Consider the following 57671-nt stretch of genomic DNA (forward strand, 5'->3'; position numbering starts at 1 on the left):
CGATCGGTTATTCGGTGTTTCAGCTCACGTTGTGGCAGAGCCGCGGCCCGCTGTACGCGTCCTCGGGGATCGTCATCGCGCTCGGGCTGATCGTCGTGGGTTGGATCTTCGATCAACTCACGCGTTACGGTTGGACCGTCGGCAAGTTCCTGCTTCTCGGACCCCTCGTCGCGGGTATCTTCTTCGCGGTGGCGCCGATGATGAGTTACCACTCTCTCACGTCGGACAACGCCATTCGAACGCTGCTGATCTATCTCTACATGGGATTGGTGACAGGACACGGCGTCGGGATCGGTATCGAGGCGGCCGAACTAATTGGCCGCGCGGTTTCCCGTGTGGGGCACGAGGTTCCGTCGAAGTGAGCGGAGACCCGACACAGTCATTTCGAGACCTGATCCGACGTCGTCTCTCCAGTGAGGCTTTCGATCCGCGGCGACCCGTCGGCGACGATCAGATTCGTGCGCTAGTCGCAGATGCCTGTGAAGCGCCGTCGTCATTCAACATCCAGCACTGGCGATTCATCGCCGTTCGGGATGCGGAGGCCCGTCGACGCCTTTGCGCAGCGGCGTTCGATCAGCGTCAGATCATGGATGCGCCGGTTACCTTCATCGTTCTCGGCGATTGTGAGGGCATCGATCGTCTACCCGAGGTCATGCAGCGGGCCGTTGATGAAGCGGTGTTACCGGCGGGGAAGGCGGAGGCCTGGCAGCGCCTGGCGAAGCAGATCTACGAAACGCCGCAACTGGCACGAGACGAGGCCCTGCGTTCTGCGTCGCTTGCAGCGATGGTGATGATGCTCTCCGCCGAGGCCCACGGCCTGGCGTCCGGCCCGCTGATCGGTTTCGATGCCCCGAGGGTCAAGAGCGAGTTTCACATCGCGGATCGATTCGAACCGGTGATGCTACTGGTCGTCGGATACCCGATCGGCGGACCGGCCTCACGCAAGCCACGACTGACGGTCGACGAGGTGCTCGTCCACGACGACGGTGCCGATCTCTAGATGGCGTCGCGGCTGCCGACACGTATCGTCAATCGGGTGATGCGAGACCTCGGTCGGATTCACGATATCCATCGATTCAAGACCGAGAACGGCAGCGATCCGTTTCGGATCCTGATCGGCTGCATCATCTCGCTACGGACCAAGGACGAGGTGACCTATCCGGCCACCGAGCGCCTGTTCCGTCGCGCGGACACTCCACACGCGATGGCACGCTTGCACGATAAGACGATCGCCAGGCTGATCTATCCCGCCGGGTTCTTCAATCGCAAGGCCGTCCAGATCAAGGCGATCTGTCACATGCTCGTGAGGGAGTTCGGCGGCGACGTGCCTTCGACGATGGAGAGTCTCCTGCGGCTCCCCGGTGTCGGCCGCAAGACCGCAAACCTGGTCATCACCCTGGGGTTCGACCTCCCCGGGATCTGTGTCGACGTCCACGTGCATCGGATCTGCAATCGTCTTGGTTGGATCGAGAGCGATCACCCGGACACCACGGAGGCGTTGCTCCGCGAGTCTCTGGATCCCCGGCACTGGATTCCGATCAACGAGACGATGGTCCGTCACGGTCAGGCGACCTGCAAGCCGGTTTCGCCGTTATGTACCGAATGCGTCGTGGCGAACGACTGCCCGCGGATCGGCGTCGGCCGTTCCCGCTAGACCAGCCAGGCTGCCCCGCGCACACCGCTGCTGGCGCCGAATCGTGGCGGAACGAGACGGGTGGCGACATGATCCGAAAAAACATGACGATCCCAGGCCCGTGGCACGTTGGTGTAGAGACGGTCGATGCTCGAGAGTCCGCCACCGAGGACGATGACCTCCGGGTCGAGGATGTTGATGACTGACGAGAGGCCCCGACCGAGCCGGTCCTCGTACCGCTTGAGGGTTCGATTCGCCTCGACGTCGCCGGCCGCTGCCGCGGCGACGATGGTCTCGGGGTCGCCCTCACCTGGATGATCGGCTGCGAGTGCCGGCCCCGATACAAAAGTTTCGATACAACCGATACGACCGCAATAGCAGGGGGGAACGCACAGTTCCTCCGCGGAGGGTCTCGGCAGCGAGTTGTGACCCCACTCGCCGGCGATGGAGTTGGGGCCGGAGACCAGCTTACCGTCGATCACGATGCCACCCCCCACGCCGGTCCCCAGGATCACGCCGAAAACCGTTCGCGCATCACGACCGGCCCCGTCGGTGGCCTCCGAAAGCGCGAAGCAGTCGGCGTCGTTGGCGATGGCGGGTCGCTGTCCGAGCCGATCCGTCAGGTCATCGTGAAACGGACGATCGTTGAGGCAGATCGAATTGGAATTCATCATCAGGCCCGTCTTCGACGAGATGGTACCGGGGGTGCAGATTCCAATCGGCAGGACGGCGCCCTGGCCCAGCTGTTTCGTGAGGTCATGGATCGCCGCCAGAACACCTTCGTAGTCGTTGCGGGGCGTTGCGATCCGACGTCGATCGACGAGGGTCCCATCGGCGTCCATCGTGATGCCCTCGATCTTGGTGCCACCCAGGTCGATGCCGATTCTTCGCTGTTCAGTCACCGTATCCGCCACCTCCGGGGGTCTCCATGATCAACCGGTCCCCCGCGTCCACATCGACGGCGTCTCTTGCCGCCAGTCTCAATTCCGTCCCGTCGGCACGAACAAGCCATTGACGTCCGCACTGGCCCGCGTCTCCACCGGACATGCCGTACGGCATCTCGATCCGATGTTGGCACAGGACCGATAACTTCGCCGGTTGCAGGAAACTCCACTCACGCCGCAGCCCATCCCCGCCCCGCCGCCGTCCATCGCCGCCGGACCCGCGGCGGATCCCAAATCGCTCGAGGCGGACCGGGTACCGTCGCTCCAGAACCTCGGGGTCCGTGATCCGTGTATTGGTCATGTGGCTGTGGACTCCGTCCGCTCCATCACACGTGGCGGTTGCGCCGCAGCCACCGCCGATGGTCTCGTAGTAGCCGTAGTCGTCGTTGCCGAACAACACGTTGTTCATCGTACCCTGGCTACAAGCCGCTCTCCCCAACGCCTTCAACAGCGTATCGACGATCCGCTGACTGGTCTCGACGTTCCCACCGACCACGGCCGGGCACCTGGTGGCGTCGGCGACAAACACCGGATTCAGCATGCCGTCGGGCAATTTGATACGGACCGACCGAAGGAGTCCCTCGTTCAGTGGCAAGGGTCGATCGACGAGGAGACGAATCACGTACAATACCGCGGATCGAACGATGGCCGGCGTTGCGTTGAGGTTGCCGGCGTGTACCGGAGCGCTACCGGTGAAATCGATCGTTGTCGCGTCGTCGCCTATCTCGATCGCGACGCGGATGGGGGCGCCGTCATCGAGTTGTTCCTTCGCCCGAAGCACCGTGCCCACCGCCCCGAGCGATCGCAGGGCGACCCGCACCTCTCGCTCCACGAGGCCGGCAAGATCTCTCATGTAGCGGAGGACCGTCGCGGTGCCGTGACCGGTCAGGAGTCGTTGTAAGCCCAGAACCCCTGCCTGATTGGAAGCGAGTGCGGCTCGCAGGTCGGCGAGGTTGTCGGACAGCTTGCGCGTCGGGTGGGACGAGTCGGTCAGGAGCCGGGTGATGGTCTTCCAGTCCGCGACCCCGCGTCGCACAAGAAGCAAGGGTGAGAGCACGACGCCCTCCTCGCTGAGCGATGTGGCGTCCGGCGGCATCGACCCGGGCCGGGTACCGCCGATCTCGGCGTGATGGGCGCGGTTGGCTACGAATCCCACCCGCTGCCCCTCATGAAACACGGGCGTCACAAGCGTCACGTCGGGAAGATGAGAGCCACCGAACGCCGGATGGTTGGTGACGACGGTGTCGCCCTCCTGCATCTCCAACGTATCCATCAGACGACGCACGCAGAGTCCCAGCGCGCCGAGATGGACCGGGATGTGGGGAGCGTTGACGACGAGCTGGCCTTCCGGATCGAGAAGAGCGCAGGAGAAGTCCAGCCGTTCCTTCACGTTGGTCGAGATGGCGGTGCGCTCAAGTCGTTCGCCCATCTCCCGCACGATGGCGGTGAATCGATGTTGGAACAACTCCAGCTGGGCAGCCTGAGGTCGTGTGCCGCTTTCCGCGTGGGTCGCGCCTCGTGTGATCCGCACCGACCCATCTTGAAGGCGTCGCCCCTGCCAGCCGGTGTCGATCCAGGTCCGTGTGTGGAGTCCGTCGATGCCGTCGGGTCCGTCAATCTCAGGCGTCGCCGGCTCTTGCGTTTCTGTCGTGACAATCTCGTCGGGATCGGCGGAGGCCACCACGCGCAGCATCTCCACCTCGATCGAACGATCCTCGGGACGATGCCCGTAACGCTTCGCGAAGCAGGCCTCGAATCGCTGCGCGAGTTCTGTTCCCCCCAGGTAGGGGATTTCCAGAGAGTCGTCCTGCCCCATGAACCGGGCATGGACCGTTCGGCGACGGATGTTCGGATGATCGGTTCCGCAGGCCTCGTGCTCCAATTCGTCAAACAGGCGGGGGAGTCGCGGGAGACAATCCTCGAGGCGCTCGAGGAGCTGTCGTTCCGCAAACCGTTGGTGGGCGGCGGTAAGCACCCCCTCGGCGCTCAGGACCGACGCGCGATCCGGGACGAGAACCGTCTTGATTCCCAACCGATCGGCGACACCCGTGGCGTGTTGTCCGCCGGCACCACCGAACGCAACCAGGACGAAGTCGGCGGGGTCGTAACCCTCTCGAACCGAGATCCGTCGAATGGCCGCCGCCATGTGTTCGTCGGCGATCTCGCGAAGTCCCAGCAAGATCTCGTGACGATCACACGTGACTTCACCGGCTTCACGGAGAGCCGCGCAGAGCTCGTCCAGGCGTGCCCCCGCAGCGTCGACGTGGATGGGAATATCGAACCGCGTTGGATCGAGATACCCCAACAACAGGTTGACATCGGTGATCGTCAACGGACCGCCGGAACCGTAACAGGCGGGGCCGGGGTCGGCGCCTGCGCTTCTCGGGCCCACCTGGAGACGTCGACCCTCCAGATGACAGATGGAGCCACCACCTGCGGCCACCGTCTCGATCTTCAAGGCCGGTGCGAGGATCTCTCGCCCCGCAATACGTTGGGCATAGCGATACTGGAAATCGCCGTCCCAGCGGGCGACATCCGTGCTGGTGCCCCCCATGTCGAAGCTGATCACGCGGTCAAAGCCCAGCTTTCGCCCGACCGCCGCCGCACCCACCACGCCCCCTGCAGGACCGCTGAGGAGACTGTCCTTCGCTCGAAACTGGTCGGGCACCAGCAGGCCACCCGCGCTTGTCATCACGGTCAGTCGGCCGCCGGTCACGCTTCGTGCGACACGTTCCAGGTAGGCGTTAAGAAGCGGCGCGAGGTAGGCATCTACGACGGTGGTCTGGGATCGTGGCAGAAGACGGGTACCTGCAGATAGGTCGCCGGAACGGGAGACATGACGGAAGCCACGCCGCCGAAGGTAGTCGGCGAGTCGGCGCTCATGATCCGGGGCGATGTCGCCGTGGAGCAGCGCGACCGCCGCGACGTCGATGCCTTCGGCCAGGAGCGTCGTGATCGAGTCGTCGAGGGATGCCGTCGACAGGGGGCGCAGGATCGAGCCGTCGGCGGCGACCCTCTCATCCACCGCGATGGCCCTGGCGTAGAGTGGAGGATCTCGCCGAACGTCGAGGGTGAAGAGTTCGGGCCGCTGCTGATCGCCGATCAGGAGGAGATCTTCGAACCCGTCCGTGACGAAGAACGCCACTCGCACGCCGCGTCGTTCGAGCAACGCGTTGGTGCCGAGGGTGGTCGCAAGCCTCAACTCCAGAGCCGGAAGAGGATCGCCCGGTGTGACACCCGTCAGCAGGTGCGCGGCCAACAGCGGAACGTCGAGGTTCGTGCGTAGCTCGAAAGTTCGGCGGCCGACGCCTTCGGTCCCCAGCCAGTGTACGGAGAATTCGCGGAAGAAGTCGCGCGGTAGCGCGCGCGGGAAACTCCGGCGAAGTTGTGTCGCGGGGTCCGCGTCAGGCGATGCGTCCACCGGCAACTCGCCACGCAACGCTCCGTGACTGAGAATCTTGACGATGTGGGTGTGGCCGTCGGGATCGATGCCCAGCGCATCGGTAAACGTTCCACCGGTGTCGACTGCGATACGCCACATCGATCAGGGAAAGATCCCCATCTTCATATAGCTCTGAGCCACCTTCTGAATGGCACAGATGTAGGCCGCGGTGCGCATGTCGATCCCCCGCCGTCGGCTGCTGATCTCCGAGATCTCCCGATACGCCGTGACCATCGATTCCTCGAGTCCCGAGTGAACCAGGTCTGATTCCTCGTTCGCACGGACGAGAGACGCCTTCACCGACCGCGGAAACTTGCTGCCGGTCTGTACCTCGACGGCGTCGAGCAGGTTGGCGCGCTTACTACGATCGATTCGTTTCTCGAGACGCCCGTAACGGATGTGCGAGAGGTTCTTCGTCCACTCGAAGTACGAGACGGTGACACCTCCGGCGTTCATGAAGATGTCGGGCATGACCAGCACGTCGTTCTTGGTCAGGTACGCCTCGGCACCGGGGGTCGTCGGTCCGTTGGCGGCCTCGGCGACGACCTTCGTCCGGATCTTCTTACAGTTGGAAAGGGTTATCTGATTCTCCAGAGCGGCCGGGATGAGGATGTCGCACTCGATTTCCAGGCAGTCGCCGGGATTCTTCAGGCCCTTGGTCCCGGGGAAGTTCTGGATCGATCCCGTTCGCTTCCGATGGCGGGCCAGCTTGTCGATGTCGATCCCCTTGGGATTGTAGATCGTGCCGTCCCACTCGCCGATGGCGATGATCTTCGCACCGTCCTCGTTGTGCAGGATTCGCGCAGCGTGGTAACCCACGTTGCCGAACCCCTGGATGGAGACGCGCTTGCCTTCCAGGGTGCCGTCGAGGCCGACCTTCTTCAGATCGCGCGGGTGCTCGAACAGCTCGCGTAGTGCATAGACGACGCCACGCCCGGTGGCCTCGGTGCGGCCGGAGATCCCGCCCTGGGACAACGGCTTGCCGGTCACGCAACCCATGTTGTCGACATTGCTGGGATGGAAGGCGGCGTAGGTGTCGGCAATCCATGCCATCTCACGTTCGCCGGTGCCGTAATCGGGAGCGGGGACGTTGATGCCAGGGCCGATGTAGTTTCGACGAATCAACTCCGCCGTGAGCCGACGGGTGACACGCTCGAGTTGATCCGCCGTGTGGGCACGGGTCTGAATCTGGACGCCACCCTTGGAACCGCCGAAGGGCACGTTGACGATGGCGCATTTGTACGTCATCAACGCGGCCAGGGCCATGACCTCGTCCTGGTCCACCAGTCGGCTGTAGCGGATGCCGCCCTTCAGCGGGCTGCGGTGATGGCTGTGCTCGGCCCGCCAGGCCTTGATCATCTTGTACTTGTCGCCGAACTTCACCGGAAACTGCATGAAGTAGACGTTGTTGCAGGCCTTGATCTGCTGCAGCAACCCCTTCGGATACTTCAATCTGCGCGTCGCGTTGTCGAACTGCGTGTTGACGATGCGATGAAGATTGAGATCTTCCTGAGGCTTCTTGCGAACGACTTTTCTGGTGGCCATCACTTGAACTCCCGCGTATTGACCCCGTACGAACGGGATTCTACGCAACCCGGTCTCCAGCCGAAAGGGGAGATCCTCGTATTTCTGGACGGAACCCGTGCCGCAGAAACTCCGCTGAAACGGTCGCGGGAGATTGTCGTACACCCTCACAATGAGTAGGAATAGGATGATTTCGGCACTCAACGGAAAGGGGAAAGGCCCGTTGCAGAAGCGTCGCCAGACAGGAATCCTCTGCCTCGGGCTCTCGCTCCTCCTGGGCCTCGTGCTGGCAGGGCCCGCCCGGGCGGCCGACGAGGACCCTGCGTCGCTCTACGCCGCCATCCTCGACAGCCGGCTCAATCCCGACGAGGCGGTGATCCTGCGGAACCAGCGGCTGGTGTTCGGCGAGGCGATCCTACAGATCGAGGACGGCGTGTTGATCCCCGCGCACCCGATCGGCGGTCGGGTGCTGGAGTTTCTATTCCTGGGTCAGGCCCACATGTTGTTGGAAACGCCCGATCCCATCGAGGCCGGGCAACTCGAACTCTTCACCGGTCGTCGCACGTTCGATGCGGACATCGAGGCCGCTGTAATCGCCACCGCGGATCGACAACGTTCCGAGGAACTACTGGCCCGTCCCCGCGCCGGGAGCTTGCAACCCAGCATTGTCACTCGCGCCCAACGGATCTATCGCGAATTGCTTCGTCGATCGGACTTCGGGATGTCAGGCGCCGAGGAGTCGTTGCTCAAGACGCTTCTTGACGACAGCGCGTACTCCGATTACTTCGGCATGTGGTGTCGCAGTCACGAGATGGGGGATTTCGTCTACCAACTCGATCCTGAAGATGTCGAGCCCCTCACGCTGATGCGATTCAACACGATCGAATCCCGGGGGTGGGATCGGATGCGTCTGGCCCGTCATCTGAAGATCAGTCAGCGTCGGGGTCGATGGCTCGGCCTCACCGTGGACGATCTCGGTGCGTGGGATATCTGGGCCGCCAGTCGCTACGAGCGACCCGAGGATCCACTTCCACGGACCACGGGTTTCGAGGCCGAGCATTACAAGATCCAACTCTCGGTGGAGGGGACGGCCCTGAAGCTCTCGGGTCGGGCCACGATCGATCTTCGTGTCGAGTCGTCAGGGCGTCGGGCCATCCCGTTGACGCTGTTTCGTGATCTCGTGGTCGATCGGGTGGCCGACGGGTCGGGTCGCGAGTTGTTCCACTTCCGCTCGGGCAGCACGGTCGCCGTAGTCCTCCCGAAACCGTCCGTGGAAGGCACCGACCTCCGGTTGAATATCGAGTACAGCGGCCGAGCCCTCAGCTGGGTCGGACGTGGCACGTTCGCCCTCGAGGACACCAGCGCCTGGCATCCGCATATCGGCTCGGTCGACCGGGCCACCTACGACGTCCGCATCCGTCATCCGCGTCGTCTGCAGCTGGTCGCCAGCGGTCGCCTTGTCGAATCCGGGCGGGGACATGGCTACCACTGGGAGCGACGGACCCTCGACACCCCGGCCATCGCATTCAGTTTCCTGTTGGGTCGGTTCGAGATGATCGATGAGAACGTCGATGGAGTCGATCTCCGGGTTGCCGTCAATGCCAACCTACCGCGTCGGCTGACCCAGGCACGACGGGACGGGCTGGTGAAGGCGGTTCGCGAGAGTCTCGACTTCTTCAAGAAAACGTTTGGCCCCTACCCGCTCGACTACCTGACCGTCGCAACCCTTCCCCGAGACTACTCGCAAAGCTATCTCGGCTTCATCACCCTCTCGCAGGACGTGCTCGTCGGAGGCGTCGATGAGCAGGGCCGGTTGTCACGGGAGAGCACGGTCGCCCACGAGCTGGCGCATCAGTGGTGGGGCAATCACATCGGCTGGTGGAGCTACCGCGACCAATGGCTCAGCGAGGCGATGGCCAACTACGCGGCGATGTTGTTCGAAACTGCGAAGACGGGCAGGAGTGCGGACTCGCTTGCGGCGATCTCCGCCGGTTGGCGCGAGTCGCTCTCGCAGACGACGCTGGATGGATATCGCCTCGACGCCCTGGGTCCGGTGGTTCTCGGTACGCGTCTCAATTCCAGTAAGGCCGGTGACGGCTATCGGGCGATCGTCTACCGCAAGGGTGCGGTGGTTCTGGCGATGCTGGCACGCGCCGTCGGCCACGAATCCTTCCAGGAGATGCTGCGTTCGTTTACGGAAGCGGCCGGGAACCGAGTGATCACGACGGAGGTCTTCGTCGAGGCCATCGAGCGGATGTCCGGACTAAATCTCTCGGGCTTCGCGGACCAGTTCATTTACGGGACCGGCATCGCCGACATCTATTATGACTACGAGGTCGGGGAGGACGACGAAGGCGGTGCACGTGTGACGGGTATCGCCCACGATGCCCGTCGACCGACGTTCCTCTCACGCCTCGTCCGATCGACCGGCGACGGCTGGGATATCGAGCGTGAGCCGTTACCCCAACTCATTCCCGGTGCGCCGTCCCTGATGGTGCCCTATCGCATCGTCGTCGAGACCGCCGACCGCGATGCCACGGATCGCAGTGGCGACGGGCGGTATGTGCGGAACTACTTTGGCCGACAGCTGATTCTGCAGCGCGGGCGAACGGACTTCGCGGTGCCGGCACCGGCTCGTCCCGTTACCTTCCAGCTCGATCCACTGGGCGAGATCTTCGCCCGCTTCTACCCGGCCGACGAGTTTCCCAAGACGGTGGCACGGTTCCGCGCTCAGAACCTGTTGGCTGATGGAGAGACCGAGAAGGCCCGGGCGGCGTTCAGAGAAGCGCTGGATCAGCCCGCTGCGGCGAAGGCCCGGACGGGCCAGGGATGGTTGCGGCCCCCCGACCTGCGCGAGCGGGAGACCAACGCACGGATCCATCTCGAGTTGGCCCGCTTGGCTCTGGACCAGGGCGACGACGCCCAGGGGGTCCGACACATGCAGGCCGCCGACGAGCTCCTGGACCCCACCTCCAATCGGTTGACCGTGGCCCGAGCCACGCTCTCCGCTCGACGCGATCTGCTCCGTGGCGACTACGCCGCCGTTCGCGAGCGACTGAAGAAGACACTCCGCTACCTGGACCCGGGACGACGCACCCATGAATCGCGGGCCATGCTGTGGAGGATCGGTGCCAGTACGGAGCGCCTGGAACTGACCGAGGCCTACGCCATGCTGGCCGTCGCGGCCTACGAGACCGGTCATCAGGAGGACCTCGACTGGGCTCTAACCGAGGCTCGTGAGCGTGGCGCGGATGTCGAACTCCTCGAAGGGCTCCTGATCGAGCGCTGAGCCCTTGGCCTCTCTCCCGGTTCGTGTCATCCTGCGCGGGCACCCCATCGATCTGTCAGTGAGGGACCCCGCATGTCGGTTGCCGTCGATTCGCAACTCGCCCGTCAGGCCGTTCAGACCATCAAGTTTCTCTCCACCGACGCCGTCCAGCGGGCCAACTCAGGACATCCCGGTCTCCCCATGGGTGCCGCCGATATCGCATGGGTGCTGTGGAGCCGATACCTGCGTTACGACCCACGAACTCCGGACTGGCCGGACCGAGATCGTTTTGTCCTCTCCGCCGGTCACGGATGCATGTTGCTCTACGCGATGCTGCATCTGTCCGGCTATGACCTGTCGATGGACGACCTCAAGGCGTTCCGGCAGTGGGAGAGCAAGACGCCGGGGCATCCCGAGTTTGGTCATACGGTGGGCGTCGAGGCCACCACCGGTCCGCTGGGGCAGGGCATCAGCAACGCGGTCGGGATGGCGATCGCGGCCAGGATGCTTCGCGACCGGGTCTCTCCCAACAGCGGCGACGACCTGGTCGGTCATCGGGTCTTCACGCTCTGCAGCGATGGCGACGTCATGGAAGGCGTCAGCGGCGAGACCTGCTCGTTGGCCGGCCATCTCGGTCTCGGGAATCTGATCGCGCTCTACGACGACAATCACATCTCCATCGAAGGCCCGACGGAGTTGGCCTTCTCGGAAGATGTCTGTGCGCGTTACGCCGCGTACGGCTGGGACGTCCAACGGATTGACGGCCACGACCACGACGCCATCGCGGGCGCCATCGATCACGCGCTTGGGCAGAAGGACCGTCCGTCGCTGATCGCCTGTCGGACCCACATCGCCCACGGTTCGCCGAACAAACAGGACTCTGCCGACGCTCACGGTTCGCCCCTCGGCGAGGACGAGATCAAGGCGACCAAGGCGGCCGCCGGTTGGCCTCTCGAGCCGGCCTTCCACGTCCCCGAGGAGGTTCGTTCGTTCTTCAGATCGCGCGCCGAGGAAGGTGCCGCGCTACGAACGGCCTGGGTTCGAAAGTTCGAGGCCTGGGTCGGTCGCGAAAAGGGCCACAGAAAACGATGGGATCAGTGCTGGCAACCGGAGGCGCCGAAGGGTCTGACCGATCGTCTGATCGCCGCCGCTCCGACCGACGCTGGAGCCACTCGCGCGCATAGCGGGAAGGTCCTGCAGGTTGCGGCAGCGGAAATGCCGGGGCTGGTCGGTGGCTCGGCGGATCTTGCACCCTCGAACAAGTCCACGATCAACGACTCGCCCGCGATTTCGCCTGCGGACTTCTCCGGACGCAACTTCCACTTCGGTGTTCGTGAACACGCGATGGGCGCCATCGTGAACGGCATGCTGTACCACGGGGCGTTCCGGCCCTACGGGGCGACGTTCCTGGTCTTCTCCGACTACATGCGTCCGACACTACGGCTCGCGGCGTTGGCGAAACTACCGGCCATCCACATCTTCACCCACGACTCGATCTTCGTGGGCGAGGACGGACCGACCCATCAGCCGGTCGAGCACGCGTGGGTCCTACGGATGATTCCCGGACTCGATGTGTTTCGTCCCGCCGACGGCGTGGAGACGGCTCTCTGCTGGGGGCTCGCCCTCGAGGCCACCGATCAACCCTCCGTGCTGCTACTGACCCGTCAGAAGCTGCCGCCCCTCGATCGTCAGAGGACCGGCGCGCTGGCCGACATGCGTCGGGGCGCGTACCTGGTCGCGGGAGACGATCAACCCGATGCGGTGATCGCGGCGACAGGGTCGGAGGTCCACCTGGCCGTGGCCGCCCGCGAGGCGATGGCGAGCGAGGGCAAGAAGATCAACGTCGTCTCCATTCCGTGCTACGAACGATTCCGGGCCCAGGGTCCGGTCTATGCCCAGAGGTTGTTCCCGGGCGGTGTCCCGGTGGCGACGATCGAGGCCGGAGTGACCGAACCGTGGCAGGCGCTGACGGGACGCGCGGGTCTGAACATCGGCATCGACCAGTTCGGCGCGTCGGCACCCGGCAACGTGCTGGGCGAGAAGTTCGGCTTTACGCCCGACGCGGTGACGACGAAGATCCGGGACTGGCTGGGTTGATCTCTGCGGCCGAGTCGCGGTCCAGAAGAAGATCGATCGGACAGGTTGGCGGGAGCAGCGCTTCGACCGGGTAAGGCGTCTCGTGGGGTTCACCGGCGAAGGCCTGAGCCACCACGCTCGCCTTGTCTCTTCCCGTGACCAGGAACACGACGTGTCGTGCCGCACGAAGCACGGGCATGGTCAGCGTCAAACGACGATCCTCGGTGTCACCGTCGGGACCCGTGCCGTCAACGACCCAGCGACATTCCTCTTCCAGCGCGACACTGCCGGGAAACAGGGACGCCGTGTGCCCATCGTTTCCCACGCCGAGCAACAGTAGGTCGATGGGTGGCCAATTCGCCCTGGGAAACAGTTGACGCAGTCGATCTTCGTAACGGCGTGCCGCGTCGTCCGGTGCCCGCTCGCCTTCCATGCGCAACACATCGCACGGAGCCGGGTCGAGATGTGAGAGCAGCGTCTCGTGCGCCATCCTGTAATTGCTTCGCGGGTGGTCCGGTGCGACGCAACGTTCGTCGCCGAAGATTAGATGGGTCGAGGACCACGGAAGGGCCTCGGGGCGCCTTGCCATCCGCTCGTACAGGCCGCGTGGTGTCGAGCCTCCCGCGAGGCCCATGACAAACCGAGAACCGAAACTGATCGCGTCGGTCGCCACCCGCTGCACGATCTGGAACGCCATCTCGGTCACCTCGGCGGGTGTGTCCAGTCGGGTGACGGTCAGGGTCGGGGTCATTGCGGACGACGCCACGTGCGGCCACCCTGCGCCAGCAGGATGTCGGCCTCGGGTGGTCCCCACGTGCCGGCCGTGTACTCCGGCAGTGGTCGACCGGGATCGGCGAGAGCCCAACCTTCGTACAGTCGGTCGATATAGGCCCACGAACACTCCACCTCGTCGCGTCGAATGAACAGCGTTGAATCACCAAGGAGGGCATCCAGGATCAATCGCTCGTAGGCGTCGGGTGCGTCCTGCTTGAACGAGTCCTCGTAACGGAAGTCCATATCTACCGGCCGTATCCTCGGGTTGGCGCCCGGTACCTTCACGCCGAAGCGCAGAGAGATGCCTTCGTCGGGCTGGACCTGGAGCGCCAGGATGTTGGGTGCCGGCGAATCGGAGCGGAACAGGTGATGCGGTACGTCACGAAACTGTGCCGTGATCTCCGTCACCCGCCGGGGCATCCGTTTCCCGGCCCGCAGGAAGAACGGCACCCCCGCCCAGCGCCAGTTGTCGATCTGGACCTGAAGGGCCAGGTAGCTTTCGGTGCACGAGTCGCTTGCGACGCCCTCTTCCTCGCGATAGCCGGGGACCTCCTTGCCATCGGCCACACCTCGAGCGTACTGACCGCGAACGGTCGACTCTCGTACATGGTCCGGCGACACCGGACGCAGCGACTGCAGCACCTTGACCTTCTCGTCGCGGATGGCGTCGGGATCCAGAGAGACCGGTGGCTCCATGGCCGTCAGGCAGAGCAACTGCATGAGATGGTTCTGCACCATGTCGCGGGTCGTGCCGGCTTCCTCGAAGTACTTGCCGCGACCCTCCACACCGATCGACTCGGCCACGGTGATCTGCACGTGGTCGAGGTACTTCTGGTTCCAGAGCGGTTCGAAGATGGCGTTGGCGAACCGGAAGACCAGGAGATTCTGGACCGTCTCTTTTCCGAGATAGTGGTCGATGCGATAGACATCTTGCTCGCTGAAGACTTCGTTGACGGCGCGGTTCAACGTCTCGGCACTCTCCAGGTCTCGTCCTATCGGTTTCTCGACGACGATCCGCGACCAACCTTCCGGCCGAGCCGGATGTTGAAGTCCGGCAGATCCGAGTCCCGCGACGATCTTCGGAAACGCAGACGGCGGCACCGCCAGATAGAACAGGCGTCGCCCGCCGGTTCCGTGTCGCTCGTCCATCGCGTCGAGATGCTTGACGATCCGCGCGTAGTCGTCCGGGCTGCCGGTGGGGTTCGAGATATAGGAGAGGCTGCTCTCGAGCGATTGCCACGCCGCGGTTTCCAGAGGACGTCGCGAGTGAGACTCGATGCCTTCATGCATCATCTTGCGGAAGTCTTCGGTCGTGAGGTCCTGACGGGAGATCCCGACGACGGCGAGAGACTCCGGCAGAAGACCATCCAATTTCAGGTTATAGAGCGCGGGGCCAAGCTTGCGCCGGGTGAGGTCACCGGTGGCACCAAAGATCACCAGCGTGCAGGACTCGGCATCCCGATCGGGTCGTAGGCTAAGTCGGGGATTTGCGGCGGACCTCTGTAGCGGCAACGGTGTCTCCGTCTGTCGGGGAGTGATGTGACGCGTGGAACATAATAAACGTTATGATGGCGCCCATGGCTGACTGGTTTACATCGATCCCGGGGATGGTCCTTGCACTCGCGGCGGCGGTCACCGTCTGCGGGACTGCCGCCTGGGCCATCGGGCGACGCGGCGGGCGTTATCGCGGGCTGCCCGGTTGGGGTGGATTCTGGGTCCTGTTCAGTCTCTTGTTGGTAGGTCTCTCCCGCGGGCCCGCACTGTTGTCGTTTGCCGTTCTCGCGATCGTGATGTTCGTCTCGTTGCGGGCCTACTTCTTTGTCGCCCCCGTTCGCCCGAGGGACCGCTACGCAATCCTCGCCAGTTACCTCGCGATCCCCACGGTGATCTGGCCCGCGTTTCGTGGGTACGACGAAACCGTCCTGGCCACGTTGCCGATCCTGCTCTTCCTGTGTGTTCCGGTGTTCCTCTCGATCGGGACAACCCGCGATGGTCTACTCGACTCGATGGGACGGACCATCTTCGGCCTGTTGATTTTCCTGTTCTGCATGGCCCACCTGGGGCTACTGGCTCACTGGCCACGACCGGGGATCCTTGAGTTGTACGGCATCCTCGTAATCCTCTCGGAGTTTGTGCAGCGTCTCGCCGGTCGTCGGCGAAGCGAGGTGGGTTGGACGAGGATCTGGGCTGGCATCATCATTAGCGCCGTGCTGGCCGTGATCGTCGGTCACATTCTCGGGCCGCAGTGTGGTCTCGTTGAGGAAGACGGTGGGCGCGCCGGTTTTCTGGTGGCGATCGCCGTGGCACTTGGCGGTGCCGTCAGCCAGGCGGTCTGGCGTGATCTGGCTCTCAAGAACGACGCATCGCCCGTTGGGCGTGGGGCGTTTCTCAATCGGATCGTCCCGGCGGCCTACGCGGCGCCGGTCTATTTCCATTATCTGAATACGTTCGCCTAGCTCGAATCGTGAAGCACCTGCTCCGCAACCTCCCCCTGTGGCTTTTCCACTTCGGCTTTGGACGTCCCGTCCTCCGCTGGGTGGCCGGCGTACATTACCGTCGACGCAACCTGGTACCTCGCGGACCGTGCGTCGTCGTTGCGAATCACAACTCGCACCTGGACGCGGCGTTGTTGATGGGACTGTTCCCGCTCCGCCGTTTGCCGTTCGTTCATCCCATCGCCGCCGCGGACTATTTCGGCAAGACCTGGTTCAAGAGGACGATGGCGATGTTGATGATGAACGCCATCCCCATCGAGCGGAAGGCAGCCAAGGGGCAGGACCCCATGCTACCGATGGCCGATGCGTTGCGTGCCGGTAAGAGCCTGATCCTGTTTCCCGAGGGAAGCCGCGGCGAGGCGGGTGTGATGGCACGTTTCCGTCCCGGGATCGGCCGACTGGCCCAGCTTGCACCGGGAACGTTGATCGTCCCGGTCTTCCTCTCCGGCCCGGAGCGGATCTGGGGTCGTGGGACGCTGCTTCCCGTGCCACAGGCCGTCGATGTCGTCGTCGGCAAGCCACGCACCTACGATCCGGAGCTAGACGCACGGGATATCGCGGCCCAGGTGCAACGCGATGTTGTCGCGCTCGCACCGCCCGAACCTCCTCCGCCTTCACCGCAACCACGACCGGCCCGCAGTGTAGCGGTCTGTGGCGTCGACGATGCTTTACGGCATCGAGTAGTAAGGGCGATCACACGGAGTCTCGGAGAACAGGGAACCACCCTGGGCTTGACCCAACCCACGCTGACTGCGGATCAAGATGGCGTCCGGGAGATCACCGCACCGGTCCCGCCGTTCCGCGGTCAGGTCTGGCTCCGACCCGTGGCCGGTCTGCTGCGAGGCGGACCGCGCTTTATCGAGATGATCGAACGGGCCCAGATCGACGAGGCCGCCCATCGCGCCCAGGATGTTCGCTATGTCGTCTCGGACGGAAACGCCCTGGTCGATCTCGTCGCGTGGGCCGAGAGTGACATCTATCAGGGTGAGTTCGACGAAGCCGGACTGCATCGGCTAACCCAGTATCTTCGCGGCGAACTCCGGATCCCGCTTTCCCGCAAGTGGCGATCGATCCGTCGTACGCCGGCGGTGTGGTTGGTCAATCAGTTTGATCTGGCCCGTCCACCGGTGCCCGAGGTCCTCGTATTTCTGACGACGAGACCCGCCGAGCTGACGGCTCGGCGCCGCTCTTCGGGCGAGGAGACCGACCCGTCCCACGACGAGGCGTTCTTCGAGAGACTGCACGAGGGCTACCGGCGGGTGGGTCATGTGATGGGTCGACGACGGAAGGTCGTCTGGTTGGAATTTGACGAGACGGCTCTTCTGGGCGACGACCTCACGACGGTGGTCGACGCCGTCGGTGCGGCGATCAACGAGCCGGCACCCGAGCTTGAATCGAACTCGACGCACTAACGACGGCGGAGGGCCCGTGAACTATCCATTCGAACCCCTGGAATTTGTCAAATACACACCCGAGCAGATGCTGGAACGATCCACGGCGTATTACGACGAGATGGCCCGCCGCCGATCGGTGCGGCACTACTCCGACAGAGCGGTCGACCGTGCGATCGTCGAGAACGCCATCCGTACTGCGGGGACCGCGCCGTCGGGAGCCCACAAGCAGCCGTGGCACTTCGCCCTCGTCGGCGGGCTCGAGGTCAAGCGGAAGATCCGCGAGGCCGCGGAAGCCGAGGAACGGGAGAGTTACGAGAACCGCATGCCCCAGACCTGGCTGGACGATCTTGCGCCGCTGGGCACCGACTGGCACAAGCCGTTCTTGACCACCTGCCCGTGGCTGGTCGTGATTTTAGCCAAGACCTATGGACTCGAAGAGTCCGGTGAGAAGCGAAAGAACTATTACGTCCAGGAGTCGGTCGGTATCGCCGTCGGCATGTTATTGGCTGCACTTCACCACGCGGGGCTGGCGACCCTGACCCATACACCCTCGCCAATGGGCTTCCTCCCGGAGGCGCTGGGTCGGCCGGGAAACGAACGGGCATACATGTTGGTCGCGCTGGGTTATCCTGAAGAGGGTTGTGAGGTTCCCCAGTTGGAGCGTCTGCCTCTGGAGTCGATCATGACGTCCTATTAGGGCGTTAGAGAGGATCCTGAGGAATCTCTTGACCCGGGACGGATCGGTCGGATCTTTGCTATCAGGAGCAGTCGGTGTGGGTCCGGCTCTCCGCGAGATCGCTCGACGACCCATCCAAGAGGCGACGATGAGCCAACAACAGATCTTTCAGCAAATCACCCAGGAGACGTTGGAAGAACATCGCGAGATCCATTTCTACCTGGATCAGATCGCGCGGACCCTGGACTCCCTGAGGAGCGGCCTCTCGGACGTCGAACCGATGCGCCGGCTTGCCGCGCAGTTGGAGGGGCTCCGCGAGCGACTGGCGGAACATCACCAGTCCGAGGAAGAGGACGGTCTGTTCCAGGCGATCCAGGCCATCCTCCCGGACTGCGGGGTTGAAATCCGACGCCTTGTGAACCAGCACCAGAAGTTGATGGAGATCCTGGAGATGGCGCGAATCCACGCGCAGCATGGCGACACCATGGAGGCCGATGGGTTGCGTGTTGACCTGCAGGCGTTCATCGAGGACTTCCGTCAGCACGAGATGGAAGAGGATCGTCTCCTGAGGCAGGCCATCGAACGGGAAGCCAACGCACCCGGCTAGCGGAATTCTCGCTCCGGGTTACGACAAAAGATGAGAGACTTGCGGCGCGCGGTGGGTTCCGCGTGAGGTGAGTTCCGTTGCTCAACGGTATCTACGTCCTGATCGTCGTGATCGCCGTGCTCGTCGCGGCCACAAGCGGTCGCATGGACGCATTGACAAACGGGATCGTGACGTCGGCCCGCTCCGCCGTGGATCTGGCCATCCGACTTGTCGGAGTGATGGCGTTCTTCCTGGGATTGATGAAGGTCGCCGAGGACGCCGGCATCCTGCGGACCATCGCGCGGAAGATCACACCGGTCATGCGCCTGCTGTTTCCCGGCGTCCCCGCCGGTCACCCGGCCATGTCCTCGATGATCCTCAATATCACCAGCAACATGCTAGGGCTTGCCAACGCCGCGACGCCGTTCGGCATCAAGGCGATCGAGCAACTCAACACGTTGAACAGCCGTACCGGGACCGCCACCAACGACATGGTGCTGTTCCTGGCGATCAACACCGCCGGTCTGGCGATCCTGCCGTCGGGGATCGCCTCCCTACGTGCGTCTCTCGGTTCCGAGAACGCATTCGGGATCTTCTTCACGACCTGGGTCGCCAGTGGCACGGCGACGATCATCGGCATCAGTGCGGCGTTCCTCTATTCACGTCTGCCCAGTTTCCGTGGGACGCAGCCGCCACCCATCGTGCCGGCGTGGAAGCCCGAGGACGAGACCGACGCCGACGACCTGATGGGTGAGGACGGCAAGGGGGCGAAGAAAATCGGTGGCCTACCGATCGCACTTCGCAGGGTCATGGTCTGGTTGTTCTGGGCGGTGTTCGTCATCGCGGCGGTGGTCGAGATCCGAATGCAGTTCATGGTCAACGACACGCCTGCCCGGGAGGTTCTCAAGAGCATCGCAAGCTGGTGGGTGCTCCCGGCGTTGGTCGCCGCCATCGTGTTGTTCGGTTGGAGCCGAGGGGCCCGTGTCTACGACTCACTGGTCGAGGGCGCCAAGGAAGGGTTCCAGGTCGCAATTCGAATCATCCCGTACCTCGTCGCGATCCTTGTCGGCGTGGGGATGCTTCGCGACTCGGGTGTCATCGCGGTCTTCACGCGTGTCTACGAGATGACCCTGGCGGCGGTCGGTCTCTCGGGTGCCTGGCTCCCGGCCGAGGCGTTGCCGATGGCGCTGCTGCGGCCGCTGTCGGGATCCGGGGCCTACGGGCTGGCGTCGGAGATCATGACCGCCCACGGCCCCGACTCGTATGTCGGCTACCTGGTCAGCACCATGCAGGGCAGCACGGAGACGACGTTCTACGTATTGGCGGTCTATTTCGGCGCGGTAGGCGTGAAAAACAGCCGTCACGCGTTGCCGGCTTGCCTGACGGCCGACGTCGCCGGACTGACGGCGGCGGTGCTGATCGTCTACGCCCTGTTCGGTTGACGCTCCTCGGAACCCGGTGCTAAGCTGCGCCATCACAGTGATAAAACGACCCAACAGAAGTCATGTCGCCGGCGGTAGTCGGCGAGGGTACCAACCGGCACGGGTTGGAGCCTACCGAACCAGAAGCAACTAGGGCGCTCGGTCTCCGAGCGCCCTTTCTCTTTCTGGGGCAGATGACGGGGCGATGTCGAGACGGAGGTTAGATAGTGGAGCCCAAGGAACAGATCTTGCGACTGGCGAAAATTCAGGAGCTGGCCAACGAGGTCCGCGCCGCCACGAAGGTGACGGTCGAGGCACCCGGCGAGATCGAGAGAATCGAACAGAACTTCCGTGAGCGAAACGCGGAGTACGTCGCGATCAAGGACCGTCACGAAGAACTACAGACTGACCAACGACTCCGCAACGGTGACCTCACCGAGCTGGAAGAGCGTCGCAAGAAGTACATGGAAGACCTGATGGACGTCAAGAACCAGCGGGAGTACGCGGCGATGTTGAAGGAGATCGATTCGGTCAAGGCGCAGGTCGCAGAGAACGAAGAAGTGATCCTGAAGGACATGGAAGAGATAGAGAAGTTGTCCGGCGAACTCTCGACCCAGGAAGAGCACATCAACACGGAACGAAAACAGGTCGCGGAGCAGCGAGCCGCCGTCGAGAAGGCGGCCAGCGAAGCCCAGGCGACGATCGAGCAGCTAGGCGCCGAGCGAACGACCATCGAGGGCGAGTTGCCCATCGGTGTCGTCGGTCAGGTTCAGCGGTTGGAAGGTATCCGTGCCGGAATCTTCGTCGCCAGCGTCGACGGCGGATCTTGCTCCGCCTGTTTCGTGCGAGTCCGACCTCAGATGTATCAGGAGATTCGCCAGAGTCGAGCGGTCCATCGCTGTAGCAGCTGTGGTCGCTACCTCTACGCCCCCAAGGCCGTCGCGGAAGCGACTGCGACGCCTGAAGCCTCGGCGGAGGCGGTGAACGGTGGAACGGTTTAGAGCCGCGTAGGCCGGTCGGGCGGTGACTTCCCTCGAGCAGGTTCGGGCGCGGATCGCCGACGCTTGCACGAAGAGCGGACGTGCGGCAGACGCGGTGCGCCTGATCGCGGTCTCGAAGACCTTCCCCGTCGAGCGGATCGACGAACTCCTGGCCCAGGGCCAGCAACTCTTCGGCGAGAACCGCGTCCAGGAGGCCATCGAGAAGGTCGAGCACTTCGCGGGCCGAGCCGACTTCCACTTCATCGGACATCTCCAGCGCAACAAGGCGAAACAGGTCATCGGTCGTTTTGCGTTGATCCACGGCGTCGATGACCCACGGTTGATCCACGAGCTGGGTCGTCGATCGGTCGCGGCCAAACTCGAGCAACCGATCCTGCTGCAGGTTAATTCCGGCGACGAGACGACGAAGTCGGGCGTGACCGAGGCGCAGCTTCCGGAACTCCTGGATCGTGCGATCGAAACCGAGGGCGTGACACCGGTCGGTCTGATGACGATCCCCCCACGGGCCGAACAGCCGGAAGACAATCGCCGCTGGTTCGCCCGGCTACGAGAGCTTCGCGATCGCGAGGCAAGTCGATGCGGAATCCCGTTGCCGGAACTGTCGATGGGCATGACCGATGACTACAAGGTCGCCGTCGAGGAAGGCGCGACCCTCGTGCGCGTCGGACGGGCGATCTTCGGCGAGCGTTAGATCTCCCAGTCGATCCGATCCCGGGACTGCCAGACCGTTCGCCCACAGATGTGGAACAGGGTCAGCACCAGATAGATCTGGATGAGCGGCGTGAACCAACCCGCTTCCGTCATCAGCTCGCCGACGTTGCCGATGAAGTTCCAGGTGAAGTAGAAGATCACCACTGCCAGCACCAACACCAGGTAGTCGATCCCGAGTCCGCGCATCGTCACGAAGACGCTTCTTGGTGAGAGTGCGCGGACGATGGATTGGGTACAGGCCGCAAGAAGCAGGATCGCCGGAAAGACCACGAGTCCTACGATGAGTAGGAGGGGTTCGAGAATCGTCATGCCTCCGTAAATCTTGATCAGAATCCACGGGAACCACGCGATCAGTCCTGCGCCAATCACGCGTAGCGCCGGCCAGACAAGACCATTGAATCCGTCGCCCATGTCAGGGAACTCCGGTGCCGGCCCCGGGCCGCGCGCAGACTCTCGCAGGACATGCACGGCGTACGCAAGCACAAGGACCGGCGTCAGGATCGCGATGATCGGAACGAGCGACAGCAGCCAGAAGAACAGCAGCAGCCATCGACCCTCTCCGCGAAGGACGTACGTGAACGTCCCCTGGAGATTGCTCCAGAACGGATCCACGTGCTCGAACGGGGCGATCGGATCGAGACCCGCGCGACAGCAGGGAGATAACGTGGTCCCATGCCCCTGAACGTTGACGGTCTTCGTGCAGGGTTGGCACCACGACTTGTCGCAGGTCGAGCACAGTGCCACCGACGGCTCACGCCGGTGGTCGGTGCAGTACGCCCGTTTCCTGTCTGTGGAGTCGTGGCTCGGGGTGTCAGGCCACCAGTGTCGGCAGCGGGTGCATTGCACGACTCCGCGACCGGTGTTGGAACCGAGGACGGCGTGGATTCTTCGGCAGTCGGGACAGGGGACGCGATCGACCATGAGGAATCATACGCCGACTGGGACGATCGTCGAAGCGGCGGGAGTCCACTGAATCGCCCCGAACGAAAGACAAAAGGGGCGTCTTCCCGATCGAGTTCCGGAAGACGCCCCGCCATTTGACTGAATTTCGGGATCGGGTTAGATGTCCGCTCCGCCTCCGGAACAGCCCGTCGCGCAGGCAGCAAACGCGTAACACCCGTTCGGATAGGTCACGCCATTGCTGCACGTAACCGGGTCGTAGACATCAGGGCACTGGATATCGGCCCATGGGCAGCCGCCCGGGACGGGCTTCGGTTTCTTCGCCATCACGACGCCGCTGGCGACGACCACTGCAGCGATCAGAAGAAGAGCGACAATCGTTATTCTTGACCTCTTGCTCATGCAATACCCTCTTTGCGAACTCCGCGCCGACTGGAGACGTTCCTGGTCTGGCGGAACTCATTGGGGCGACCCTACCACGGAATCGGTGGGTCGGATCCGTTCACCTGCCGACGACCTTGACGGAACAACGTAGGGCGCCTCCGTACATCGCGCTGATCGTCAAGCCTTCGATCGGTCGAGGGCTGAAACCCAGCTCCTCCCAGATCTCGGATGCCGCGTCGTCCATCGCCGGCCAACCGTAGCGTGGTAGGTAGACGATCTTGCCTTCGATGTCGTCCTCGATCAGGACATTGTTGTAGGTCAACATGGGATAGTCGGCCTTCAGGGGCGCTTGCTCGTCCTCGTTGTCCTTGCTCCGCGGTCCGCCGAAAAGAAACGGAACACGGTCGACCTGATAGCCGTAACGCTCGAGAGCGGTGGCAATCCCGTCCAGAGTGGGGGCGACGAGCCGGCTCAACTCGATGGCTTTCCGAGTCTTGCCCTGCACCTGCGGTGCCGAGGTCGTCCCGCCGTCCTTGGCGTGGATCTCCCGGATCGCCGGATGCCCGAAGAAGTGTTCCTCGCAGTACTTCTCAAAACCGGTAATCGAGTCGGGATCGGTCTCCAGCGCGTGTTCCGCAATCCGGATGCCGGCGCTTGCGTCCGCGAGGAGGACTCGCCGGTTCCCCAGCGGCGTGAGAATCATGTCGATGTGGGCAACGGGCTGCGGAACGGGTCCAATGACCAGAACCCGGCGCCCCAACTCTTCCTGGAACTCGAGGACCACCTCGATTTCGCTCAGCTCCAGCTTCATGGCGTTGTGCCGAATCGTGTTGGCGCCGATCAGGATGAACTCATCGTCGGAAACGATGTTGCCACCCTCGAAGTACAGGCTGGACTGCTCGAGTTCGTAGCCGGCGATTTCGGCAATCTTCTCGGCCATCAACCTGTCCCCTGCACGCTCGAATTCCTTCGAGTTCAGCAAGGTGGTGTCGCTTCCTCCCGCTCCTCCCTTGAGGACCAGGAACGGGTCCTGGGTCCAGATGGTGATGGGATTGCTGAACGGAAGCTCGACGAGCTGAATCCTCTCCGGCCAGGAAGTCCCGGCGACCGAGAAAGCGGAGGGATCGTTGGCAAGGATAAAGAAGTTCGTCGACGGCGGTAGCCCGGCGACGATGTTCGTCACGAGGGAAGCGTTTCGAAGAGCGGCGCGCCGGGCACTGTTGACGCTGATGACCGCAACTGTGACGCGCCCCCCCGTGTCGGGTAGAAGCTCTCGTGAGGCCTCGATCGGAGGCTCTTCCGCGCAGGAGAGCGCGAGAAGAACCCCGACCGAGAGGCAGACGAGTCGCTTAAAAGCCACAGCCGGATTGGCCGGCAGCGGAGACGATCGCGTCTTTTTCTTCCGACGCGATCAGCCCAGCGTCGACGAAAGACCCGGATCTGCGTGCGACACAGCGCACATACGCCCCGTGGTTCTTCCAGTCGTTCTCGCAGGGGCAGATGTCGGCGATGGAGCATCCGTCCGAATCGACCGTGTCGCCGAAGTAGGTCTCGAGGCAGAGGTCCAGCCCATCGTTGACGTCATCGCCATCGACATCCTGGTCGCACGGGTCGCCGATACCGTCGCCGTCTAAATCGTCTTGCTCCGGGTTGGCGGCCAGCGGACAATTATCCGCTCCATCGAGAATCATGTCGTTGTCATCGTCGTCGTCGCAGGCGTCACCCGCCAGATCGTTGTCGAAGTCATTCTGATTGGCGTTCTCGGTATCCCTGCAGTTGTCGTCCGAGTTGGACACGCCGTCATCGTCGCGATCCACCGTCAGGCCGACCGCGTACTTGCTGTTGGTGTCCATCACCGCCCAGACGTAGCTGTCCCCGGTCGCCGTGGTCGCGTTGCCGTAGTGACCGAGCACGCCATCCGGCTCCATGCGGGGCATGAACCGGATGTCGGCGCGTCCCTGCGCACGAATCGCGCGCACCGCGCGAATCCAACGGCCGCCGTTCTCGCCGTCGACGAAACGCATGATCCGTGCGTCGGCCAGCCCGGTGGCACGAGCCCTCGCACGAGCCCTGACAGGGTCGGTCACCTGCTGCCGCAGGAACAGATCGCGGACGAAGTCACGTTGCAGCATCCTCGGGTCGACGTCCATGCGATAGGTTGTCCGAACGTCCGCCCGGGCACCTGACGGGTCCAGGGCCGACGCTTCCAGCAAGAGCGTACCGTCCAACAGGGCGAACCCCTCCTGCAGTTCCTCGCCGGCCAGCAGCCCATCGGGATCGAGCGCTGTCTGAGCCACCACCGCGAGCGAGGACAGCCCGAGGTTTGTGATCGTGAAACCGGTGTTCGGGAAACCGATGGCTTCGTAGTTGAACGCCGAATCCGTGCCGGGTTCCAGGTTCACCTGGATGACGAGTTCGATGAGGTCGAATGCGAGAGACAAGACCGGCAGCAACAGCAATGTCGCAAACAAGACGAGCACGAGAGGCAGACGACGGTTAGCTGGTTTTCTCAATGTTTTTCCCCCTGAGTTCGGACGCAGTATAGCGTTGCCATTGAGGGCTCAATCCTTGGCCCCTGTGGGTTAAAGACCGATCGGCGTCCGAAAGTTACAGATCAGGAGAGATTTCCGGCGGAAGCCGGCGTGCTGGGCGGAACCGAGAAGAGTCTCAGTTGCTGGAGTTTTGCGGCGAGATTTCAGGTGGGCGGGTAGGCGGAACAAGCGCCCTTTTTCGAAACTCACGGAGTAGGACGCGTGTTCAGGGTCCGATAATATGCCCTTACGTCAACTCCGAGACTTCGCCATGAGGCTGAATTGGGCCCGGAGGCCGGGCAGACAAGCGCGCCGCTCGGCCGGCGGACACAACTCCCCGAGCGCGTTCCGGGAAACGTCTCAGAACGCCTCTGCAAGACGTTTTACGAGACGCCGGCAGACATTCACACGGTTGGTATGAATGCGAGCGACACGGAGTCAGCGAAGATTCTCGTCTTTTTCGTGAAACAGCAGGGCGAGCCTGTTTCGATACCGGTTCCCTGATGATTAGATGAAAACCATCGGCTTAATCGGCGGCATGAGCTGGGAGTCGACGGCACGCTATTACTCAGAACTCAACGAAGGCATCAAAGAACGGCTTGGCGGTCTGCATTCCGCAAGAATTGTGCTGTTTAGCGTGGAGTTCGCAGAAATTGAGCAGCTTCAGCATTCCGATCAGTGGGACGCGGCCGCTGAGATTCTCTGCGGTGCTGCTCAGTCGGTTCAGGCGGGCGGTGCAGACTTTCTGATTCTCTGCACGAACACGATGCATTGCGTTGCGGAGCAAATTGCCGATGCGGTCCGCATTCCGTTCCTGCACATTGCCGATGCGACGGCGCAGCAACTTGTCGCGGATGGAATTCAGTCAGTGGGGCTGCTTGGTACGGCGTTCACAATGGAGCAGGATTTCTACAGCGGACGTATCAGGCGCGAGCACGGCATCGACGTTTTAGTTCCGGATGAGCGTGATCGGCAGCTCGTGCATCGGACCATCTACGAAGAACTTTGCGTTGGCAGAATCTCGGCAGATTCCCGAGCGGAATTTCTGCGCATTATTGCTGAGCTCAATGAGCGAGGAGCTCAGGGCATCATTCTTGGCTGCACGGAAATTGGTCTGCTGGTCAGTCAGAATCACACCTCAGTGCCGCTGTATGACACGGCTTCGATTCATGCGCAAAAGGCCGTTGAATTCAGCCTTGCACCGTGACGCCGCACTACGGCGATATTTTGGTATGGTGCTAGCTGATCCGTATATGACACGAGCTTAGGGAGACACCAATGACGGAGCTCTATACGCCCACGCAGCGCCTGCTGCAGGATGAATTCAACGCGCGTGGCCTGGCAGACCGTGTTGCTGACACGATTTCGGCGGACGAGCTTGCCGATTTTCATGAGGCATTTATCAGCGAGCGCAACATGTTTTTTTTGGGCACCGTTGACGAGACTGGTTTCCCGTCCTGCTCATACAAGGGCGGTGCACCTGGCTTTGTTCGTGTTGTTGACGCGAACACTATCGTGTTTCCAAACTACGACGGCAACGGCATGTTTATGTCGCAGGGCAATATCCAGGCAACTGCCAAAGTCGGTCTGCTTTTCATCAATTTTGAGAAGCCACAGCGGATGCGTCTGCGTGGAACAGCAAAGTTGCTGCGCGACGGTCCGATGCTGGCGAGTTACCCCGGTTCAATGACGGTCACAGAGATTGCCGTGGAAAAGGTGTGGCTCAACTGCGCACGCTATGTACATCCGATGACGCCGACGGAGCTCTCGACGTTTCTGCCGCGCGACGACGGTTCTTACAAGCTGGCGCCATGGAAGCGCATCGATATCCTGCAGGAAGTCATCACCGACGAAGAACGTGCTGAGGCAGCGAAACTAGGCCTTATTACTGCTGAGGAATATGCGGGCATGGAGGCGCGCGGCGAAGTCAGGTAGCCGCGCAGGTTTGACGCAACGCCGCAGTTGGCATGTCATTCACTGTTTCAGCCCAATCCCGGCTTTCGCCTGAAGAGCTTGTTGAGGAAATCCTCGATGTCAGGAACTGGCCCGGATTCACGGGCTGGGGACCGTTGCCGGGCATCGACAGTGCAACGATTATCGAACAAACGTCATCTCGAGTCGGTACGCGCATTGCGGTAACCAATTCCGACGGTTCGACACATGAAGAATCCGTGACCGGCTACGTGCCCGACCGCGAGCTCGTCATGAAGATCGAGAATTTTTCGACGCCGCTGAAGAATTTCGCACGGTACTTCGTTGAAACATGGCAGTTTGACCGCCGCGAAGGCGTTACTCGTATAGAAAGAACTTTCGAGCTGCACGCTAAAGGGCTGATTGGGCAGCTGATTCTCGTGCCGGTCGGATTCCTCCTGCGCCGGGCTGTAGCTGCCCACACAAAAATAATCGCTGCTGCGGGCGGTCACTGACAAGAAACTTTCGGCACGTTTTAGGCACTAACTAATCGGTATATCTGCGACGCATCCGGGGTGCGCGCAATCATTTATACTGATGACAGAAATGGCGATCGAATACGAAATCCGCATCGACGGCGACCTTCTTTCCGCAACAGCGCGCGGCAAGCCCGATAGCGCTGCTGAAATTCGCCGTTACGTGGGCGCGATCGTGGCCGCAGGCCTTGACGGTAAGTGCACGAAAGCGTTGCTCGATGAGCGTGAACTTGAGCACACGCTGAACGAGGGCGATATCTATTACCTCGCCGAGCAGTATTCCGCCAAGGTTCCAGGGCTTGCAAGAGCGGCAATCGTTTTCGATTCGGAGTACACGCAAAACGTGCGTTTCTGGGAAACCTGCGCCGTCAATCGCGGGCTCAGTGCGGGTAGGCGGAACAAGAGCCCTTTTTCGAAACTCACGGAGTAGGACGCGTGTTCAGGGTCCGATAATATGCTCTTACGTCAACTCCAAGACTTCGCCATGAGGCTGAATTGGGCCCGGAGGCCGGGCAGACAAGCGCGCCGCTCGGCCGGCGGACACAACTCCCCGAGCGCGTTCCGGGAAACGTCTCAGAACGCCTCTGCAAAATGGTCGGTTGAGTCGAGTTCGGCCGGCGAGACGGGCGGCGCCCTCGACGGCAGGCCGAGGCAGTCGAGGATGGCGCGAGTCGCCTCGGGCGGGTGGATCGTGGCCAGCACCCGCATCGGCCCCTGGCACGCCGGGCATTCAAGCACGTCCACCGCGAACACTCGCCGCATCAACTCGGCCCAGGAGTAATTGCGGGGTCGCGGATCGGGACGTTGTTCGTCGGGCTCGGAGTGTCCTTGGTGTGGATGCGCGACCTCGCAATCGGTGTGTGCCGCCCCGGGTTCCGGCGCCGGACCCGGCGGCACCACTTGCGCCCGGTGTCGAGCCGCGGGAGCGAGAACGCCGTGGTACCGAACGAGGTTGAACCGCGGAGGCGGGACCAGCGCGGCGAGCTTCGCCAGCAACTCCAGGGGTTCGAATCCGATGTGAGTCGTGCCGTCGCGCCAGCGGTGTTTGAGTTCGTAGAGCAGCCCCTGTTAACCAAGGACAGAGGTTCCGCGCACCGCAAAGGTTGGCTCCCCAGACAGGACTCGAACCCAATTCACGGTGGTTAACAACGCGTGGGCCGCAAATCCTGACTCACGGGTCATCCGCGACCGACGGCCGCGTCAAACCTACCGGACTGCCTCACAAACGTTGCACCCCAATTGCTACAATCGCGCCGGTACAGGCAGCGGCAACCAAACGGGATTACAATCTTGAGGACGATGCGAAGACGCATACCGGCAGTCGTGGTGGCGCTTGCCAGGTCCCGAAAAGAGACTTACGTTCCCCCACGTGTTGAACGCAGCGGAGGACCCTCCATGAGCCGGATTACCGCCAACGAGATCAAGACCCAGGAATTCAAGACGAAGCTCCGAGGGCTGGACCCCCAGCAGGTGCAGATGTTCCTCCACTCGGTGGCGGAAGAGATGGCGCGTCTCAACTTAGAGAACGCCGAACTCCACGAGGCCATCGGCAGCCTGAAGACCGAAATCTCCAAACACTCCGACCGCGAGCAGACCCTCCAGAAGACCCTGGTGACGGCCCAGAGCATGACCGAGGATCTCAAGAGTCGCTCCCAGGCCGAGGCCGAACTCACCGTCCGCGAAGCACGCATGCGTGCCGAACAGACGCTGCAGGATTCCCAGGACCAGCTGTCTCGACTAGAAACCGAGATCGGACGCAGCAAGCTGGAGCGGGACCTGTTCGAAAAACGCCTGCGGACCTTGCTGGAAGAGCATCTCGAGTTGGTGGATCGACGGAGCGCCGAGCGGGATGACCTGGATAACGTCCACTTGCTGCCACGACGGAACCAAACTGAAGCGGGATGATTGACGCCGACCTGATCGTCACCCACATCGCCGAGCTGGCCACCCCCACGGGGAACGGCCCACGGCTCGGTGCCGATCTCGGCCAACTGACCACGATCCCCGATGCCGCCGTCGCCTGTCGCGACGGCATTTTTGTCTGGGTCGGTCCACGATCCGAACTCGAACAGGCCGTCCGATTGACGGAAGACGGTCATACGGTGGATGCCGACGGCGGGACCGCACTCCCAGGATTTGTCGATCCCCACACCCATCTGCCGTTCATCGGCTGGAGAGAATCGGAATTCGACGAGCGACTCCGCGGCGCCAGCTACTCGGACATCGCGGCCCGTGGCGGTGGGATCCTCTCGACGGTTGCGAAGACCCGGGAGGCCTCCACCGAGCAACTGGCCGAGACGGTAGAGAACCGGCTCGACGCGATGCTGGCGCTGGGGACCACCACCGTCGAGGCCAAGAGTGGTTACGGCCTCTCCTTCGACCACGAGATCAAACAGCTGGAGGCGCTGAGCCACGCTGCCCGCCATCATCCGGTCAAGCTGGTCCCGACCTTCCTGGGTGCCCACACGATCCCCCCGGAGTTCAAGGACCGACGCGCCGATTACGTCGCCTTGCTGGTGGATCGACTCCTGCCGGAGATCGTCGAGCGCCAATTGGCCGAGTACGCCGATGCGTTCGTCGACGCCCATGCCTTTTCCATCGACGAGGCGAGGACCATCCTGACGGCGGCACGCGAGAGCGGGCTCGGTGTACGCCTCCACGCCGATCAGCTGGCCGACGACGGTGCGGCGGCGCTGGCGGCGGAGCTGGGGGCCAGCTCGGCCGACCACCTGGAGTACGCCTCGGATGCCGGCATCGAGGCGATGGCGAAAGCCGGCACCGGTGGGATCCTCCTGCCTGCCGCGACGTTCTTCCTGATGATGGATGCCCCGCCCCCCGGACGACGACTGGTCGATGGCGGTGTCCCCGTGGCGTTGGCCACCGACTTCAATCCAGGCTCTTGTCCAACCGAGTCGATGACGGCGGCCATGTGGTTCGCCTGTCTGAACGGGAAGCTGACGGTGGACGAGGCGATCACGGCAGCGACGCTGAACGCGGCCCACACCCTCGGACGTGCCGACCGCATCGGTAGTGTCGAGGTCGGGAAGCGCGCGGACCTGGTCGTTCATCGCATCCCCAATCGGTACCACCTGGTCTACCGATTCGGGGCGCCTCGTGTCGAGTTTGTCTTTGCTGCGGGACGGTTGGTCTACGAGGCCTAGAAGAGCGGTGCCTTCTCCTCGGCGTTGAAGGTGTAGACGTAGGTGTAGAACTTCAGGTCGATCGGGTGCTCGTACTTGGCCGTCACGGTCATCCAGCCCGCCGTGCGCTTGATCTTCACGTCTTTCGTCTTGATCGGTACCTCGAGCTCCTCGGCCTTGGCCAGGATGCGGCGCTTGACTTCGCTGTCGTCGTCACGGACCGCGCCGTAGCGCACCTCGGTGCGCAGGACATCCTTGAACTCGTACGCGCTGACCCGAACCGGGATCACCTTGACGCCAATGAAGATCATCAAACTCGCGACGATCAACGCCACAAGCAATCCAACCCGACCCTCACCACTCTCATTATTAAAGCGCTTCATTGTGCGTTTCCCTTTTGTCGACCCTCGGCGATATCCGCCATCGCGTCGAATATAGGTTCGGCGCCTAACCGGGACAACCTGACCCTGAACCGGCGAAAAATCCCCTAAAACACACTGGATCGGCTACGCTGCCGCACATGAACTTCCTTACCCGTCATCTGCAGTTCGAGGTCCCGACCCGCATGGATTTCATCAACATCACTCGGGATGTCGAGATGTTGGTCGACGAGAGCGGGATCCAGGAAGGCCTGTGTCTGGTCAACGCGATGCACATCACGGCCAGCGTCTTCATCAATGACGACGAGTCGGGCCTACATCAGGACTACAAGAAATGGCTGGAGGAGTTAGCGCCTCATGACCCCTCGCGATATCTCCACAATCGCACGGGAGAGGACAACGGCGACGCCCATCACAAGCGGCAGATCATGGGTCGCGAGGTGGTGGTCGCGGTGACCGCTGGACGCCTGGACTTCGGGCCGTGGGAGCAGATCTTCTACGGCGAGTTTGACGGCCGTCGCGCCAAACGAGTCCTGGTCAAGATTATCGGGGAGTAGCCTAGTTCTTGAACAGGTCGTCGAACGCCGTGCGTGCGGTCGGCTTGGCCTGCTTCTTCGTCCGACGGCCAGTGACATCCAACACAAGACGCGGTCTGAACATCGAACAGTCGTTGGACGTGGTCTTGTTGGCGATCGCCTCTTCGAGAGGTTCCCGACATTGGAACCGGGCGTTGCTGTCGAAACTCTTGCAGAAGCGGCAGCAGTGTAGATCGGTCGAACAGCCGGGACAGCGGCTGCCTCGGGCCATGGCTTCCACCCGATCGACGTCGCGACCACAGCTGTAACAGCGGACCACTTCGTTGGCATCGCGATCCAGCGCATGACGGAGGCCACGCTTGTGGATCAGCTGCTCCTTCGTCAGGTCCTTTCGTGGACCTCCGCTCGGTCCGCCTCGTGGGCGGTCTTCACGGTCACGATCGTCGTTGCGATCCTGGTAACCGGAATGTCGATACTTTCGACTCATCGATCCTCGCAGACGTGGGGAGCGGGTCGTAACCGAAGGGGGAGACGGGAGGCAACGGTGGGTCGCCACGGATCAGAATACCATGCGGGGTCCCTTGACGCCCTGTTTCCGGCGTTCGATAATCCTGAGTCTCTCAACCCGGAATCCAGAATCGATGAGCTCCGACTCCTCGGGCAACCCACAGTTTGGCGGGCGACATCGATTGCTTCTACGCGTCGAGCGCTTCGGAAGACGACACTACCTGATCGTCTTCGTGATGGCTGCGTTGGCGCTGGCGGCGGGTGGGTTCTTCGGATCCAAACTAAAACTGGAATCCAATGTCCTAGCGTTGATTCCCGAGGGAAATCGCCAGGTCGACACGCTGAAGGAAGCGTTGAACGACTTCGGTTCGATCGATTACCTGATGGTGCTGCTCGAGGCGGCGGACGATAACTCCCAGGACTCGCTCGAGGATTTCTCCGACGTCCTGGCGGAGCGCCTCTCGGCTGAGACCGAACTGATCGAGTACGTCGAGCATCGGTTCGCGTTGGATGAGTCGTTCCTCGAACTGTTCTACGACAACGCGCTGCTCTTCTTGCCACCGGAGAAGTTGGCCGACGTGGCGGCCAAGTTGGAAGACGAAGCGATTCGCCGCCAGGTTCAGGAGACGCGACTCCATCTGAGCAATCCGGCGGCAATCCTCCTCGATGACCCACAGCGCGCAGATCCGCTCGGGTTGATGCCGCTGTTCCTGGATCGCCTGCAGAGCAATCGCAACGTGCTGCAGATCGATGTCAGCGACGGCTACTACCTGTCGCGCGATCGCAAGTTGTTGATCATGTTGGTCAAGCCGACGGGCCCCTCGCAGGACATCGATTTCGACGAGCGCCTGCTACAGGCGGTGCGCCAGGCCGAGACCGATTCCCGCGACGAGATCCACGAGCGGGACGGCGCCGATGCGTTGACGCCTTCGGTGCACTACGGCGGAAACTACGCGGTCGCCGTAGACGAGGCCGATCTGATCCGTGAGGACGTCAGCCGGAATCTGATCCTCTCGCTTCTCGCGGTCTCGATGCTGTACTGGCTCTGTTACCGACGATTCGCGGCGTTGCTCTACAGCAGCATCCCGCTTCTGGTCGGCCAGGCCCTGACCTTCGGGCTGGCGTTTCTGGTGCTCCAATCGCTGAACGCGTCGTCCTCGGCGTTCACCGCATTACTGATGGGGCTTGGTACGGACTTCGTCATCGTCATCTACGCACGGTATGTCGAGGAGCGTCGGGCCGGCAGAACCCTCGCGCAGGCCACCGAGCGAATGATCGGCGAGACCGGGCTTGGGGTCTTCACCGGAGCCATCACATCGGCCGGCACGTTCTACGCGATGTGCATCAGCCAGTTTCGCGGCCTGCGGGATCTCGGCTTCTTGATTGGCAGCGGCATCCTGCTCTGCGCGGTGGCGATCCTGTTCATGCTTCCGGCGATGATCACCTGGAACGAGGGTGTACGAAAGCGCAAGGTCGATTCGGTCAAGAAACTGCATCTGCAGTCGTTCCTTCTGGAGCACCTGATTCCGTTGTCGGTCCGCTATCGCAAGACCGTCATCACGTTGATCGTCATCGCGACCCTCGGTAGTGGCTGGCTGGCGACGCGGTTGGAATTCGACGATTCGATCAAGGCGCTCCGCAGTAACAAGTCTGCGGCCTACCAGGTTCAGAAGCGCATCACGGACCGCTTCGGTGCGGCACTCTCGTACATGATGGCCATCGTGGAGGCACCCACCCACGACGAGGCCCTGGCCTTGACGCAGAAGGTCGAAGATCGACTGCAGCCGTTCGTCGAGGACGGCACCGTCGGCTCCTACGATTCCGTCCTGGCCTACCTACCCGGCGAGACTCAGCAGCGAGAGGTCTTACAGGCGGTCGCCGCCAGTCCCGCGGAATTCGACGCCGAACGGGTCAAGAGCACGTTTCTCTCGGAGCTCGATAAACAGAGGATGAACCCCGCGGCGTTCGACGAGTTCCTGGGACGACTGGATCGCTTTCTCGGTCCCGAGCAGCCGTTGAGGCTCCAGGACCTCGAGAACCGTGGTCTGGATCGACTTCTGGGTCGTTACGTGCGGAGCGACGAGGGACGGGTACGAATCGTGACCTACGTCTTTCTCGCCGATGCTCGCTGGAAGCGTCAACCTCCGCCCGGCTTCGTCAACGCTCTGACCGGCGATGACGCACGGATTGTCATCACCGGCACGAACGTCGTCAGCAAGGAGTTCCGCAGAATCTTCAGCCGCGAAGCGCCGCGTGCGGTGGCTCTTGGGCTTGTGGTCGTCTTCGTGTTGCTGTGGATCGATTTCCGCAGCCTTCGTCTGACGAGTATCGCCCTGGCGCAGCTGGTCTGCGGCGTGATCATGATGCTCGGCATGATGCGCGTGCTGGACGTGCCGCTGAACTACGTCAACGCCTTCGTTGCGACGATGATCCTGGGTGTCGGAATCGACTACAGTATTCATATCGTGCATCGCTTCACACTCAGCGATGGACTTGTCGAGGAAGGACTCCTCGAAACGGGCAAGGCCGTCGTCATGGCGGCGTTGACCAATATCGCCGGGTTCGGAACTCTCTGGTTTGGCAACTACCCGGCCCTTCGGAGTTTCGGCCAGGTCGCGTTGATCGGCTCGTTGACCTGCTTGCTGACCGCATTGACCCTGGTTCCAGCCATCATGGGTCGCCAACAGAAAGGTTGATCTGTGGCGTCGATGTTCTGGATCGCAGTGTTGCTTGGCCTGGTCGAGGGTCTAACGGAGTTCCTTCCCGTTTCGTCGACCGGTCACCTGATCGTTACATCGGCCTTGCTAGGTTTCGAGGGAGAGCGGGCCGAACTGTTCGAGATCTTCATCCAGCTGGGTGCGATTCTCGGCGTGGTCGTCGAATTCCGTCAAAAGCTGTTCAAGCTGGTCTTTGAGCTCCCGACGCAACGCCGTTCGCGCACCTTCGCCGTCAAGTTGTTGATCGCGTTCCTGCCGTTGGCCATCGTCGGCCTGGCGTTGCGGGACCTGATCACGACCCATCTGTTCAATCCGCAGATGGTCGCCTGGGCGTTGATCGTCGGTGCGATCCTGATCCTGATCGTCGAGGGGATCCGGATCAAGCCGAACGTACACGACGCGACCAACCTAGGTTGGGGACAGGCGGCGTGGATCGGCCTGGCCCAGATGCTGGCACTCTGGCCGGGCTTTTCTCGGTCCGCGGCGACGATCCTCGGCGGGGTGGTCACCGGTCTCGATCGGCGTGCCGCGACCGAGTTCTCGTTCTTCCTGGCGATCCCGGTGATGATGGCCGCCGGCTGCTACGACCTCTACAGCAACTTTCATCATCTACAGCCCGGCGACGGTGGATGGTTGTCGCTGTCGTTCGCCATCTCGTTCGTCGTCGGCTGGGCTGCGGTCCGCTGGCTCCTCAAGTTCGTTGCCACACACACGTTTCGAGCGTTCGCCTACTATCGCATCGTTCTTGGGTGCGTCCTGTTGATCTACTTTCACTGATCGGGAGGTTGTCCCGGGATGACGACCAAACCCACGCCGGGGCAGACCGGTATCGGCGACATGGACGCCGGTGAGTTTCGCGAATGGGCACACCGTGTCGCGGATCTCGCCGCAGACTATCTGGAGGGTCTTGAGCAGCTTCCCGTCGTTCCGAACGTCAAACCGGGCGAGATCCGCGCGCAGCTCTCCGACGCGCCGCCCGTCGATCCGCAGCCCACCGAAGAGATCTTTGCCGACTACAAGCGATTGATCGAACCCAACATCACCCACTGGCAGCACCCTCGATTCATGGCCTATTTCCCCAGCATGGCCAGTGGTCCGGGAATCCTCGGCGAGTGGCTGTCCGCGACTCTGAATTCCAACGTGATGATGTGGCGCAACGCCCCGGCGTCAACAGAGCTGGAGGAGTGTGTCGTCGCATGGCTGCGACAGATGCTTGGCCTACCGGGGACGTTCAGCGGGATGTTCACCGACACGGCATCGATCTCGACGCTCCTCAGCCTGGTGGCGGCCCGTCACAAGGTTCTGGATCTGGAGACTCCCACTCGGTTGAGGCTCTACGCCTCCGATCAGGCTCACATGTCGATCGAGAAGGCGGCGATGGTGATCGGTGTGGGCCCGGACGGGGTGCGACCCATCCCCGCAGATCGAAACTACCGCATGGACGTCGATGCACTGGCGCGCGCGATCCGCGAAGACCGTGACGCCGGCTGGCAACCGTTCTGTGTGGCCGGAACGCTCGGCACGACCGCCTCGACGAGTATCGACCCGGCACGAGCCATCGGAGAGTTATGTCGGGACGAGGGTCTGTGGTGCCATTTCGATGCGGCTTACGGTGGGGCCCTGGCGTTGGTTCCCGAGTACCGTGACTTGCTGGCGGGCTGGGAGCTGGCCGACTCGATCGTCATCAATCCCCACAAGTGGTTCTTCACGCCGTTCGATGCGTCGTTACTTCTCTTCCGCGATGGTGATGCGTTTCGTAACGCATTCGCCCTGAATCCCGAGTACCTGAAAACGGCGACCGACGGTCAGGCGACGAACTTCAATGAGTACGGAATCCAGCTCGGGCGTCGATTCCGTGCGTTGAAGCTGTGGATCATGATCCGTTACTTCGGGACCGAGGGGTTTGCCAGGCGGATTCGTGCTCACGTCGAGTGGGCAAGGGAGTTCCGTGACTGGATCGACGCGGCGCAGGATTGGGAACGGCTGGCGCCGACGCCCGCTGCGACGATCTGTTTTCGTTATCACCCGAGTGGAATCGACGACCCCGGGACGCTGGACCGGTTGAATGTCGACATCCTGGAGCGCATCAACGAGGAGGGCCGGTTCTATCTCTCCCACGCCAGGTTGGACGATCGTCATACCCTCAGATTGACGATCGGCAATCTCCGCCAGACACGCGCACATGTCGCAGAAGCCTGGCAGGTTCTGCAGGCAACCGCGGCGCGGGTGACGCCCCGCGAGGACTGAGGCACCTGCTTGCACCCTCCCACCGCATGACGTACACAAAGGCGGGGGAGTTTGTCTTGCCGCGGTTTACGCGCAATCTACTGCTCGGGATCCTCTGCCTGTTGTTACCGGGCGGGGTGACGGTCGACGGCTCGTCGTCCGATTCGCCGCCGCGATTCGTCCCCGGCGAGATCCTCGTCAAGTTTCGCGACGATGTCGACGCAGGCGCGAGGCGGCAGACGACCGGTCGCTTCAACGTCGCCAGGATCCACCGCGACCGTCACGGGCTGGAACGGATGCGAGTTGGACCGCTGGAGGATGTCGAGACGATCGCCCGCAAGCTCGCCGCCGAATCGGAAGTTCTCTACGCAGAACCCAACTGGATGGTTTCCCTCTATCGTCAACCTGACGATCCTTTTCACTTCCAGCAGTACTGGCTTACAAACGCCGGTCAGACCGGCGGAACACCCGGCGCCGACATCCGCGCGATGGAAGCCTGGGATCTGACCACCGGTAGTCGCGATGTGATCGTCGCGATCATCGATTCGGGGATCGATGTCAACCACCCCGATCTTCTTCCAAACCTCTGGACCAATGAGAACGAGATCGCCGGGAACGGGATAGATGACGATAACAACGGTTACGTCGACGACACCGCCGGCTGGAACTTCTTCACCGACAACAACGATCCCTTCGACGACAACGATCATGGCACCCATGTCGCCGGAATCGTCGGGGCGGTGGGGGACAACGGCCGCGGTGTCAGTGGCGTGGCCTGGAAGGTCACGTTGATGCCGTTGAAGTTCACGGACAGTGCCGGGTTCGGTTCGACCTCGGACGCCGTCGCCGCGCTGGACTACGCCGTCGCGATGGGCGCACGCGTCAGCAACAATTCATGGGGTGGGTCGTTCAACTCACAGGCGTTGCGAGACGCCATTCAGAGGGCGGGTGAGGCGGACCATCTGTTCGTCGCGGCGGCCGGCAACAGTGCCGTGGATATCGATCAGCTACCGCAGTTCCCGGCAGGCTACGATCTGGACAACATCCTCACCGTGATGGCGACCAACGATCGCGACCTGCCTGCCTTCTTCACGAACATTGGCCCCATCGGCGTGGATGTCGCCGCCGCCGGTGAGCGAGTTCTCAGTTCGGTGGTCGGCGGAACCTATCGCCAGCTGACCGGGACATCGATGGCGGCGCCACAGGTCACCGGCGTGGCCGCGTTGGCTCTCTCGGTCGCGCCGAACATCCCCGCGCTTGCGCTCAAGCAGCGGATTCTCGACTCGGCGATTCCCGTGCCGAGTCTCACGGGTTACAGTCGGACCGGGGCCCGTCTCGACGCGCTCGGAGTCTTGCAGGCCATCGACGACGTTGCTCCCGGTCGGATCGACGACCTCCATCTGCTGGAACTCGGTAGCACCCGCGCCGTAATTACATGGACCGCGCCGGGGGACGATGGCGACGACGGTACCGTCTGGCGCTACCGGATTCGTGTAGCCGCCGAAGGCCTGCTGGCCTCGGGGCCCATCCCGCTTGCAGCTGGAGCGACCCAGACGTTCGAACTGAACGGGCTGACGCCCGACGCCGACCTTTCAATGACCGTTCAAGGTCAGGACGAGTGGGGAAACGTCGGGCCGGTATCGAATGTCCTCACGGTCCACACCCTGCCACCGCCCATCATCGACGTCTCGCCTTCAGCGTTCGAGCTATTCCTCGATCCCGTCGAGGTCGGAACGGCACAGTTACGGATCGCCAACGCAGGTCCTGGTGAGCTCGACTGGATGATCACGGGACTGGATTCACGCCCGTTGGACGAACGGGTTACGTTCGGACAGACGGTCGGTCGACTAATCGGTGGTCAGTCCATCGATGTCCCGCTGACGATCGACACGAACGGTCTTGCAGCCGGTTTCTACGGGGCGCTCGTGAACGTACGTAGCAACGACGTGTCCCGTCCGGAACTCGACATCCCGCTCGCCGTCATCATCGGTCTCCGCCCACGTCTCGTCGTCGGTCGTTCCGGACCCACGGAAGAGAGCGAACAGTTGTTCGACGACAGCCCGGCTGGAACCACGCATCGCATCGAACTTGGGTCACAGGCGATAGGGCCGATGACCGTGACGGTCTCGGTCGAGGGGGACTTCGCGGAGTCCTCCGAGTTCGGGACCGTGTCGGTTGATGGTGAGTTTCTGGGCATCGTTCAGGGTGGCGGCACGGACTGCTCTTTCGGTGGGCGCAGCTTCATTCTCAGCGGGCAGGATGTTGAGCGACTGGCCGGGGACGGCGTTCTGATAATCACGATCGAGAATTCCGCTGACGTTGCCACGTTTTGCTCTAACAACGTTCACGGGTTGCAGTTGGCGTATCGCGAGCCCGTCTCGAGTCTGGAGTTCCCCGAGACGATCGTGGGGCTCACCGAACAGATGGAAGTCGACCTGATCAACGTCGGGTCGTCTGCCTTACGGATTGCATCCATCTCCAGCGAGTTGTTGACGGACTACACGGCAGTTTTTCCGTTCGCCACGCTTCAGACGGACCAGGTATTGACTCTGGAAGTGCTGTTTCACCCACAGACCCCGGGCCGGCGGGCCGACACCCTGAGCATCACGACCAACGAACCCGACCATGACGCCACTCAGCTGTTCCTGGAGGGTGTGGGACTGGCACCCCCCATCTTGCGACTCCAACCGGATCGGATCGAGCGCACGTTGGACGCTGGCGAACGCATCGAGGCCTCGTTCGAGATCGGTAACGACGGCGCCTCGCCGCTCGTCGTCACGCTCGAGAGCGCGGGCTCCGATCTGGTCGTCGCCCCACAGTCCGGTCTGATTCCGGCCGGGGAGACGGAACCCTTTACTCTGGAGATCGACGGGACGGACTTCGTCGCGGGCTTGCGTGAAACGGCGATCATGGTTCGGAGCAATGATCCCGACGCACTCCAGATCGCGCTACCGATCATCCTTGAGATTCGCGGCGAACCTCGGATCCGGTTGGAACCTGCTGTAGTCCGGATCGATTCCGAAATCAGCTATTCGACGCTGGATGCGGTGACGACTCATATCTTCCCTATCTCGATCCCCATCGTCGGCGCGGCCAGGTTTGAAATGGTCGTGGACGGAGACTTCGGATTGATCGATGAATCGGCGACATTGACGGTCGAAGGTGACGAGTTGTTGTCGATCAGTGACGCCGAGCGTGACTGCGAACCGATCGGAATCGTCGAACCACTCTCCATCGACGACGTCACACGTTGGAATTCCGACAATCAGATCGAGGCCATCGTCAGCAACTCGCCAAAAGTCGATCTGTTCTGCGAACGCAATAGCCATCGATTGAGCCTGATCTATGACGGACCGTCCGATCGACTGGAGTTCGGGGATGGGTTCGTCGAGTTCGAGTCGATTCGCAACGTGGTTATCACCAACTCCGGAACCGACCGTCTGACCTTCGACTCGGTTGAAACCAGCGGCTCCGCTTATGAGCTTGGAGTCGTTCCACAGTTCGTTGAGGCGGGTGCGAGCCGATCGATTCCAGTGCGGTTCACTCCCGACGCCCTCGGAGATCACGAGGGTGAACTGGTGGTCATCTCCGACGCCACGAATGCTGCAGTTGTCCGTCTTCCGTTGCATGGCCACGGTGTCCCGGCGCCAAGCCTACGGGTTACTCCGTTGTCGCTCACCTTCAACACCACGCTCGGTGAGATCCAGTCGCGCTCGCTCTCCATGGAAAACAACGGAAGCGTCCCCGTCGGTTTCTCGGCATCGGCTGTGGGCACGGTGATTTCTCAGGTATCGATCACACCCGTCGCCGGCACTGTCGCGCCTGGCGACGTTGCGGAAATCACCATCACCGTTGACGGGACCGATCTTCCAGCCGGCGCGCAGGACTTTGCGGTGATGTTGGCAACGGAGGATCCCCAGCAATCTCTGATCGAGATTCCGGTGAACTGGGTCGTGACCGGGACGCCCCGCCTGGGATTCTCGACATCCCGTTACGAACAACGTTCCCGGGTCGAGTTCAGTGTCGCCGCAGCCGCGACCGAACATCAGTTCTCCGTCGATCGGCCGGCTGCCGGGAATGTCGACGTAAGCCTGCATGTTGTCGGCGACTTTGGTTCGATCGGCGAACAGGCCGCTTTGCTGGTCGAGGGTCAATTCCTCCTTTCCGCCGGTGGCAACAGCGCCGACTGCGTTCCGATCACCGAGACAACCTCGGTCTCACCGGCCCGCCTTTCCCAGTGGTCCTCGAACGGCACGGTGGATGTCATCGTGCAGAACAGTGCGCCCGTCGGCACCATCTGCCCTGAGCGATTTCACGAGGTGACTCTCCGTTACCCGGAACTTGCGAGTTCCGTGGAAGTTGGACAGGTCTTTCTGGGTCGTCCCGACGGCACCCAGGTCGAGATCTTCAGCAACGGCAACTCCGATCTGAATATTCAGAGTCTTACGACGACCGGCTCGTCGTTCCGGGTGGTCGATCGATCATTCGTCCTGGAACCCGGTGAGAGCGAGATGATCGAGATCACGGTGCTGGCCGACGATGTCGGAGTCCTATCCGGAGAATTGATCGTCGCAAGCAACGCTACGGATCAGCCTCTCACCCGACTGCCGCTACGCGCAACGTCCAACGCCGCACCGCAAGCCGTTCTGAGTCCATCGCTCCTGCAACACGTCGTGCTGCCGGCGACACCCGAGACCTTCGAACTGAGTCTCTCCAACGCCGGTGGGTTGCCGCTCAGCTTCAGCACGGCCCCGGAGGTGGCCGTCGGCGTCGAACTCGAAACGCTGCCCGCCAGCCCGGGCCCCGCTGCCTGTCTCGTGGCAGATCCGATCGGCGGGCAGATCTATACACAGATCCGTCGGGCGAACGAGTTCTATCGGTTTGACGTCACAAGCTCCACCTGGACCACGCTCTCGCGGTCACCGATGGCGGCCGAGGAGTTCTGTCGATCGGTCTTACTGGACGGCAAGATTCACGTATTCCATTCCAATGACCGAGACTTCTACGCGGTCTACGACATCGCCGTCGATCGTTGGGAACGTCGCCCTCATCCCGTCGATCAGAACGTGGGCGCGGTGGCCGGCGACGGCGAATCGTTCATCTATCTGGCACGTCTTGCGCGGTTGTTCCGCCACGATCCGGAGACCGAGGTCACCACGGAATTGGCACCGCCGCCATTTCCGTTCGAGCGCGGCGGAGGTCTTGAGTTCTTCGACGGGCATCTGTACGGCCATCGCGGCAACGGCAATCCAGATTTCGCCCGCTACGATATCGCCGTGGATCGTTGGGATCTGCAGCAACAAGCCCCGTCCGGTCTGAGAAGTGGCACGACGTTCGATCCGATCCTGTCCTCGTACTACGTCATCGCAGAACCCGATGCGGGGATCGTCTATCGTCATGACACACGGACGAATCGTTGGCAGGCAATCGATGTCGCTCCCCTCGTTTCTCGAAAGGGCGAGCTGGCGTGGATTGGTCGTACGAACCCGGGCGTCTATTTTCAGCAGGGCGAATTCGGACGGGAATTCATCCGCCTGGGCACTCCCGAGGGAATCGTCCAGCCGCCTTACCCCAGCGGAGTCGTCGCACCCGGCGAGTCGGTGGTCCTGCCCCTGATGCTTCGCACGGATCTACCGATCGGTCCGTACCGCGAAACGATCCACCTGCGTAGCAACGACCCCGAGACCCCGGTGACCTCGACGATCCTCGACGTGACGATCGCCGCCGCGGGACGCCTGGAGATGGGTCCCGTGGGGCTCGATCTTACGACGTTTGTCGGCGTCCCGAGGACCGAGCTTCTGGAGTTTTCCAATCGCGGGGATCGACCGATTCGTGTGGTCGATCTCGAAATTGCGGATCCTCGGGCACGCGAGTCGCTGGTGATCGACGGGATGGGATCGCCGGTCGAACTTGCGCCACGCGAACACGCCACCCGACAGGTCACGTGGACGCCCACGTCGGCGGGAGATCTTGCGACGTCTCTCGTTGCGTTCGTGGAGAATTCCGATCCTTCGACGATGTCGGTCGTGTTGACCGGCACGTCACGGCATCCACCGAAGTTACTCGTCGACCCCGAGAGGATCGCCGTGGCGCTCCCGCCGCGACCGCACCTCAAGACACTCCGCGAGATACACATCGCCAATGTCGGCGATGACGGTGGCGTGCGTGGCATGGGTACGGAACTTCAGTGGACGTTGTCGCAGACGACGATTCCAGCGCCGGCCGGTCGACACTCGCGGGATGTCGGCCGCCAGGATGCATTCGGCTATCGCTGGCGGACCGAGGACGAGCCCGGTGGACCCCTCTTCGACTGGCAGGAGATCTCCGGGCGGGGAGTCTCGCTGGATCTCGCATCCGACGATCAGGTCAGCGAGCCGATACCCATCGGTTTCCCGTTCGAGTTCTACGGGCGAGCGGCGAGTCATGTTCATGTTTCCACCGACGGTTGGCTGAGCTTCGCCGACAGTCCGCCGTCCTACAGCAATCCGCCGGCGCTGCCCGACACGGGCGTACGGACACCGGCCGACCTGATCGCGCCGTTCTGGGACGATCTGAACCTGACCCACAGGGGGCAGATCTTCGTCGAGTCACAGCCCCACCGCTTCATCGTCCAGTACGAAGCGGTCGAAAGATTCTCGTCACCCGGTGCGTTGACGTTCCAGGTGCTGCTGTACCGCGATGGCCGAATCGTCTTTCAGTACCGGGTACTGGAGGGTGCGACCGATAGCGCCACCATCGGAATTCAGAACAGCGATCGAACGATCGGGAACCTCGTCGTCGCCAACCAGTCGTTCGTCCAGGACAGACGGGCGATCGAATTTCGTCGGGCGCCGGACTGGTTGCATATCTCGCCGGCATCCGGAGCGGTGTCGCCCGCCGGCGAAGATGTCGTGACGCTAACCGTCGATACCGGAGCGTTGCCCTCGGGCAGCTTTGCTGCGGACCTGGAACTCCGTAGCAACGATCCGTTCCAATCGCAGCGATCGATCCCGCTGATCTTCCATATCGGAGAGATCAAACCATTGGAGATCCTCGTTCCGCTGGGTCGTCGCCGACACGGCGACGTCGTGGAGGTCTTCGTTGAACTTCCATCCGGACTCGACCCACGGACGATCGTTGCGTCCGGCGTTCGTCTGCAGGGGACGCTCGCGCCCATCGATGAGACACCCATCGCGACGGATCGCGACGGGGACGGGGTGCCCGAAGGACGCATACGATTCGATGCCGATCGCTTCCTCGACCTCGTGCGTCAGGACGCCGACGGTTCCCTCGAGCTGACCGGCGAGGTCCGCGATACGACCTGGTTCCGCGGGACGTTTCGTCTGCGCTGGCTCGACGTGGGTTCTCCGACTAGATCAAATCGGCGTCGGTAACGACCTCGACCAGCGCGGGACCCTCATGTGCCAAAGCACGCTTCAGGGCATCGTCAAGTTGATCGACCTTCGTGACGCGGATCCCGACGGCACCACAGATCTCCGCATATTTTGCGAAGTCGGGGTTGTGGAGTCCGGTCTGCCAGACGTCCCACTCACCGGCGCGTTGTTCCTTGCTGATCTTTCCCAGTTCGTTGTTGTTGAGTAGGACGTGGGTGATATCCATGCCGTGTCGCACCGCGGTCGTTAGCTCACCCATGTATTGTCCGAATCCGCCATCTCCGGTAACCGCGATGGTTTTTCGTTCAGGCTGCGCTGCCCACGCCCCCATCGCCGCCGGGAATCCGAACCCGATCGATCCCAGATAGCCCGACATCAGCACCGACTGGTTCTTGCATTCGAAGTATCGCCCGAACGAGTACGTGTTGTTGCCGACGTCCACTGCGATGACGGCGTCCTCCGGAACGTGTCGCGTCAACGCCGCAAAGACCGCCGCCGAAGGCAGACCGTTCCCGCGATCGTCAATCTCTCGTCGCCGCTTCTCCTCGCGCCAGATCGCCCAGCGTCCAGCCAGCTCTTTCTTAGGGTCGACGGCGGACGACTTGCCCCGCAGCATCTCCTGGAGGGCCTCGACCGTGACGCCGATCTCGCCCCAGACCGGAACCGTCACCGGGTGGAACTTGCCGAGCGCCATCGGGTCGAAGTCGACCTGAATCGTCGGAGTCTTGGGAGTAATTCCGGTGTGATTGGAGAATGACGCACCGAGGACGATCAGAAGGTCGGCCTCGTTCATGAACCAACTCGCGATGGGTGTGCCGCTCCGTCCGAGAACCCCGCAGCCAAGTGGATGATCGTCCGCGATCAGGCCCTTGCCCTTGAACGTCGTAACCACCGGTGCCGAGATCTGTTCAGCGAAATCCGTGATTCGATCCATGCGGAAGCGGGCCCCGTGACCAACGATGATCAGCGGGCGTTTGGCTTCACCGATCCGTTTCGCCGCTTCGGTCAACGATGCCCTGGGGGGTGTAATCGTCTCCTCCGTGATTCTCCCTTCGGGAGAAGAAGGCTTCGCGGCCTCATCGGCGGGCAGTACCTGAACCTCATCGGGAAAAATCAGGTGGGCCACATCTCGCTTGAGATGGGCATGCTTGAGGGCCAGGGTCATCAACTCTGCATGCTTGCTGGAGTGGAGGACAGTCTGACTCCAGGCGGCGACCGACGAGAACGCAGACGCAAGATCCACTTCCTGGAAAGCGCCGGGTCCGAGGACCTGGGTGTCGACCTGACCGGTCAAAGCCAGGACCGGTGCGCGATCGACCTTGGCGTCCCACAGACCTGTCAGAAGGTTGGTTGCGCCGGGCCCCGCGATCGCAAGGCAGGCGGCGGGCTTCCCCGTCAACTTTGCGTAGGCCGATGCCGCGAACGCGGCCGCGCCCTCATGACGAATACCGATGTAGCGGAGATTGCCTTCGGCCTCCTGGCGACGAAGGGCATCGGCGAGACCCAGGTTGGAGTGACCGACCATTCCGAACACGTGCTTGACGCCCCAGTTGACCATCGTCTCGACCATCACGTCGGAAACCGTCCTTTGATGGGCGGCTTCGCACGGAAGCGCGACGTAGACCCCGTCGTCACGTTCCTCGACGGCGAACGCATCGACTCCGTCGTCGTGTCCACCGGGAGAATTCCCGGTACAGGGGTGAAAGTCCCAGCCATGCCACGGGCATCGCAACCAGCCGTTCTCGATCGAGCCTTCTCCGAGCGGGCCTCCCTGGTGCGGGCACTTGTTGTCGAGCGCGTTGTACTTACCCTCGAAATGGGTCAGGGCGAGGCTTACGTGGCCGGCGACGACGGTCTTGACCCGCCCTTCGGGCAGCTCATCGCTATCGGCAACCCGAAACCACTTCACGTCGTCGGTCTTACTCATGGGTCGCTCCGGGGCCGGCGAAACGAACGCCGGCCAGATCTGCCATATCGCGTTTCCAACTGGTCAGGTCCCGAACCGCGAACTGATTCAGATGGGTGTGGCCACAGGCTCGGGCCATCGTGGCCATCAGGTGAACCGACGCATCGAAGAACCGGGCCAACCGTTTGGCCGCGGCGTCAACAACCAGTCGCGATCGAAGAGTCTCTTTCTGGGTCGCGATACCGACGGGACAGTTATTGGTGCTGCAGGCCCGCATTCCAAGGCATCCGATGGCCTGTAGCGCGGAGTTGGACAGCGCCACACCATCCGCGCCAAGGGCTAACGCCTTGACGAAATCCGCCGGTGTGCGAAGTCCGCCGGTGATGATCAGCGTGACCTCTTTCTTGTCGCATCGATCCAGATGTCGTCGTGCGCGTGCCAGCGCAGGGATCGTCGGGACCGAGATGTTGTCCTTGAAGATCTTTGGTGCGGCGCCTGTGCCACCGCCACGACCGTCGAGGATGACGTAATCGACACCGATCTCCAGCGCGGTATCGATATCATCCTCGATGTGCTGCGCGGAGAGCTTGAAGCCGATCGGGATTCCGCCGGTGGCCTCTCGCACCTCCCCGGCAAACTCGCGGAACGGCGCCGGGTTGTCCCATTCCGGAAAACGTGAAGGCGAGATCGCTCCCTTGCCAACCTCGAGACCGCGCACCTCCGCAATCTTGCCCTTGACCTTCTCGCCGGGGAGATGGCCACCGGTACCGGTCTTGGCACCCTGCCCACCCTTGAAGTGGAATGCCTGGCAGCGCGCAACCTTCTCCATGGAAAAGCCGAACCGCGCCGACGCAAGTTCGTAGAAATAGCGGGAGTTGGCCTCCTGCTCTTCGGCGAGCATGCCCCCTTCACCGGAGCAGATGCCGGTTCCTGCCAACTCGGCGCCGGTGGCCAGAGAGATCTTCGCCTCTTCCGAGAGAGCGCCATAACTCATGTCCGAGACGAAGAGCGGGATTTTCAGATGGAGAGGCTTTGCGGCACCCGGTCCGATCACCAGCTCTGTACCGACCTCGACGTCATCCAACTGCGGAACGATGGCCAGCTGCGCGGTGACGAACTGGATGTCGTCCCAACGCGGCAGTTCGGTCAGGGCCACGCCCATCGAAGAGACGGGACCGTGGGCCCCGGTCCGTTCCAGACCATGCTCTGCCAGCTCTCTGATGTAGTTGACGTGAGGTTCCATCGGAACCCCATGGGTATCGGCGTAGAGACCCTGATAGGCATCCCGATCGTAAGGCTGGGGGTTGGCCTTTTCCCAGGCGGCAATCTCGTCCTCGTCGACCCAGACACCGCCGCTCTCAACCCAGGACGAGAATTTGTGGAGTTGCTCCTTGTTGTTGTAGGCGCTGATCCCGGAGCGGAACTGATAGTCCCAGTCGTGAACGCCGCAGATCAGGTCGTTTCCGCGGATATGCCCGTCCGCCAGCAGTGCACCACGATGGAGGCAGCGGCCATACAGCACCGACACATCGTCTTCATCGGGATAGCGCACGATGACCAGATCCACATTGGCCACCAGCGCATACGTGGGTGTCGACGGTTCCAGAGTCGCCCAGTCGGCGATCTTCAGCTTGTTCATGGTCTTTCTCCGTGGTTGGGCGCAGTCTACCCCGTGGCACCACCGGTGAGAACCCAAACGCCTTCCGAATTATTCTCACCCATTCGGGCATAATGAGATAGCTGACACCGTTGCCAGACGAGATGGATATTTTGGCGCAATCTTTCGTCACTCTCTTGCAGGCGTATCTCGCCGTCGGTGTTCTTTTTGGGCTGTGGTTCGTGTTCCGTGCGGTCAAACGTCTGGATCCCGCCGCGAACGAAGGCGGCCTGGGGTTTCGACTTCTGATCTTGCCGGGCGTCGCCGCGCTCTGGCCATTCTTGCTGGGTAGGATTGTTCGCGGCGGACCGCCGGTCGAACGCAATCCGCACCGTGACCGTGTCCAGGGAGACGGTTCGTGATCCGGCCGTTGCGGACCCGACATCGGTGGTTCTTCCTCGGGTTGCTGTTGGTGGTCGGTCCACTGATGGTGATGGGGCTTCTGACTCGACGAGAAATACCCTCGGCATCGCCGCGGGCAGCGGGTGGGAAGACCGGTCTCGAGTATCGGATCGATCGATCCCGGCCTGTTGCGCGAGTCCATGTGACACCGACGGCGGCTGTCCCGGCACATCCCGAGTGGAGTCTCTACTGGGACGTGTCTGGAGAGACCGACCCATCGGTCGACCCATCGGTCGACACCATGCTCTTTCTCGGCGTCGTCGATGGAGAGTCCTCGACGATCCATCCGATCCCGACGGAGTACGCATCGATTCAGGGTCGTCTTGTGCTGTACAGCCTGACCCAGAAAGAAATCGTCGAGACGGTGGATCCATGAGCCATCAGTATGTCGCCGTCGGTTGGAATCGACAGAAAAAGATCTATGACACGGTCATGCTGTCCTGTGTGGGTCTTTACCTGACGATCTTCGTCGTCGTCGATCTGTGGTTACGACCCAATACAAGCCCCGAAACCATGTTGATCCGCGCGTTAGGCAGTTGCGCCTTCCTGATGTTGCATGTCGTGCTCTCCATCGGCCCGTTAGCTCGACTTGACACCCGCTTCCTGCCTCTGCTCTACAACCGTCGGCATCTCGGCGTGACGACGTTTCTTGTCGGAGCCGCACACGGTGGGTTTGCGCTGCTTCAGTTTCATTCGCAGGGAAATGTCCACCCACTCGTCAGCCTGCTAACGTCGAATCAGCGCTTCGACAGTCTCATTGATTTCCCGTTTCAGCCGCTGGGTTTCGTCGCGTTATCGATCCTCTTTCTGATGGCCGCCACCAGCCACGACTTCTGGTTGACCCAGCTGACCGCGCCCATGTGGAAGACGCTGCACATGTTGGTCTACGTCGCGTATGGATTGTTGACGTTGCATGTCGTTCTGGGTGTTCTTCAGGCCGAAACGTCGCCGCTGTTGAGTGGTCTTGTTCTGTTGGGGTTTGCCTGGATCGTCGGGATTCATCTGCTCGCAGGCTTCCGTGAACGTGGCGGCGATCGACCGATCAGCGAGGCCGCTCGCGACGGATACGTGCGTGTCTGCCGTGTCGACGAGATCCGCGAGAACCGAGCGAAGATGGCGGTTCTATCCGGCGAAAAGGTGGCGATCTTCCGCTATGACGGAAAGATCGCGGCAGTCTCGAACGCGTGCCAGCATCAGAATGGCCCTCTGGGTGAAGGCAAGATCATCGATGGCTGCATCACCTGCCCATGGCATGGCTATCAGTATCGGCCGGAGACCGGCGAGTCACCGCCACCGTTCACCGAGAAGGTTCCGACATTTCGTTCCCGCGTCATTGACGGAGACGTGTGGGTCCATCCGCAACCGGAGATGAAGGATCACACGCATGTCGGATGAACTGTACGTCGGTTATCTCGAGAAGAGTCCTCCGGGACCGGCGCGAACCACCCGCCGAACGGTGGCGCTGCTCGCCGTCGTGGTGATCGCGGTCTCGCTCATGACCGTCATCGGGCAGCGACGGTTTGCCCGCAGCCACTTCGAGTGGGGCGAGCCTCGTTCGTTCAGCGGTCGAATCGACGACAGCGGACTTCGACTGGAGTTGGCACGGCCCGGCGCCAACGCAACGGGCCAGGTGACCGCGATCACGCTTGTCGCCGTCGGCAAATTCGGGCCCTACACGATGACCGCCGATTGGGTCGGGCGCTACGTCGAACTGGAGGGAACGCTGATCTACCGCGACGGGCAGACGTTGATCGAGATCGTCGACGGGTCGATTCGTGCCGTCTCGGCGGATTCGGGCTCCAGAACCGGCCCCATCCAGCGATCGATCGACCCGCCGGCGATCTTTGAGGACGTCCGACTTGTCGGGGAGATCATCGACAGCAAATGTTTCCTCGGCGTGATGAAACCCGGGAACCTGAAGCCCCATCGGGCGTGTGCCATTCGCTGTATCTCCGGAGGTATTCCGCCACTGCTGGTCGTCCGCGACGACTCGGGAGGGGCACGCTATTACTGGCTGGAGGATCTCAGCGGTGTGCCGCTCCGTGAGCAGGTCCTGCCCTACATTGCAGAGCCCGTCGCCATCCGCGGGACCGTCGTCGACTACACCGATCGAACGTTGTTTCGTGTGGACCCGGCTACCATCGAGCGACTGTAGGCGGTCCCTAGTAGGGCAGCGGCCGACCATCCCAGCTACGAAAACTGCCGCTGTCTTCCGTCGTAGACCGGTCGATAACCTGCAGGATACCGGCGGCGGACGCTCCAACCGTTAACGGTGCCGCGTCACTCCCCATTCGAGTTTGAACCCAGCCCGGGTGAATAGTCAGAACGACGAACCCCTCTGCCCGCAGTTCGTGGGACAGATTGAGCGAGACCATATTCAGGCCGGTCTTCGAGACACGGTACGCGTACGATCCTCCGCTGCTGTTATCGCCTATCGATCCCATCAATGAGGTTATGTGAAATATCTTTCGCTCGGATCCCAGCCGCATGAGTGGCAAGAACGCACGTGTGACACGAAGGGGGCCCAGGGTATTGACCTCGAATCCCTGACGCATGGCGTCCAGGTCGAGCCGTTCGAGACCTCCGCTATCTTCAGGGTAGACTCCCGCGTTGTTGATCAGGAGATCGACATGATCGACCCGCCCGGCAACGGTGCGAGCGCCCTCCGCCACCGCTTCGTCGTCGGCGACATCCATGACCAGCGGTTGAAGACGGTCGCCATGCTTTGCGGCCAACGACGAGAGCTCGGTCGAAGGGGCCCCGCGGGTTCCGGCGAACACCGTCGCCCCGCCCTCGAGCAGCTGGCCAGTCAGTTCCAGGCCGATGCCACGCCCGGCACCGGTTACCACCGCTATCCGTCCCATCGTCGATTCACTCATCCGGTCTTACCTTCGTGGTTACGCCTCGTGCAACCTCTACATCCTGCCACACGGCGATCGGTTCCTCACATTCATCGTCGGCGCAGGCCTCAACTCGATAACGGCCGACGGGGACCGACTCGATGACCAGCATCCCATCCTCACGCGGCACCACGGGGCCGGGAACGACCTCCTCGGCGTCGGGATCCACGATTCGCGCACCGTGAAACGCTCCGAACACGCGGATGGCACCGCCGACTGCGGGAATCCATAAGGGTGCCGGCACAAGTTGGCCGCGCTCGAGTTCCGCCTCGAAGTCGATATCAATGGTCGACATGGGCAGCCAGTGTGGGTGATGGAACGATCCTGCGAGGCGAAGTCGCCCCTCCTCGAATTCCCGTAGCAGGATCTGCGTCGTTTCCGCCTGAAGTCGTGGCCGATAGGGGGTGCCGTCAGGTTCGCCGTTGGCATGCAGCGGTCTCGCCTCGCCACCGAACTCGGTCAACGCAAGATCGGGCAGGCTCCCGCGGTCGCCGGTCTCGGCGATCAGTTCGATGGCGGGGGAACAATCGATATCGATTCGTCCGACATCGTCGATGCGCCCGACGTTGGTGTTAAAGTTCGCAGCGTCATCTCGACGTTCCGATCCGTACGCCCACGTCCAAAGACCGAAGCCCGTGGGACGTACCGCCAGTTGCACCGAGTCCGACTCCAGCGGACCGACCAGTAACTGGTCCTGCAACTCACCGCCAAGTGTGACGCGCTCCAGCTTGAGCCAGGCGCCGTCCAGAAGGTCCGGATCGACGTCCCGCGGGCGATGGGGTTCACCGACGGGGAAGATCCGCACGGCGGTCGAGTCCGTGACCGGGCCACGATCCAGGCAGTTCAGGGCGATGCGAAGGGTCGCGGCCGGTAACACCTTGAGATCCAGCGCGATGCTCTGCTTCAGTTCGAATTCGAGCTCGTCCGTCGGATCCGCGATCGTCTGGTAAAGCTCGCCGTTATTCGGCGCGTCCCGCCCGGAGAGGAGTTGCTCGTCGATTCCGATAATCTCGACGAAGTGGGTGACGGCCATCTCACCCCGCAACTTGGCCGTCGCGCGATAGTGGCCCGGATACAACCCCCGCATTCGAAGAAAGCCGGAAGCATCGGTTTCCGCCCTGGGCGTTCGTTTGGAGGCGACAAAGTCGGGGTCGTCGGTGATGAATCGGGGGCCGTCATCGAGACGCTCGACGAGGATCCGCGTGCCCGCGATCGGCTGTCCGTCACCGTCCACCGACAGCGCTTCGACCGTGCCACCGGGTTCGAGATTGATCGAGTGCCGATTGTCCTCGTCCTCGCCCTCCGGATCGTACCCCGCCACCAGGACGTGCGACTCGAGAAAGTCCCGATGCAACGCCACCGCCAGGTAGTTTCCGGCGGGGAGTCCATAGAAACTGACCGAGTGATACTTCTGCTCGAGCCGACCGACCCGTTCGACGGGGTTCCCGCTCTCGTCGGCACGCCAGACCTCGATCCAGAGTTGTGTCAGTCTCTCGAATCGCCTCGTGGGATGCTGCGCCTGTGCGGAGATGACCAGAGGGGACTGTCCCTTTCGATCCTCCATCTCGACGGTGAAATGGGCCTCGCCGACGTCTCCCGATTGCAGCGTCAGGACGACGCTCTCGGGCTCCGCCTGGATCAGGTTCGGACTGAAGACCGAAACCTCCCAGCGCCCATCGGGGATGTCAATATTGAACGTCCGTCCGTCGCGGTTGTAACGTGCACGCACACGACGCACATCAGAGCCGCCACGATCCTCTGACGCCAGGAGCCACGGTCCGGGCTCCAGAAGCTCTGCCACGACGGTCGGAAGTCCGTCGCCACGCACGACATCTACCGCCCCTTCGATCCGCGCCACCGCCATGAAGTGCCAGGTGACAAAACGGGTGGGTGAGTGGGACTCCAGCAGGATCTCCGCCGCCCCTCCCGGAACGGAACGCCCGTCGATCTCGATGTCGACAAGCAGGAATCCCGCGGGCGGCTGCTCGATTTTTATCGACCACCTCCCTGGCACCAGTGCCGTCTCCTTGAAGCCACCTTCGTCGAGCGCGACTCGATAGACCTTGCCGGTCTCGAGATGCGTCAACAGCACCTTGAAGTATTTGAGGTCGCCACGGTTCTTCTTGAGTTCCAACACAACCCGCGAGCCTCGCCAGAGTTCCAGCGTCGCCTCGACGGAATCGGCCTCTTCCAGAATCGTGATGCTCGGGGCTTCGACCAGAGGGTTGTTACTCGGATCGACCAGATCGCTGGCCGCGTGAATCCTGGCAGTCACCCGATAACTTCCGGGCACAAGGGTCTGGAAGACTGCGACACCGTTGGCATCGGATTCGGCAAAGTAGTGTCGCGGGTAGCCGGAGGTGTGTTGCAAGCCAACGCGCACCTCCGGGATTCCCGTACCACCACGATCCACGACGTGAATCGTCGCGGTGGCTGCGTGCGTCAATCCACCGACCCATCCCCCGGCAAGGAGAACGAACAACAACGCGCAGAGTCGATGGGTCGCTCGGTGCAAGGGGTGCTCCGGTTCTGGCAGGCGTCGTCCGTTGATACGGTTCTGCCGGCAGATCGTCTACCGCCGGACAGTCTATTAGACTGGAGGCGTTATGAAGCGACTTCCCATCGATGACGCCATTCCCGAGATTATCGCGACGATCGGGGAGGCGCGGGCGGCGGTGATCACGGCGCCGCCGGGTAGCGGGAAGACGACCCGCGTGCCTCCCGCGTTGGTGGCGGATGGCCCGGTCATCGTCCTCCAGCCGCGACGGATCGCCGCGCGGGCTCTGGCTCGTCGCATCGCGTCGGAGCGTGGCTGGCGTGAGGGCGAGGAGGTCGGCTGGCATATCCGTGGAGACCGGAGATTCAACCCCAACACGAAACTCATCGTGGCAACCGAGGGCATCCTCACCGCCCGACTTCTCCGCGATCCGCTTCTTGAGCAATTCCGGACCGTCATCCTGGATGAGTTTCATGAGCGAACGATCCACGCGGATATGGCACTCTCCCTGGCCCGTCAGGCGTGGGAAGCGCGCGACGACCTACGTCTTGTCGTCATGTCGGCGACTCTGGACTCTCGACCGGTGTCGGAGTTTCTCGACGATTGTCCGGTAATCGATGTTCCCGGACGAGCGTATCCCGTCGAGATCAGCTATCGACCGCAGCAAGATCCCATCGATGCGGCGAGGGAAGCCTGTGAATCCACCACGGGGCACGTGCTCGTATTCCTGCCGGGAGCTCGCGAGATAGAGCGTGCGGCGAGGAGCCTGAGCGGAGGGCGCGATCTCTTTCGACTCTACGGAGCCATGTCGCCTGCGGACCAGGACGCGGCACTGGCGGATCACGGTCGACCCAAACTGGTATTGGCGACCAACATCGCCGAGACCTCGTTGACGATCGACGGTGTAACCCACGTGGTCGATGGCGGTACACACAAGCTGTTGCGACACGACCGGGGGAGCGGACTCGACCGACTGGAGCTGGAACGTATTCCACAAGATGCCGCCGACCAGCGCGCGGGACGCGCGGGTCGCACGGCGCCCGGTGAAGCGTGGCGACTCTGGGACTCACGAGATGAACTGCGTCCCCACCGGGAGCCGGAGTTATGCCGGGTGGATCTGGCGGTCGCCGTCCTGGACATCTGCGTCTGGGGCGAGGATCCCCATCGGTTTTCCTGGTTCGAGCCGCCGGAGACTTCCGCCATCACGAACGCGTTGACACTCCTGCAACGGTTGGGGGCCGTCGAGGGGGTTCAGGTGACGGATCTCGGACGTCAGATGAGACGCCTGGCCCTCCACCCACGACTGGCTCGCATGGTCTGCGCCAATCCAGGCTCTCGGGAGATTCGGGTCGCTGCGGTCGCCCTGGCCGAGGGATGGCGACCGAACTTACCTGCGGCCCACGGGGATTCCGACCTCCACGGGTTCGTCGATCATTTTCGAGACGCACCCAGGTCCCTCCGTCACATGGAATCCGATCTGAAGCGTCGTTCCGCGTCGCTCCGCGAACCCGAAGAGACGTCCGATTTCCTTCATGCGGTGTTCCTGGGATACGCCGATCGCGTGGCTCGGCGGCGAAAACCTCTCGAGGATCGTTTCCTGTTGATGTCCGGTGACGGCGCCACACTCGATCGAAGAAGTCACGTGCTGGACGCCGATTGGGTGGTGGCCGTCGACTCGATGATGTCGCGGACGGGTCGTCATGCGGACGGCGAGACCGTCCGGATCCACCGCGCCAGTGCGATCGATCCGGCGTGGCTGGCAGCGGACCGGAGGGTCGTCGAATCCTATTACGACGCCGAAAGCCAATCGGTCAGAGGTCTCGAGCGCGGCTACTACGGCAATCTGGTTCTGGAGGAACGCATCGTCGACGTGGATGACGCGTCAGCCGCAGACTTGTTGGTGAACGCCTGGTCGCAAGAAGTACCCGGTGACGACGACGAACAGCTACAGAGGCGTCTGGACTTTGCCGGGCTCACCTTCGATTTCACGACGGCATTTCGTCATCATGTCTGGGGGCAGCGATCCCTGCCCGAAACGACGCGACACGATCTACTGCCCTACGAACTACGACGGGACCTCGATCGACGCGCACCGTCGCGCTGGAAACTCCCCAGCGGTAATCACGCGTCTATCGTTTACCGCCAAGACCGATCCATCACTAGCGGCGTCAAGCTCCAGGAGCTGTTCGGCCTGTTCGAGACACCGAAGATTGGGCCGCGGGAGACACCGCTTACGCTGGAGCTGCGTGCTCCGAACGGTCGGGTGGTCCAGACGACCGACGACCTTGCCAGTTTCTGGAAGCGTGGCTACGCGGAGGTTCGCAAGGAGTTGCGTGGTCGCTACCCCAAGCATCCGTGGCCCGAGGATCCAGCCACCGCCGAACCGACGGCGAAGACTCGGCGTCGAGGTCGCAACTGAGGAATCAGCGTGAGTCGGGTCGCGGAATCAGCAAGCGTCTGGCGCCGATGAACGCCCACAGGCCAACGGCCACCGCCAGCCACACGGCGGCCACAAGGAGATAGCGTTCCGCGTCCTCGAAGTAGGTCTCGCCACGACTGAGACCGTTGTCTACTGCCAGACGTCGTAGCCCGCTTCGGAACAGTTCGGCGGCGATGAAGGCCGGTGCGACCCAGCCGGCGCTGAACAACGCGAGAACCGTCGTGGCGATCAAACGGCCCATGGACGAGGTCATGGCGGCGGTCCCAGGATTTCGATCTCGACACCGTCCGAGAATCGGATGACGACGCTATCGAGGACCCAGGTGTCGTCAACCTTGTGGCCGGAAGCCAGCATTCGCCCCGATCCTTCCGGACCGGACACGTTAGCTTCGATGTTTCCGAGTTCGACGCCGTCTGTAGTCGACATATGGACGTTCGTCGGTGCCCCCACGTCGATCGGTTGACCCAGCCGTCGAATGACCTGCGGATCTTCCGCGACGAGGGCGACCGCCTGAACGTAGGCCTCATTGCCTTTCACCTGCTGGAGGATACTGAAGATTCCGCCGCCCAGGATCGCCACAAGCAACAACGGAACACCCACACACCCCAGACAACCGCAGGTCGTGGCCCACTTCCAGTTCTGTTCCCACCAACCCTTGTCTTCATGTCGACTCAACGAAAAACTCCTACGACATCCTCGGCGATTCTACATGGTATCTTTCGGCTGCGATGAAAACTGACCAGCGTCCCACTGCGATTGTCCTCACCAACGGTCTACTGACAC

At 62.4% G+C, this 57671-nt stretch carries 47 protein-coding genes (2 of these 47 cut by a window edge); 29 read left to right on the forward strand and 18 right to left on the reverse strand.

Going from position 1 to position 57671, the window contains the following annotated elements; translation table 11 throughout:
- The 3 genes in view from OES25_08870 to OES25_08880 are tightly spaced (each overlapping or abutting the next) and all read left to right on the forward strand, a layout consistent with a single transcriptional unit that may run on beyond the window.
- On the forward strand, positions 1–362 hold the 3' portion of the coding sequence (locus OES25_08870; GenBank protein MDH3627754.1) for a hypothetical protein. It extends 208 nt beyond the left edge of the window; only the last 362 of its 570 coding nucleotides appear in the window; its start codon lies beyond the left edge, outside the window; the stop codon is at positions 360–362.
- On the forward strand, positions 359–1000 hold the full coding sequence (locus tag OES25_08875) for a nitroreductase family protein (GenBank protein ID MDH3627755.1): 642 nt from the start codon (positions 359–361) through the stop codon (positions 998–1000). Before OES25_08870 ends, OES25_08875 begins: the two co-directional genes overlap by 4 nt.
- Entirely contained in the window at positions 1001–1654 is a 654-nt protein-coding gene (locus tag OES25_08880; protein MDH3627756.1) for an endonuclease III, read from the forward strand. It begins immediately after the preceding gene.
- On the opposite strand, the gene OES25_08885 is transcribed toward OES25_08880, so the two are convergent.
- The 3 genes from OES25_08885 to OES25_08895 are packed head-to-tail and all read right to left on the reverse strand — an operon-like array spanning position 1651 to position 7564.
- Positions 1651–2535, reverse strand: a complete 885-nt coding sequence (locus tag OES25_08885; protein ID MDH3627757.1) for an ROK family protein — start codon at positions 2533–2535, stop codon at positions 1651–1653. The two genes, OES25_08880 and OES25_08885, sit on opposite strands and share 4 nt — an antisense overlap.
- Positions 2528–6118, reverse strand: a complete 3591-nt coding sequence (locus OES25_08890; GenBank protein ID MDH3627758.1) for a hydantoinase B/oxoprolinase family protein — start codon at positions 6116–6118, stop codon at positions 2528–2530. The genes OES25_08885 and OES25_08890 overlap by 8 nt, the downstream gene beginning before the upstream one ends.
- Before the next feature lie 3 nt (positions 6119–6121).
- The gene (locus OES25_08895) at positions 6122–7564 is read right to left on the reverse strand and encodes a Glu/Leu/Phe/Val dehydrogenase (protein MDH3627759.1); all 1443 of its coding nucleotides are present in this window, start codon (positions 7562–7564) and stop codon (positions 6122–6124) included.
- Between the two features lie 166 nt (positions 7565–7730).
- On the opposite strand from OES25_08895, the gene OES25_08900 reads away from it, so the two are divergent.
- Both OES25_08900 and tkt read left to right on the forward strand, forming a co-directional pair.
- Entirely contained in the window at positions 7731–10832 is a 3102-nt protein-coding gene (locus tag OES25_08900) for a M1 family aminopeptidase (protein ID MDH3627760.1), read from the forward strand.
- A 72-nt stretch (positions 10833–10904) separates the two neighbouring features.
- A complete protein-coding gene (tkt, locus tag OES25_08905; protein MDH3627761.1) occupies positions 10905–12908 on the forward strand; it encodes a transketolase in 2004 nt (667 codons plus the stop codon).
- Here the strand turns inward: tkt and pgl are convergent.
- Together pgl and zwf are read right to left on the reverse strand one after the other, a co-directional pair.
- Positions 12862–13653: a 6-phosphogluconolactonase gene (gene pgl / locus OES25_08910; GenBank protein MDH3627762.1), complete on the reverse strand. Its 792-nt coding sequence runs from the start codon at positions 13651–13653 to the stop codon at positions 12862–12864. The two genes, tkt and pgl, sit on opposite strands and share 47 nt — an antisense overlap.
- On the reverse strand, positions 13635–15173 hold the full coding sequence (gene zwf / locus OES25_08915) for a glucose-6-phosphate dehydrogenase (GenBank protein MDH3627763.1): 1539 nt from the start codon (positions 15171–15173) through the stop codon (positions 13635–13637). The genes pgl and zwf overlap by 19 nt, the downstream gene beginning before the upstream one ends.
- A 65-nt stretch (positions 15174–15238) precedes the next feature.
- Here zwf and OES25_08920 point away from each other — a divergent pair, with 65 nt between their 5' ends.
- The 7 genes from OES25_08920 (at position 15239) to OES25_08950 (ending at position 21925) form a co-directional block, all read left to right on the forward strand.
- Complete coding sequence (locus OES25_08920) at positions 15239–16117, forward strand: hypothetical protein (GenBank protein MDH3627764.1); 879 nt, start codon at positions 15239–15241, stop codon at positions 16115–16117.
- Positions 16118–16125: 8 nt separating this feature from the next.
- Positions 16126–17568, forward strand: a complete 1443-nt coding sequence (locus OES25_08925; protein ID MDH3627765.1) for a 1-acyl-sn-glycerol-3-phosphate acyltransferase — start codon at positions 16126–16128, stop codon at positions 17566–17568.
- Positions 17569–17635: 67 nt separating this feature from the next.
- Complete coding sequence (locus OES25_08930) at positions 17636–18247, forward strand: nitroreductase family protein (GenBank protein MDH3627766.1); 612 nt, start codon at positions 17636–17638, stop codon at positions 18245–18247.
- Between the two features lie 127 nt (positions 18248–18374).
- Positions 18375–18833, forward strand: coding sequence for a hemerythrin domain-containing protein (locus OES25_08935; GenBank protein MDH3627767.1), 459 nt, complete (start codon positions 18375–18377; stop codon positions 18831–18833).
- 77 nt (positions 18834–18910) lie between these two features.
- The gene (locus OES25_08940; GenBank protein MDH3627768.1) at positions 18911–20254 is read left to right on the forward strand and encodes a spore maturation protein; all 1344 of its coding nucleotides are present in this window, start codon (positions 18911–18913) and stop codon (positions 20252–20254) included.
- Between the two features lie 206 nt (positions 20255–20460).
- The gene (locus tag OES25_08945; GenBank protein ID MDH3627769.1) at positions 20461–21234 is read left to right on the forward strand and encodes a C4-type zinc ribbon domain-containing protein; all 774 of its coding nucleotides are present in this window, start codon (positions 20461–20463) and stop codon (positions 21232–21234) included.
- Between the two features lie 22 nt (positions 21235–21256).
- The gene (locus OES25_08950) at positions 21257–21925 is read left to right on the forward strand and encodes a YggS family pyridoxal phosphate-dependent enzyme (protein MDH3627770.1); all 669 of its coding nucleotides are present in this window, start codon (positions 21257–21259) and stop codon (positions 21923–21925) included.
- Here OES25_08950 and OES25_08955 read toward each other — a convergent pair.
- From OES25_08955 to OES25_08970, 4 genes are all read right to left on the reverse strand, one after another.
- Positions 21922–22866, reverse strand: a complete 945-nt coding sequence (locus OES25_08955) for a hypothetical protein (protein MDH3627771.1) — start codon at positions 22864–22866, stop codon at positions 21922–21924. The genes OES25_08950 and OES25_08955 overlap by 4 nt on opposite strands.
- A 138-nt stretch (positions 22867–23004) precedes the next feature.
- A complete protein-coding gene (locus OES25_08960; GenBank protein ID MDH3627772.1) occupies positions 23005–23247 on the reverse strand; it encodes a hypothetical protein in 243 nt (80 codons plus the stop codon).
- Positions 23248–23347: 100 nt separating this feature from the next.
- Complete coding sequence (locus OES25_08965) at positions 23348–24589, reverse strand: hypothetical protein (protein ID MDH3627773.1); 1242 nt, start codon at positions 24587–24589, stop codon at positions 23348–23350.
- Complete coding sequence (locus OES25_08970) at positions 24579–25742, reverse strand: thrombospondin type 3 repeat-containing protein (protein ID MDH3627774.1); 1164 nt, start codon at positions 25740–25742, stop codon at positions 24579–24581. The genes OES25_08965 and OES25_08970 overlap by 11 nt, the downstream gene beginning before the upstream one ends.
- A 529-nt stretch (positions 25743–26271) precedes the next feature.
- On the opposite strand from OES25_08970, the gene OES25_08975 reads away from it, so the two are divergent.
- From OES25_08975 to OES25_08990, 4 genes are all read left to right on the forward strand, one after another.
- Positions 26272–26967: an aspartate/glutamate racemase family protein gene (locus tag OES25_08975; GenBank protein MDH3627775.1), complete on the forward strand. Its 696-nt coding sequence runs from the start codon at positions 26272–26274 to the stop codon at positions 26965–26967.
- Positions 26968–27038: 71 nt separating this feature from the next.
- Entirely contained in the window at positions 27039–27695 is a 657-nt protein-coding gene (locus OES25_08980) for a pyridoxamine 5'-phosphate oxidase family protein (GenBank protein MDH3627776.1), read from the forward strand.
- A 32-nt stretch (positions 27696–27727) separates the two neighbouring features.
- Positions 27728–28186 (forward strand): SRPBCC family protein, encoded by a 459-nt coding sequence (locus OES25_08985; GenBank protein ID MDH3627777.1) that lies wholly within the window; start codon positions 27728–27730, stop codon positions 28184–28186.
- 91 nt (positions 28187–28277) lie between these two features.
- The gene (locus OES25_08990) at positions 28278–28637 is read left to right on the forward strand and encodes a hypothetical protein (protein MDH3627778.1); all 360 of its coding nucleotides are present in this window, start codon (positions 28278–28280) and stop codon (positions 28635–28637) included.
- Between the two features lie 143 nt (positions 28638–28780).
- On the opposite strand, the gene OES25_08995 is transcribed toward OES25_08990, so the two are convergent.
- Positions 28781–29269, reverse strand: a complete 489-nt coding sequence (locus OES25_08995; GenBank protein ID MDH3627779.1) for a transposase — start codon at positions 29267–29269, stop codon at positions 28781–28783.
- Positions 29270–29602: 333 nt separating this feature from the next.
- Between OES25_08995 and OES25_09000 the strand changes: the two genes are divergently transcribed.
- Positions 29603–30112, forward strand: coding sequence for a DivIVA domain-containing protein (locus OES25_09000; protein ID MDH3627780.1), 510 nt, complete (start codon positions 29603–29605; stop codon positions 30110–30112).
- Positions 30109–31368 (forward strand): imidazolonepropionase, encoded by a 1260-nt coding sequence (hutI, locus tag OES25_09005; GenBank protein MDH3627781.1) that lies wholly within the window; start codon positions 30109–30111, stop codon positions 31366–31368. The genes OES25_09000 and hutI overlap by 4 nt, the downstream gene beginning before the upstream one ends.
- On the opposite strand, the gene OES25_09010 is transcribed toward hutI, so the two are convergent.
- Positions 31365–31730: a hypothetical protein gene (locus OES25_09010; GenBank protein ID MDH3627782.1), complete on the reverse strand. Its 366-nt coding sequence runs from the start codon at positions 31728–31730 to the stop codon at positions 31365–31367. The genes hutI and OES25_09010 overlap by 4 nt on opposite strands.
- A 137-nt stretch (positions 31731–31867) precedes the next feature.
- Here OES25_09010 and OES25_09015 point away from each other — a divergent pair, with 137 nt between their 5' ends.
- On the forward strand, positions 31868–32284 hold the full coding sequence (locus OES25_09015) for a secondary thiamine-phosphate synthase enzyme YjbQ (GenBank protein MDH3627783.1): 417 nt from the start codon (positions 31868–31870) through the stop codon (positions 32282–32284).
- Position 32285: 1 nt separating this feature from the next.
- Here OES25_09015 and OES25_09020 read toward each other — a convergent pair whose 3' ends face one another.
- Positions 32286–32750: a hypothetical protein gene (locus tag OES25_09020; protein ID MDH3627784.1), complete on the reverse strand. Its 465-nt coding sequence runs from the start codon at positions 32748–32750 to the stop codon at positions 32286–32288.
- A gap of 154 nt (positions 32751–32904) precedes the next feature.
- Here OES25_09020 and OES25_09025 point away from each other — a divergent pair, with 154 nt between their 5' ends.
- The 4 genes from OES25_09025 to OES25_09040 are packed head-to-tail and all read left to right on the forward strand — an operon-like array spanning position 32905 to position 45086.
- Positions 32905–35466, forward strand: a complete 2562-nt coding sequence (locus OES25_09025) for an MMPL family transporter (protein MDH3627785.1) — start codon at positions 32905–32907, stop codon at positions 35464–35466.
- Between the two features lie 12 nt (positions 35467–35478).
- On the forward strand, positions 35479–36264 hold the full coding sequence (locus tag OES25_09030) for an undecaprenyl-diphosphate phosphatase (GenBank protein ID MDH3627786.1): 786 nt from the start codon (positions 35479–35481) through the stop codon (positions 36262–36264).
- Between the two features lie 18 nt (positions 36265–36282).
- The gene (locus OES25_09035) at positions 36283–37734 is read left to right on the forward strand and encodes a pyridoxal-dependent decarboxylase (GenBank protein ID MDH3627787.1); all 1452 of its coding nucleotides are present in this window, start codon (positions 36283–36285) and stop codon (positions 37732–37734) included.
- A 26-nt stretch (positions 37735–37760) separates the two neighbouring features.
- On the forward strand, positions 37761–45086 hold the full coding sequence (locus OES25_09040; protein MDH3627788.1) for a S8 family serine peptidase: 7326 nt from the start codon (positions 37761–37763) through the stop codon (positions 45084–45086).
- Here the strand turns inward: OES25_09040 and OES25_09045 are convergent.
- Both OES25_09045 and OES25_09050 read right to left on the reverse strand, forming a co-directional pair.
- A complete protein-coding gene (locus OES25_09045) occupies positions 45064–47013 on the reverse strand; it encodes a thiamine pyrophosphate-binding protein (GenBank protein MDH3627789.1) in 1950 nt (649 codons plus the stop codon). The genes OES25_09040 and OES25_09045 overlap by 23 nt on opposite strands.
- Entirely contained in the window at positions 47006–48631 is a 1626-nt protein-coding gene (locus OES25_09050) for a glutamate synthase-related protein (GenBank protein MDH3627790.1), read from the reverse strand. The genes OES25_09045 and OES25_09050 overlap by 8 nt, the downstream gene beginning before the upstream one ends.
- A 131-nt stretch (positions 48632–48762) precedes the next feature.
- Here OES25_09050 and OES25_09055 point away from each other — a divergent pair, with 131 nt between their 5' ends.
- The 4 genes from OES25_09055 to OES25_09070 are packed head-to-tail and all read left to right on the forward strand — an operon-like array spanning position 48763 to position 51206.
- Positions 48763–49011, forward strand: a complete 249-nt coding sequence (locus OES25_09055; protein MDH3627791.1) for a hypothetical protein — start codon at positions 48763–48765, stop codon at positions 49009–49011.
- Positions 49008–49427, forward strand: a complete 420-nt coding sequence (locus OES25_09060) for a hypothetical protein (protein MDH3627792.1) — start codon at positions 49008–49010, stop codon at positions 49425–49427. Before OES25_09055 ends, OES25_09060 begins: the two co-directional genes overlap by 4 nt.
- On the forward strand, positions 49424–50446 hold the full coding sequence (locus OES25_09065; protein ID MDH3627793.1) for a ferric reductase-like transmembrane domain-containing protein: 1023 nt from the start codon (positions 49424–49426) through the stop codon (positions 50444–50446). The genes OES25_09060 and OES25_09065 overlap by 4 nt, the downstream gene beginning before the upstream one ends.
- Entirely contained in the window at positions 50436–51206 is a 771-nt protein-coding gene (locus OES25_09070) for a hypothetical protein (GenBank protein ID MDH3627794.1), read from the forward strand. The genes OES25_09065 and OES25_09070 overlap by 11 nt, the downstream gene beginning before the upstream one ends.
- A gap of 7 nt (positions 51207–51213) precedes the next feature.
- Here the strand turns inward: OES25_09070 and OES25_09075 are convergent, their stop codons facing one another.
- Together OES25_09075 and OES25_09080 are read right to left on the reverse strand one after the other, a co-directional pair.
- Positions 51214–51930, reverse strand: coding sequence for an SDR family oxidoreductase (locus OES25_09075; protein MDH3627795.1), 717 nt, complete (start codon positions 51928–51930; stop codon positions 51214–51216).
- Complete coding sequence (locus OES25_09080) at positions 51923–54466, reverse strand: carboxypeptidase-like regulatory domain-containing protein (protein ID MDH3627796.1); 2544 nt, start codon at positions 54464–54466, stop codon at positions 51923–51925. Before OES25_09080 ends, OES25_09075 begins: the two co-directional genes overlap by 8 nt.
- Before the next feature lie 91 nt (positions 54467–54557).
- Between OES25_09080 and OES25_09085 the strand changes: the two genes are divergently transcribed.
- A complete protein-coding gene (locus OES25_09085; GenBank protein ID MDH3627797.1) occupies positions 54558–56867 on the forward strand; it encodes a helicase-related protein in 2310 nt (769 codons plus the stop codon).
- Between the two features lie 4 nt (positions 56868–56871).
- Here the strand turns inward: OES25_09085 and OES25_09090 are convergent, their stop codons facing one another.
- Positions 56872–57129 carry a hypothetical protein gene (locus tag OES25_09090; GenBank protein ID MDH3627798.1) on the reverse strand — a complete coding sequence of 86 codons (258 nt, stop codon included), beginning with the start codon at positions 57127–57129 and terminating at the stop codon, positions 56872–56874.
- 8 nt (positions 57130–57137) lie between these two features.
- Entirely contained in the window at positions 57138–57563 is a 426-nt protein-coding gene (locus tag OES25_09095; GenBank protein MDH3627799.1) for a cytochrome c oxidase assembly factor 1 family protein, read from the reverse strand.
- A gap of 53 nt (positions 57564–57616) precedes the next feature.
- On the opposite strand from OES25_09095, the gene OES25_09100 reads away from it, so the two are divergent.
- Positions 57617–57671: the 5' portion of a DUF1611 domain-containing protein gene (locus tag OES25_09100; protein MDH3627800.1), read on the forward strand. Its footprint extends 1016 nt past the window's final position; 55 of the gene's 1071 nt are visible here — the first part of the coding sequence; the start codon lies at positions 57617–57619; its stop codon lies beyond the right edge, outside the window.

It is taken from the genome of Acidobacteriota bacterium (assembly GCA_029861955.1).
Classification (GTDB): domain Bacteria; phylum Acidobacteriota; class Polarisedimenticolia; order Polarisedimenticolales; family Polarisedimenticolaceae; genus JAOTYK01.

Excerpts from the sequence above, each read along its gene's own strand:
- OES25_08880 (MDH3627756.1), top strand. The coding sequence starts at position 1,001 with ATGGCGTCGCGGCTGCCGACACGTATCGTCAATCGGGTGATGCGAGAC.
- OES25_08890 (MDH3627758.1), bottom strand. The coding sequence starts at position 6,118 with ATGTGGCGTATCGCAGTCGACACCGGTGGAACGTTTACCGATGCGCTG.
- OES25_08895 (MDH3627759.1), bottom strand. The coding sequence starts at position 7,564 with ATGGCCACCAGAAAAGTCGTTCGCAAGAAGCCTCAGGAAGATCTCAAT.
- OES25_08900 (MDH3627760.1), top strand. The coding sequence starts at position 7,731 with ATGATTTCGGCACTCAACGGAAAGGGGAAAGGCCCGTTGCAGAAGCGT.
- tkt (MDH3627761.1), top strand. The coding sequence starts at position 10,905 with ATGTCGGTTGCCGTCGATTCGCAACTCGCCCGTCAGGCCGTTCAGACC.
- OES25_08920 (MDH3627764.1), top strand. The coding sequence starts at position 15,239 with ATGGCTGACTGGTTTACATCGATCCCGGGGATGGTCCTTGCACTCGCG.
- OES25_08930 (MDH3627766.1), top strand. The coding sequence starts at position 17,636 with ATGCTGGAACGATCCACGGCGTATTACGACGAGATGGCCCGCCGCCGA.
- OES25_08935 (MDH3627767.1), top strand. The coding sequence starts at position 18,375 with ATGAGCCAACAACAGATCTTTCAGCAAATCACCCAGGAGACGTTGGAA.
- OES25_08955 (MDH3627771.1), bottom strand. The coding sequence starts at position 22,866 with ATGGTCGATCGCGTCCCCTGTCCCGACTGCCGAAGAATCCACGCCGTC.
- OES25_08960 (MDH3627772.1), bottom strand. The coding sequence starts at position 23,247 with ATGAGCAAGAGGTCAAGAATAACGATTGTCGCTCTTCTTCTGATCGCT.
- OES25_08975 (MDH3627775.1), top strand. The coding sequence starts at position 26,272 with ATGAAAACCATCGGCTTAATCGGCGGCATGAGCTGGGAGTCGACGGCA.
- OES25_08980 (MDH3627776.1), top strand. The coding sequence starts at position 27,039 with ATGACGGAGCTCTATACGCCCACGCAGCGCCTGCTGCAGGATGAATTC.
- OES25_08985 (MDH3627777.1), top strand. The coding sequence starts at position 27,728 with ATGTCATTCACTGTTTCAGCCCAATCCCGGCTTTCGCCTGAAGAGCTT.
- OES25_08990 (MDH3627778.1), top strand. The coding sequence starts at position 28,278 with ATGGCGATCGAATACGAAATCCGCATCGACGGCGACCTTCTTTCCGCA.
- OES25_09000 (MDH3627780.1), top strand. The coding sequence starts at position 29,603 with ATGAGCCGGATTACCGCCAACGAGATCAAGACCCAGGAATTCAAGACG.
- hutI (MDH3627781.1), top strand. The coding sequence starts at position 30,109 with ATGATTGACGCCGACCTGATCGTCACCCACATCGCCGAGCTGGCCACC.
- OES25_09010 (MDH3627782.1), bottom strand. The coding sequence starts at position 31,730 with ATGAAGCGCTTTAATAATGAGAGTGGTGAGGGTCGGGTTGGATTGCTT.
- OES25_09015 (MDH3627783.1), top strand. The coding sequence starts at position 31,868 with ATGAACTTCCTTACCCGTCATCTGCAGTTCGAGGTCCCGACCCGCATG.
- OES25_09020 (MDH3627784.1), bottom strand. The coding sequence starts at position 32,750 with ATGAGTCGAAAGTATCGACATTCCGGTTACCAGGATCGCAACGACGAT.
- OES25_09025 (MDH3627785.1), top strand. The coding sequence starts at position 32,905 with ATGAGCTCCGACTCCTCGGGCAACCCACAGTTTGGCGGGCGACATCGA.
- OES25_09030 (MDH3627786.1), top strand. The coding sequence starts at position 35,479 with ATGTTCTGGATCGCAGTGTTGCTTGGCCTGGTCGAGGGTCTAACGGAG.
- OES25_09035 (MDH3627787.1), top strand. The coding sequence starts at position 36,283 with ATGACGACCAAACCCACGCCGGGGCAGACCGGTATCGGCGACATGGAC.
- OES25_09040 (MDH3627788.1), top strand. The coding sequence starts at position 37,761 with ATGACGTACACAAAGGCGGGGGAGTTTGTCTTGCCGCGGTTTACGCGC.
- OES25_09045 (MDH3627789.1), bottom strand. The coding sequence starts at position 47,013 with ATGAGTAAGACCGACGACGTGAAGTGGTTTCGGGTTGCCGATAGCGAT.
- OES25_09050 (MDH3627790.1), bottom strand. The coding sequence starts at position 48,631 with ATGAACAAGCTGAAGATCGCCGACTGGGCGACTCTGGAACCGTCGACA.
- OES25_09065 (MDH3627793.1), top strand. The coding sequence starts at position 49,424 with ATGAGCCATCAGTATGTCGCCGTCGGTTGGAATCGACAGAAAAAGATC.
- OES25_09070 (MDH3627794.1), top strand. The coding sequence starts at position 50,436 with ATGTCGGATGAACTGTACGTCGGTTATCTCGAGAAGAGTCCTCCGGGA.
- OES25_09075 (MDH3627795.1), bottom strand. The coding sequence starts at position 51,930 with ATGAGTGAATCGACGATGGGACGGATAGCGGTGGTAACCGGTGCCGGG.
- OES25_09085 (MDH3627797.1), top strand. The coding sequence starts at position 54,558 with ATGAAGCGACTTCCCATCGATGACGCCATTCCCGAGATTATCGCGACG.
- OES25_09090 (MDH3627798.1), bottom strand. The coding sequence starts at position 57,129 with ATGGGCCGTTTGATCGCCACGACGGTTCTCGCGTTGTTCAGCGCCGGC.